Annotated in this window: 55 protein-coding genes and 1 pseudogene (2 of these 56 only partly in view); 31 read left to right on the top strand and 25 right to left on the bottom strand. The window is 58.9% G+C overall.

Annotation, left to right across the window (positions count from 1 at the left end):
• The 5 genes in view from lysA to ACIQU2_RS17905 are tightly spaced (at most 13 nt apart) and all read left to right on the top strand, a layout consistent with a single transcriptional unit that may run on beyond the window.
• Positions 1-631 carry the 3' portion of a diaminopimelate decarboxylase gene (gene lysA / locus ACIQU2_RS17925; RefSeq protein ID WP_403142984.1) on the top strand. 617 nt of this gene lie to the left of the window's left edge, so the window shows 631 of its 1,248 coding nt (coding positions 618-1,248); the start codon falls outside the window, past its left edge; the stop codon is at positions 629-631.
• Between the two features lie 4 nt (positions 632-635).
• Entirely contained in the window at positions 636-1,466 is an 831-nt protein-coding gene (gene dapF, locus ACIQU2_RS17920; RefSeq protein WP_403142981.1) for a diaminopimelate epimerase, read from the top strand.
• A gap of 13 nt (positions 1,467-1,479) precedes the next feature.
• Positions 1,480-2,205: a DUF484 family protein gene (locus tag ACIQU2_RS17915; RefSeq protein ID WP_403142979.1), complete on the top strand. Its 726-nt coding sequence runs from the start codon at positions 1,480-1,482 to the stop codon at positions 2,203-2,205.
• Between the two features lie 2 nt (positions 2,206-2,207).
• Positions 2,208-3,107, top strand: coding sequence for a tyrosine recombinase XerC (xerC, locus tag ACIQU2_RS17910; protein WP_403142976.1), 900 nt, complete (start codon positions 2,208-2,210; stop codon positions 3,105-3,107).
• A complete protein-coding gene (locus ACIQU2_RS17905; RefSeq protein ID WP_403142974.1) occupies positions 3,104-3,811 on the top strand; it encodes an HAD family hydrolase in 708 nt (235 codons plus the stop codon). The genes xerC and ACIQU2_RS17905 overlap by 4 nt, the downstream gene beginning before the upstream one ends.
• Before the next feature lie 185 nt (positions 3,812-3,996).
• Here ACIQU2_RS17905 and sutA read toward each other — a convergent pair whose 3' ends face one another.
• The 4 genes from sutA to glnK form a co-directional block, all read right to left on the bottom strand.
• A complete protein-coding gene (gene sutA, locus ACIQU2_RS17900; protein WP_223429536.1) occupies positions 3,997-4,317 on the bottom strand; it encodes a transcriptional regulator SutA in 321 nt (106 codons plus the stop codon).
• 102 nt (positions 4,318-4,419) lie between these two features.
• Entirely contained in the window at positions 4,420-4,845 is a 426-nt protein-coding gene (locus ACIQU2_RS17895; protein ID WP_007989493.1) for a secondary thiamine-phosphate synthase enzyme YjbQ, read from the bottom strand.
• Positions 4,846-5,060: 215 nt separating this feature from the next.
• Positions 5,061-6,398 carry an ammonium transporter gene (locus ACIQU2_RS17890; protein WP_403142971.1) on the bottom strand — a complete coding sequence of 446 codons (1,338 nt, stop codon included), beginning with the start codon at positions 6,396-6,398 and terminating at the stop codon, positions 5,061-5,063.
• A 35-nt stretch (positions 6,399-6,433) separates the two neighbouring features.
• Positions 6,434-6,772: a P-II family nitrogen regulator gene (gene glnK, locus ACIQU2_RS17885; protein ID WP_002555808.1), complete on the bottom strand. Its 339-nt coding sequence runs from the start codon at positions 6,770-6,772 to the stop codon at positions 6,434-6,436.
• Positions 6,773-7,191: 419 nt separating this feature from the next.
• Between glnK and ACIQU2_RS17880 the strand changes: the two genes are divergently transcribed.
• Positions 7,192-7,452, top strand: a complete 261-nt coding sequence (locus ACIQU2_RS17880; RefSeq protein WP_123365066.1) for an accessory factor UbiK family protein — start codon at positions 7,192-7,194, stop codon at positions 7,450-7,452.
• A gap of 439 nt (positions 7,453-7,891) precedes the next feature.
• A complete protein-coding gene (locus tag ACIQU2_RS17875) occupies positions 7,892-8,413 on the top strand; it encodes a Bro-N domain-containing protein (protein WP_403142968.1) in 522 nt (173 codons plus the stop codon).
• Positions 8,414-8,424: 11 nt separating this feature from the next.
• On the opposite strand, the gene ACIQU2_RS17870 is transcribed toward ACIQU2_RS17875, so the two are convergent.
• Positions 8,425-8,688, bottom strand: coding sequence for a HigA family addiction module antitoxin (locus ACIQU2_RS17870; protein ID WP_403142965.1), 264 nt, complete (start codon positions 8,686-8,688; stop codon positions 8,425-8,427).
• A gap of 750 nt (positions 8,689-9,438) precedes the next feature.
• Here ACIQU2_RS17870 and ACIQU2_RS17865 point away from each other — a divergent pair.
• The 3 genes from ACIQU2_RS17865 (at position 9,439) to ACIQU2_RS17855 (ending at position 13,276) form a co-directional block, all read left to right on the top strand.
• Complete coding sequence (locus tag ACIQU2_RS17865) at positions 9,439-10,758, top strand: serine/threonine-protein kinase (RefSeq protein WP_403142963.1); 1,320 nt, start codon at positions 9,439-9,441, stop codon at positions 10,756-10,758.
• Between the two features lie 5 nt (positions 10,759-10,763).
• A complete protein-coding gene (locus ACIQU2_RS17860) occupies positions 10,764-11,468 on the top strand; it encodes a PP2C family protein-serine/threonine phosphatase (RefSeq protein ID WP_403142961.1) in 705 nt (234 codons plus the stop codon).
• A 314-nt stretch (positions 11,469-11,782) separates the two neighbouring features.
• Complete coding sequence (locus ACIQU2_RS17855) at positions 11,783-13,276, top strand: YifB family Mg chelatase-like AAA ATPase (protein WP_347804142.1); 1,494 nt, start codon at positions 11,783-11,785, stop codon at positions 13,274-13,276.
• Between the two features lie 6 nt (positions 13,277-13,282).
• On the opposite strand, the gene ACIQU2_RS17850 is transcribed toward ACIQU2_RS17855, so the two are convergent.
• The 3 genes from ACIQU2_RS17850 to ACIQU2_RS17840 all read right to left on the bottom strand — a co-directional run bounded on the left by ACIQU2_RS17850 (position 13,283) and on the right by ACIQU2_RS17840 (position 17,689).
• Positions 13,283-14,497: an aldose 1-epimerase family protein gene (locus tag ACIQU2_RS17850; protein ID WP_403142959.1), complete on the bottom strand. Its 1,215-nt coding sequence runs from the start codon at positions 14,495-14,497 to the stop codon at positions 13,283-13,285.
• Positions 14,498-14,608: 111 nt separating this feature from the next.
• Positions 14,609-16,585, bottom strand: coding sequence for a methyl-accepting chemotaxis protein (locus ACIQU2_RS17845; RefSeq protein ID WP_403142956.1), 1,977 nt, complete (start codon positions 16,583-16,585; stop codon positions 14,609-14,611).
• A gap of 183 nt (positions 16,586-16,768) precedes the next feature.
• A complete protein-coding gene (locus tag ACIQU2_RS17840; RefSeq protein ID WP_403142954.1) occupies positions 16,769-17,689 on the bottom strand; it encodes a LysR substrate-binding domain-containing protein in 921 nt (306 codons plus the stop codon).
• Positions 17,690-17,848: 159 nt separating this feature from the next.
• On the opposite strand from ACIQU2_RS17840, the gene ACIQU2_RS17835 reads away from it, so the two are divergent.
• On the top strand, positions 17,849-19,246 hold the full coding sequence (locus tag ACIQU2_RS17835) for a NorM family multidrug efflux MATE transporter (protein WP_403142951.1): 1,398 nt from the start codon (positions 17,849-17,851) through the stop codon (positions 19,244-19,246).
• A 109-nt stretch (positions 19,247-19,355) separates the two neighbouring features.
• Here ACIQU2_RS17835 and ACIQU2_RS17830 read toward each other — a convergent pair whose 3' ends face one another.
• The gene (locus ACIQU2_RS17830; protein ID WP_403142948.1) at positions 19,356-21,029 is read right to left on the bottom strand and encodes a putative bifunctional diguanylate cyclase/phosphodiesterase; all 1,674 of its coding nucleotides are present in this window, start codon (positions 21,027-21,029) and stop codon (positions 19,356-19,358) included.
• A 263-nt stretch (positions 21,030-21,292) separates the two neighbouring features.
• Here ACIQU2_RS17830 and rep point away from each other — a divergent pair, with 263 nt between their 5' ends.
• Together rep and ACIQU2_RS17820 are read left to right on the top strand one after the other, a co-directional pair.
• Complete coding sequence (rep, locus tag ACIQU2_RS17825) at positions 21,293-23,302, top strand: DNA helicase Rep (protein ID WP_403142946.1); 2,010 nt, start codon at positions 21,293-21,295, stop codon at positions 23,300-23,302.
• Between the two features lie 57 nt (positions 23,303-23,359).
• Positions 23,360-23,932 carry a xanthine phosphoribosyltransferase gene (locus ACIQU2_RS17820; protein ID WP_020799401.1) on the top strand — a complete coding sequence of 191 codons (573 nt, stop codon included), beginning with the start codon at positions 23,360-23,362 and terminating at the stop codon, positions 23,930-23,932.
• 127 nt (positions 23,933-24,059) lie between these two features.
• On the opposite strand, the gene ACIQU2_RS17815 is transcribed toward ACIQU2_RS17820, so the two are convergent.
• The 6 genes from ACIQU2_RS17815 to dadA all read right to left on the bottom strand — a co-directional run bounded on the left by ACIQU2_RS17815 (position 24,060) and on the right by dadA (position 30,187).
• Positions 24,060-25,982: an acetyl-CoA hydrolase/transferase C-terminal domain-containing protein gene (locus tag ACIQU2_RS17815; RefSeq protein ID WP_403142943.1), complete on the bottom strand. Its 1,923-nt coding sequence runs from the start codon at positions 25,980-25,982 to the stop codon at positions 24,060-24,062.
• A 134-nt stretch (positions 25,983-26,116) separates the two neighbouring features.
• Positions 26,117-26,542: a c-type cytochrome gene (locus ACIQU2_RS17810; protein ID WP_347802609.1), complete on the bottom strand. Its 426-nt coding sequence runs from the start codon at positions 26,540-26,542 to the stop codon at positions 26,117-26,119.
• Positions 26,543-26,711: 169 nt separating this feature from the next.
• Positions 26,712-27,260 (bottom strand): cupin domain-containing protein, encoded by a 549-nt coding sequence (locus ACIQU2_RS17805; RefSeq protein WP_008150195.1) that lies wholly within the window; start codon positions 27,258-27,260, stop codon positions 26,712-26,714.
• 127 nt (positions 27,261-27,387) lie between these two features.
• A complete protein-coding gene (alr, locus tag ACIQU2_RS17800; protein ID WP_403142940.1) occupies positions 27,388-28,461 on the bottom strand; it encodes an alanine racemase in 1,074 nt (357 codons plus the stop codon).
• Positions 28,462-28,557: 96 nt separating this feature from the next.
• Entirely contained in the window at positions 28,558-28,911 is a 354-nt protein-coding gene (locus ACIQU2_RS17795; RefSeq protein ID WP_008150191.1) for a RidA family protein, read from the bottom strand.
• On the bottom strand, positions 28,883-30,187 hold the full coding sequence (gene dadA, locus ACIQU2_RS17790; protein WP_403142937.1) for a D-amino acid dehydrogenase: 1,305 nt from the start codon (positions 30,185-30,187) through the stop codon (positions 28,883-28,885). The genes ACIQU2_RS17795 and dadA overlap by 29 nt, the downstream gene beginning before the upstream one ends.
• A gap of 157 nt (positions 30,188-30,344) precedes the next feature.
• On the opposite strand from dadA, the gene ACIQU2_RS17785 reads away from it, so the two are divergent.
• Positions 30,345-30,833 carry an Lrp/AsnC ligand binding domain-containing protein gene (locus ACIQU2_RS17785; RefSeq protein ID WP_003206849.1) on the top strand — a complete coding sequence of 163 codons (489 nt, stop codon included), beginning with the start codon at positions 30,345-30,347 and terminating at the stop codon, positions 30,831-30,833.
• Between the two features lie 140 nt (positions 30,834-30,973).
• On the opposite strand, the gene ACIQU2_RS17780 is transcribed toward ACIQU2_RS17785, so the two are convergent.
• A complete protein-coding gene (locus ACIQU2_RS17780; protein ID WP_007947437.1) occupies positions 30,974-31,327 on the bottom strand; it encodes a YkgJ family cysteine cluster protein in 354 nt (117 codons plus the stop codon).
• Between the two features lie 147 nt (positions 31,328-31,474).
• Between ACIQU2_RS17780 and ACIQU2_RS17775 the strand changes: the two genes are divergently transcribed.
• Complete coding sequence (locus ACIQU2_RS17775) at positions 31,475-32,788, top strand: NAD(P)/FAD-dependent oxidoreductase (protein WP_403142934.1); 1,314 nt, start codon at positions 31,475-31,477, stop codon at positions 32,786-32,788.
• Between the two features lie 181 nt (positions 32,789-32,969).
• Here the strand turns inward: ACIQU2_RS17775 and ACIQU2_RS17770 are convergent, their stop codons facing one another.
• On the bottom strand, positions 32,970-33,215 hold the full coding sequence (locus tag ACIQU2_RS17770; protein ID WP_347802605.1) for a DUF1127 domain-containing protein: 246 nt from the start codon (positions 33,213-33,215) through the stop codon (positions 32,970-32,972).
• Between the two features lie 179 nt (positions 33,216-33,394).
• Between ACIQU2_RS17770 and ACIQU2_RS17765 the strand changes: the two genes are divergently transcribed.
• Both ACIQU2_RS17765 and ACIQU2_RS17760 read left to right on the top strand, forming a co-directional pair.
• Positions 33,395-34,828 (top strand): PLP-dependent aminotransferase family protein, encoded by a 1,434-nt coding sequence (locus ACIQU2_RS17765; protein ID WP_403142931.1) that lies wholly within the window; start codon positions 33,395-33,397, stop codon positions 34,826-34,828.
• 60 nt (positions 34,829-34,888) lie between these two features.
• Positions 34,889-36,457 (top strand): phospholipase D family protein, encoded by a 1,569-nt coding sequence (locus tag ACIQU2_RS17760; RefSeq protein ID WP_403142930.1) that lies wholly within the window; start codon positions 34,889-34,891, stop codon positions 36,455-36,457.
• A 15-nt stretch (positions 36,458-36,472) separates the two neighbouring features.
• Here ACIQU2_RS17760 and ACIQU2_RS17755 read toward each other — a convergent pair whose 3' ends face one another.
• Together ACIQU2_RS17755 and ACIQU2_RS17750 are read right to left on the bottom strand one after the other, a co-directional pair.
• Complete coding sequence (locus tag ACIQU2_RS17755; protein WP_403142927.1) at positions 36,473-37,615, bottom strand: MFS transporter; 1,143 nt, start codon at positions 37,613-37,615, stop codon at positions 36,473-36,475.
• Positions 37,616-37,801: 186 nt separating this feature from the next.
• Positions 37,802-39,295, bottom strand: coding sequence for an aldehyde dehydrogenase (locus ACIQU2_RS17750; protein ID WP_008150178.1), 1,494 nt, complete (start codon positions 39,293-39,295; stop codon positions 37,802-37,804).
• A gap of 238 nt (positions 39,296-39,533) precedes the next feature.
• Between ACIQU2_RS17750 and ACIQU2_RS17745 the strand changes: the two genes are divergently transcribed.
• A complete protein-coding gene (locus tag ACIQU2_RS17745; RefSeq protein WP_403142924.1) occupies positions 39,534-39,896 on the top strand; it encodes a cupin domain-containing protein in 363 nt (120 codons plus the stop codon).
• A 202-nt stretch (positions 39,897-40,098) separates the two neighbouring features.
• Here the strand turns inward: ACIQU2_RS17745 and rpmG are convergent, their stop codons facing one another.
• Both rpmG and rpmB read right to left on the bottom strand, forming a co-directional pair.
• Complete coding sequence (gene rpmG / locus ACIQU2_RS17740; protein ID WP_007894709.1) at positions 40,099-40,254, bottom strand: 50S ribosomal protein L33; 156 nt, start codon at positions 40,252-40,254, stop codon at positions 40,099-40,101.
• 11 nt (positions 40,255-40,265) lie between these two features.
• Positions 40,266-40,499: a 50S ribosomal protein L28 gene (gene rpmB / locus ACIQU2_RS17735; protein WP_007894701.1), complete on the bottom strand. Its 234-nt coding sequence runs from the start codon at positions 40,497-40,499 to the stop codon at positions 40,266-40,268.
• A 445-nt stretch (positions 40,500-40,944) separates the two neighbouring features.
• Here rpmB and ACIQU2_RS17730 point away from each other — a divergent pair, with 445 nt between their 5' ends.
• Positions 40,945-42,531 carry an ABC transporter substrate-binding protein gene (locus tag ACIQU2_RS17730; RefSeq protein ID WP_403142922.1) on the top strand — a complete coding sequence of 529 codons (1,587 nt, stop codon included), beginning with the start codon at positions 40,945-40,947 and terminating at the stop codon, positions 42,529-42,531.
• A 136-nt stretch (positions 42,532-42,667) separates the two neighbouring features.
• Here the strand turns inward: ACIQU2_RS17730 and radC are convergent, their stop codons facing one another.
• Positions 42,668-43,342, bottom strand: a complete 675-nt coding sequence (radC, locus tag ACIQU2_RS17725) for a DNA repair protein RadC (protein ID WP_347802599.1) — start codon at positions 43,340-43,342, stop codon at positions 42,668-42,670.
• Positions 43,343-43,478: 136 nt separating this feature from the next.
• On the opposite strand from radC, the gene coaBC reads away from it, so the two are divergent.
• The 7 genes and pseudogenes from coaBC (at position 43,479) to ACIQU2_RS17690 (ending at position 49,165) form a co-directional block, all read left to right on the top strand.
• A complete protein-coding gene (gene coaBC, locus ACIQU2_RS17720) occupies positions 43,479-44,687 on the top strand; it encodes a bifunctional phosphopantothenoylcysteine decarboxylase/phosphopantothenate--cysteine ligase CoaBC (RefSeq protein ID WP_347802613.1) in 1,209 nt (402 codons plus the stop codon).
• 5 nt (positions 44,688-44,692) lie between these two features.
• Positions 44,693-45,148 carry a dUTP diphosphatase gene (dut, locus tag ACIQU2_RS17715; RefSeq protein WP_134420907.1) on the top strand — a complete coding sequence of 152 codons (456 nt, stop codon included), beginning with the start codon at positions 44,693-44,695 and terminating at the stop codon, positions 45,146-45,148.
• Positions 45,149-45,470: 322 nt separating this feature from the next.
• Positions 45,471-46,874 (top strand): annotated as a pseudogene (locus tag ACIQU2_RS17710) (phosphomannomutase/phosphoglucomutase); the annotation flags it as partial.
• Positions 46,875-46,899: 25 nt separating this feature from the next.
• Positions 46,900-47,805 carry an acetylglutamate kinase gene (argB, locus tag ACIQU2_RS17705; protein WP_008007602.1) on the top strand — a complete coding sequence of 302 codons (906 nt, stop codon included), beginning with the start codon at positions 46,900-46,902 and terminating at the stop codon, positions 47,803-47,805.
• Positions 47,806-47,995: 190 nt separating this feature from the next.
• Complete coding sequence (locus ACIQU2_RS17700) at positions 47,996-48,205, top strand: hypothetical protein (protein WP_134420911.1); 210 nt, start codon at positions 47,996-47,998, stop codon at positions 48,203-48,205.
• A 17-nt stretch (positions 48,206-48,222) separates the two neighbouring features.
• Entirely contained in the window at positions 48,223-48,795 is a 573-nt protein-coding gene (locus ACIQU2_RS17695) for a hypothetical protein (RefSeq protein ID WP_046053850.1), read from the top strand.
• On the top strand, positions 48,782-49,165 hold the full coding sequence (locus ACIQU2_RS17690; protein ID WP_403142918.1) for a hypothetical protein: 384 nt from the start codon (positions 48,782-48,784) through the stop codon (positions 49,163-49,165). The genes ACIQU2_RS17695 and ACIQU2_RS17690 overlap by 14 nt, the downstream gene beginning before the upstream one ends.
• Before the next feature lie 42 nt (positions 49,166-49,207).
• Here ACIQU2_RS17690 and pyrE read toward each other — a convergent pair whose 3' ends face one another.
• Complete coding sequence (pyrE, locus tag ACIQU2_RS17685) at positions 49,208-49,852, bottom strand: orotate phosphoribosyltransferase (protein ID WP_403142916.1); 645 nt, start codon at positions 49,850-49,852, stop codon at positions 49,208-49,210.
• Positions 49,853-49,934: 82 nt separating this feature from the next.
• Between pyrE and ACIQU2_RS17680 the strand changes: the two genes are divergently transcribed.
• On the top strand, positions 49,935-50,714 hold the full coding sequence (locus tag ACIQU2_RS17680; protein ID WP_008030595.1) for an exodeoxyribonuclease III: 780 nt from the start codon (positions 49,935-49,937) through the stop codon (positions 50,712-50,714).
• A gap of 88 nt (positions 50,715-50,802) precedes the next feature.
• Here the strand turns inward: ACIQU2_RS17680 and ACIQU2_RS17675 are convergent, their stop codons facing one another.
• Both ACIQU2_RS17675 and rph read right to left on the bottom strand, forming a co-directional pair.
• Positions 50,803-51,171: a DUF4870 domain-containing protein gene (locus ACIQU2_RS17675; RefSeq protein WP_347802595.1), complete on the bottom strand. Its 369-nt coding sequence runs from the start codon at positions 51,169-51,171 to the stop codon at positions 50,803-50,805.
• A 28-nt stretch (positions 51,172-51,199) separates the two neighbouring features.
• Positions 51,200-51,922 carry a ribonuclease PH gene (rph, locus tag ACIQU2_RS17670; protein ID WP_010465211.1) on the bottom strand — a complete coding sequence of 241 codons (723 nt, stop codon included), beginning with the start codon at positions 51,920-51,922 and terminating at the stop codon, positions 51,200-51,202.
• A 270-nt stretch (positions 51,923-52,192) separates the two neighbouring features.
• On the opposite strand from rph, the gene ACIQU2_RS17665 reads away from it, so the two are divergent.
• The 4 genes from ACIQU2_RS17665 to spoT all read left to right on the top strand — a co-directional run.
• Positions 52,193-53,056 (top strand): YicC/YloC family endoribonuclease, encoded by an 864-nt coding sequence (locus ACIQU2_RS17665; protein ID WP_008150145.1) that lies wholly within the window; start codon positions 52,193-52,195, stop codon positions 53,054-53,056.
• 12 nt (positions 53,057-53,068) lie between these two features.
• Positions 53,069-53,689, top strand: a complete 621-nt coding sequence (gene gmk / locus ACIQU2_RS17660) for a guanylate kinase (protein WP_046045040.1) — start codon at positions 53,069-53,071, stop codon at positions 53,687-53,689.
• Between the two features lie 167 nt (positions 53,690-53,856).
• A complete protein-coding gene (rpoZ, locus tag ACIQU2_RS17655) occupies positions 53,857-54,120 on the top strand; it encodes a DNA-directed RNA polymerase subunit omega (protein ID WP_007894670.1) in 264 nt (87 codons plus the stop codon).
• A gap of 56 nt (positions 54,121-54,176) precedes the next feature.
• Positions 54,177-55,811: the 5' portion of a bifunctional GTP diphosphokinase/guanosine-3',5'-bis pyrophosphate 3'-pyrophosphohydrolase gene (gene spoT, locus ACIQU2_RS17650; protein WP_033059343.1), read on the top strand. The gene runs 471 nt beyond the window's last position; only the first 1,635 of its 2,106 coding nucleotides appear in the window; the start codon lies at positions 54,177-54,179; its stop codon lies off the right edge, out of view.

Genomic DNA, 55,811 nt, shown 5'->3' with positions numbered 1-55,811 from the left:
CCTGCCGCCGTTCATCGATGCCCTCGACCGCCTGCTGGGCCTGGTCGACCGCCTCGGCGACTGCGGCATTTATCTGCGCCACATCGATCTCGGTGGTGGTTTGGGCGTGCGTTATCGCGATGAAGAGCCGCCATTGGCTGCCGACTACATCAAAGCCGTGCGCGAGCGTCTCGACGGTCGCGACCTGGCGCTGGTGTTCGAACCGGGCCGCTTCATCGTCGCCAACGCCGGCGTGTTGCTGACCCAGGTCGAGTACCTCAAGCACACCGAACACAAAGACTTCGCCATCGTCGACGCGGCCATGAACGACCTGATCCGCCCGGCGCTGTACCAGGCCTGGATGGACGTCACCGCCGTGCGCCCGCGCAATTCCGTTGCCCGTGCCTACGACATCGTCGGGCCGATCTGCGAGACCGGCGACTTCCTGGCCAAGGATCGCCAGTTGGCCCTGGAAGAAGGCGACCTGCTGGCCGTGCATTCGGCCGGTGCCTATGGGTTTGTCATGAGTTCCAACTACAACACCCGCGGCCGTGCCGCTGAAGTGTTGGTGGACGGTGATCAGGCATTTGAAGTGCGTCGCCGTGAGACGGTAGCCGAGTTGTTTGCTGGCGAAAGCCTGCTGCCGGAGTAAAACCATGCTGCTGCGTTTTACCAAGATGCACGGCCTGGGCAATGACTTCATGGTCCTCGACCTGGTCAGCCAGCATGCGCACATCCTGCCCAAACACGCCAAGCAATGGGGCGATCGGCATACGGGTATCGGTTTCGACCAGTTGCTGATCGTCGAAGCGCCCAGCAACCCGGACGTGGATTTCCGCTATCGGATCTTCAACGCCGACGGCTCCGAAGTGGAACAGTGCGGCAACGGTGCGCGCTGCTTCGCGCGATTCGTGCTCGACAAGCGCCTGACCGCGAAGCGGCAGATCCGCGTCGAGACCAAAAGCGGCATCATCGAACTGGATATCCGCAGCGACGGGCAGATCGGTGTCAACATGGGCGCACCGCGCCTGGTGCCGGCCGACATTCCGTTCGACGCGCCGGAACAGGCCCTGAGTTATCAGGTTGACGTCGGCGGCACTACGGTCGAACTGGCCGCCGTGTCCATGGGCAACCCCCATGCCGTGCTGCGGGTCAGCGATATCAACAACGCGCCGGTGCATGAACTGGGGCCGAAAATCGAAAATCATCCGCGCTTCCCGGCGCGGGTCAATGTCGGTTTTCTCCAGGTCATCGACCGCAACCGTGCGCAGCTGCGCGTCTGGGAACGCGGGGCCGGGGAAACCCAGGCCTGCGGAACCGGCGCTTGCGCTGCCGCAGTGGCCGCGATCAGCCAGGGGTGGATGGATTCGCCGCTATTGATCGACCTGCCCGGCGGGCGTCTGTCCATTGAATGGGCAGGCCCTGGCCAACCGGTGATGATGACCGGCCCGGCAGTGCGCGTTTATGAAGGACAAGTGCGTCTTTGAGAGAGTCGAATCCATGAAAGATAAGCCCCTGGTTCCCGCCCTACAGCCCGACGAATCCCCTTCCGAAAGCCTTGAGGCGGCGGCGATTGCCGCGTACCTGGAGGCTCATCCGGATTTCTTCGTCGAGCATGAAGAACTGCTTGCAACCTTGCGCATTCCGCACCAGCGCGGCGACACCATTTCGCTGGTCGAACGGCAGATGACCATCCTGCGCGACCGCAATATCGAGTTGCGGCATCGCCTCTCGCACTTGATGGACGTGGCCCGCGACAACGACCGCCTTTTCGACAAGACCCGCCGCCTGATTCTCGCGCTGATGGACGCCACCAGCCTGGAAGACGTGGTGATCAGCGTCGAAGACAGTCTGCGCCAAGACTTCCAGGTGCCCTTCGTCAGCCTGATCCTGCTGGGTGACAACCCGATGCCGGTCGGCCGCTGGGTCACTCATGCCGACGCGCAAACGGCCATCGGCGGTTTGCTCTCGGAAGACAAAAGCGTCAGCGGCAGCCTGCGTGAACACGAACTGGACTTCCTGTTCGGCGAAGAACAGCGCAAGCAGATTGGCTCCACCGCCGTCGTCGCCATCAGCTACCAAGGCATCCACGGCGTCCTGGCCATCGCCAGCCGCGACCCGCAGCACTACAAGAGCTCGGTGGGCACGCTGTTCCTCAGCTACATCGCCGAAGTCATGGGCCGCGTGCTGCCACGGGTCAACACCTCCCTGCGCTCGGTACGCTGATCGTGGAACGGCAACTGGACGCTTACTGCGAACACCTGCGCAGTGAGCGGCAGGTGTCGCCTCACACGCTGTACGCCTACCGCCGCGACCTCGACAAAGTGCTGGGCTGGTGCGTCAAACAGAACATCAGCAGTTGGGCGGCCCTGGACATCCAGCGCCTGCGCGGCCTGATCGCACGCCTGCACTCACAGGGCCAATCTTCGCGCAGCCTGGCGCGGCTGCTGTCGGCGGTGCGCGGGCTCTATCACTATCTGAACCGCGAAGGCCTCTGCGATCACGACCCGGCCAACGGCCTGGCGCCGCCGAAGGGCGAACGTCGGCTGCCAAAAACCCTCGACACCGACCGCGCGCTGCAACTGCTTGAGGGCGCGGTGGAGGATGATTTCCTGGCGCGGCGGGATCAGGCGATTCTGGAACTGTTCTATTCCTCAGGTTTGCGGCTTTCAGAACTGACCGGGCTCAATCTGGATCAGCTGGACCTGGCCGACGGCATGGTTCAAGTGCTCGGCAAGGGCAGCAAGACCCGACTGCTGCCGGTCGGCAAGAAAGCACGCGAAGCGCTGGAGTTGTGGCTGCCGCTACGGGCCATGACCAACCCGGCGGACGACGCGGTGTTTGTCAGCCAGCAAGGCCGGCGCCTCGGCCCACGGGCGATTCAGGTGCGTGTTAAAGCCGCTGGCGAGCGCGAGCTGGGACAGAACCTGCATCCGCACATGCTGCGGCACTCCTTCGCCAGCCATTTGCTGGAGTCGTCCCAGGACCTGCGGGCGGTTCAGGAATTGCTCGGTCACTCGGACATCAAAACCACCCAGATCTACACCCACCTGGACTTCCAGCACCTGGCGACGGTTTACGACAGCGCCCATCCACGGGCCAAACGCATCAAAGGCGATGAGTCATGAGAATCCAATTGATCACCTTCGACCTCGACGACACCCTGTGGGACACCGCCCCGGTGATCGTCAGCGCCGAAGCCGTACTGCGTGAATGGCTGACCGAGCATGCACCGAATCTGGGCGCCGTGCCGGTGGAGCATTTGTGGGCGATTCGCGAGCGGATCCTGAGCAGTGAGCCGGGCCTCAAGCACCGCATCAGCGCCCTGCGCCGCCGCGTCTTGTTCCATGCGCTGGAAGAAGCCGGTTACAGCCATGATCAGGCCGCAGACCTGGCCGATCAGAGTTTTGAAGTGTTTCTGCATGCCCGGCATCAGCTGGAAATCTTCCCGGAGGTGCAACCGACCCTCGAGACGCTGGCCAATCACTACGCCCTCGGCGTGATCACCAATGGCAACGCCGATGTGCGCCGGTTAGGGCTGGCGGACTACTTCAAGTTTGCCTTGTGCGCCGAAGACATCGGCATCGGCAAGCCGGATGTGCGACTGTTTCATGAGGCGTTGCAACGGGGGGGGGCGACGGCTGAAACGGCCGTGCATATCGGCGATCATCCGGGTGACGACATTGCCGGCGCCCAGCAGGCGGGATTGCGGGCGATCTGGTTTAACCCGGCCGGCAAGGTTTGGGAAGCCGAGAAGGCACCGGATGCCGAGATTCGCAGCCTGAGCGAGTTGCCGGCGTTGTTGGCTAGGTGGAATACGACCTCAGCCTAATACAAAACCTGTGGGAGCGGGCTTGCCCGCGATAGCGGTGTGTCAGGCGACAACAATTGTGAATGTGACGTCGCCATCGCGGGCAAGCCCGCTCCCACAAGGATCACCGCAGACTTCAAATTTTGTTTCACCCATGAAAAAGCCCGCAGCGACGGCGGGCTTTTTCAGCAAGCAAGGGCAGGCGCTTAGATAGGCCGGCTGCCGTACTTGTTGTCAGGCTTCTTGGGCGGATCGGCGACCACATTGGCCTCCACTTCCTGCACCTTGCCGCCCTTGGCCAGGAACTCTTCCATGGCCCGCGCCAGAGCATCACGCTCCTTGTTTTTCGCTTCGACGCTCGGCAGCTCATCGACCGATACCGCTGCCTTGGCTTTGCCTTTGGCGGTCGGAACGGGCGCTTCACCGCCATCGTCGTCAGCAACGTCTTCCGCTGCTGTTTCCAGACCTTCTTCGGTTTCGTCGTCGCCTACTTCGAGGTCGTCGTTTTCCAGATCATCGTCGCTCATGTTCTACCTCATGACTTGCGAAAAGCAGATTAGTTATAGCCCAGCTTCGCCATCTGTCGACGGCCGCCGGAAAAAATTCAACAACCGCTGGCAACCAGCGGTTTATGCCCCTTCACCGTGCACGGTGGCGAGGACTTTACGGGCACCGCCATGATCACGGTGCTCGCCCAGATAAACGCCTTGCCAGGTTCCCAGCGCCAGTCGGCCTGCCGAAATCGGCAAACTGAGCTGACAGCCAAGCACGCTGGCCTTGAAGTGCGCCGGGAGGTCGTCCAGGCCTTCGTCGTTATGCTCATAGCCGTCTGTTCCTTGTGGGATCAGACGATTGAAAAATCGTTCGAAGTCGCGACGTACCGCCGGATCGGCGTTCTCGTTGATGGTCAACGACGCCGAGGTATGCTGCAGCCACAAATGCAAAAGACCGACCCGACATGCCTTGAGTTCAGGCAGGCCGGCGAGTAACTCGTCCGTTACCAGATGAAAGCCCCGGGGCCTCGCCCGCAGGGTAATCAGAGTCTGTTGCCACATACAGTTCTCCGCACGTTCGGGGCGCATTCTAGCGCGCTCTGGGAAAAAACAAAGGCCCTAATATTCCTTCAATCATGTAAGCCATTGGCCGCAGAAAAACGCCCGTCGTAAACGCCACTAAACGTGTACGAAAAAACCTTTCAGCAGTTCCTTCACTGACAAACTCCAGACAAAAAAATGCCCGGCAAGCCGGGCAAGTTTTTTTGTGCGCGTACTTACAAGTTGTAGCCGCGTTCGTTGTGCAGTGCCAGATCGATACCGACCGCCTCTTCTTCCTCAGTGATACGCAGACCCATGACGGCGTCCAGGACCTTGAGGATGATGTAGGTGACGATCGCGGTGTAGATCACCGTGAAGCCCACGCCTTTCATCTGAATCCAGACCTGTGCACCGATGTCGGTGACGGTGCCGAAGCCACCCAGGGCCGGAGCGGCGAAGACACCGGTCAGGATCGCGCCGAGGATACCGCCGATACCGTGTACGCCAAAGGCGTCCAGGGAGTCGTCATAGCCGAGTTTGCGTTTCAGGGTAGTGGCGCAGAAGAAGCACACCACGCCGGCTGCCAGACCGATGACCAGAGCGCCCATCGGGCCCACGGTGCCAGCGGCTGGCGTGATTGCAACCAGACCGGCCACAACACCCGAAGCGATACCCAGAGCACTTGGTTTGCCGTGCGTGATCCACTCGGCGAACATCCAGCCCAATGCAGCGGCGGCAGTTGCGATCTGGGTGACCAGCATCGCCATACCGGCAGTGCCGTTGGCCGCAGCAGCGGAACCGGCGTTGAAGCCGAACCAGCCAACCCACAGCATTGCAGCGCCCATCAGGGTGTAACCGAGGTTGTGCGGCGCCATCGGGGTGGTCGGGAAGCCTTTGCGCTTGCCCAATACCAGGCAGCAGATCAGACCGGCCACACCGGCGTTGATGTGCACCACGGTGCCGCCAGCGAAGTCCAGAACGCCCCAGTCCCACATCAGGCCGCCGTTGCCGGACCAGACCATGTGCGCGATTGGTGCATAAACCAGGGTGAACCAGATGCCCATGAAGATCAGCATGGCGGAGAACTTCATCCGCTCGGCGAAGGCACCGACGATCAGCGCAGGGGTGATGATGGCGAAGGTCATCTGGAAGGTGATGAACACCGCCTCAGGGAACAGCGCCGCGGGACCGGTCAGGCTCGATGGCGTGACACCGGCAAGGAATGCCTTGCCCATGCCGCCGAAGAATGAGTTGAAGTTGACGACGCCCTGCTCCATGCCGGTGGTGTCGAACGCGATGCTGTAGCCATAAATGACCCACAGGATGCTGATCAGACCGGTAATGGCGAAACACTGCATCATCACGGAAAGAATGTTTTTGGAGCGAACCATGCCGCCGTAGAACAGAGCGAGGCCGGGAATGGTCATGAACAGCACGAGGGCTGTCGAGGTCATCATCCAGGCAGTGTCGCCGGAATTGAGGACTGGGGCCGCCACTTCGTCTGCCGCCATAGCCAGGCCGGGCATTACGAGGGACAACAGGGCTCCTAGCCCTGCGAATGTACGCAGAGTCATATTGTTTTCTCCTGGGGCGTTGGGTGTGTGGCGGCTTAGATTGCGTCGGTATCGGTTTCGCCGGTACGGATGCGAATCGCCTGTTCCAGATTGACCACGAAGATCTTGCCGTCACCGATCTTGCCGGTGTTGGCAGCCTTGGTTATCGCCTCGATAACCCGGTCAAGATCCTTGTCGTCAATGGCGACATCAATCTTCACCTTTGGCAGGAAATCGACCACGTATTCCGCGCCGCGATACAGCTCGGTGTGACCCTTCTGCCGACCGAAGCCTTTGACTTCAGTAACGGTAATGCCCTGCACGCCGATCTCGGACAGCGACTCGCGTACGTCGTCCAGTTTGAACGGCTTGATGATGGCAGTGACTAGCTTCATGAAAACTCTCTCCCGAATTGGTGGACTTGCCCCAGGAAAACAAACCCGACTCAAGTCTAAGCGCAGTGCCTGGCTTTGTAACGCATCGTCGGCCTTACCTGCCCGTCCGACGCCTGCTAACCACTCCGCACGAAACACTTCCCCCGTTCCGCTTGGCGCACTGCATTCGTCACAGTGACTGCATCAGTGCATGGGTCACTACCGACTAAGCAGAAAGCTTGCCATCTCGCCGAAACCCACTGATTTCAGGCCCTTGGCCGCTGCCGCAAGTTGCTTCGCTCCCATGGCTCGACGGATACGCACAACAACAGTGCGCGGCCGTCCATCCGCATGCGCGAAAAGCGTGCACCCTTGACTGCGAGATTGACTATAGACACTGCGTGATACACTGCCCGCCATTGTTTGACAGGACATTTCCCATGCTCGCGCCCAAAGACTTCCTCGATGCCCTGAGCGGCACCGCCTCCCGCCTCTTCAGCGGCGACACCCCGCTACCGAAAAGCGAAATCGAAAGCCAGTTCAAGGCTCTGTTGCAGAGCGGCTTCAGCAAGCTGGATCTGGTGAGCCGGGAAGAGTTTGATAGCCAGATGGTTGTGCTCGCACGGACTCGTGCACGGTTGGAAAGTCTTGAGGCGAAGGTGGCGGAGCTGGAAGCGAAGCTCAATCCACCTTCCGAATAACACCACATTCCCTGTGGGAGCGGGCTTGCCCGCGAATGGAGTCGCCTCGGTCTACCAGCCATCCCACACGAGACAGACCACCCCTGTAGGAGCTGCCGAAGGCTGCGATCTTTTGATCTTCCGCCCCGCCACATTCTCGGCAACGTCCTACAAAAATCACACCGCCGTCCGATTGCGTCGTAAGGCCTCCAGTTTCTATGCTCATCCCCAGCTGAATGTTCAGCTCTGGGTTTGGCGACCCGGAAGACCCCGACGTACCGCGACCACATTCGACCGAGGGATTTGTTCCCATCTCGAATTATGGCGGCTATGCGTGGGAGACCTTCGGGTCTGCCGGTTTTCGGGCGTCACCGGTTCGCCAACCCGCGCATGGCTGCCACCCTTTTCGTTTGGCGACGATCAGAGGCAGTTTTCTTCATTTGATCCCGAGAACTGCACCATGGAAGAAAACTATCTAATCCCCCAAGTCTTCACCCGCCACAAACTCCATCTCCACGCCCTGCTGTTGGAAAACCAGGCCTGGTTTAGCGCCCGAGATCTAGGCCGTCTATTGCGCCTCTACCTCGACGAACGCGCCGTCCGCAAACTCGATCCCGACCAACACCAAACATTACGAATGCTCATCCACGGCAGCATCGAAAACACCCTGATGATCAGCGAATCCGGCGTCTACGCACTACTCGTCTACCACTACTGCCCCGAATATCGGGCGCTGCGCGAATGGCTAACCCACGACGTCGTCCCAGCCCTCAGAGACGCCCAGCAACCCACCTCAATCGAACGCCCGATCCTGAGCCTGCTGAACTGGCCAGAGATGTCGTTGAGTTTGCTGCACTGGAATAACCAGCCGTGGATTCGGTTGCAGGATGTTCCACAGATGTTGCCGAGTGGTCAGCAAACACAGCGTCCCGCCAACGTATCATGGTGGAAAAAAGCTTCGCGAGTGCTGCAGTCGATCTAGGAGTTCGAAACTCATCCACGCCCGATTTCGGCGCTATGAAGAACGTAGGTCGATTGCAAATTCAGCCAGAAGTCGGGGGTGGTGTTCAGGAGAATAGATAGCTTGTTCGCCAGACCAACACTGACACCGCTCTGCTGCCTCACAACGTCGCGCACTTCAGCCTCTGGTTCATCTAGTGAGCGAGCCAAAGCAGCGGTTGAAATGCCCTGCGGCTTCAGAAACTCCTCGCTGAGAATTTCGCCAGGATGAATCGGGCGCATTCCAATCCTGTTCATTCACACCTCCTACGGCTGTATTCGGCGAGATCATAAGCAACAACCTTCATCAGGCAAGACCATCCAAGCAATTTCACCGGCGTCCGTCATATATCTAGGCACAGTCCTACAAATATCAGCTCCTGCGCCTGACTTCATGGACTCTCATTTGTAATTACGCTGACCAACGAAACATCAACCATCAAAATCGAGGCCTCCATGAACGCAAAATGCGAAGGGCAACGCGGCTGCAAATTGTCGAATTGCATCCCGGAGCACTTCCGTTAGCCGAAAACGTGCCAGCAAATCAATGCCGCTTTCTTGATGTCGCTGCTACCGGCAGAGAGCACGAGTCAAGTGGTTTGCTGGCTGAACACCCAGCCAAAGGTGTTTATGAAAAAAAGCACTGATCACTGGTTGTTCACCTCGTAAATTAGCCCACACCAAACCATTACCATTCGATGAGAGCTTCGCAGCGCAATCTCAACCAGATTTCCCGTCCGCCCCCCTCAAAAACCGGCAGTAAGCAGTCTTTTAGGGTTAAGGACCGATCACACCACATCTGCATCGAACAAAATGGCCCTAAACGCGCCCATTGTCATTGCTAACGCCGGAGGTGAAAGAGCAGTTTTCCAGCGATATCAAAAAATGACCAGCAAATCGTCCTCAATGGCTAGGGACTTCGCTGGCTGGAATTGATATGCTCCGAAATTTACCGCTGTGCCACAGGCATTCGGAAAACGACTAGGTACTGACAGGGAAATTCAGAAGATGAGTTATGTTTTCAAGATGGAAAAAGGACGAGGTGGATTCGCCCGCGTCGACATTATCACAAATGAAAACGGTCATGATTTCGCCCAAAAAACATATGACCCTCAACTTCATCTAATTCAAGCAGTAGGCGACGAACATTTAAAGCAACGGTTCATTCGGGAAGTACGCTATCAAAGCCAGATCAATCATCCCAATGTCGTCAAGATACTAGAGCAGTATCTAGAATCGAACCCTCCGTTCTTCATCATGCCACTTGCTGACTGCACCTTAAAGGAAGAGTTAGATTACGACCCTACCCTAGGCGCTAATCTACACACTGCGCTGTTCGATATCCTTGCAGGTCTGGAGCACATTCATAGTTTAGGAATCACCCATCGAGATTTAAAACCTGCGAACATTTTAAGATATACATCTTCGGAGGGAAAAAATTTCTACGCAATATCTGACTTCGGGCTTATGAGTGCCTCTAACAGTCAATCGTCAACATTGACAGGTACAAACGCTAATGGCGGTACGGAAAATTACGCAGCACCAGAACTAATTGGAAGCTTCCGCCAAGCAACACCCAGCGCTGATATCTATGCATTTGGCGCAATACTGCATGATATATTTGGCAACTCGGCACAGAGAATCCCTTATACAGAACTCACTCTACCCGGACACATAGGGAAAATCATAGAAAAGTGCACCAAGCGCCTTCCTATTCGCCGGTATGCAAGTGTCTCAATTCTTCGAGATGAGCTTTATCAAGTTTTAAATACCCAGCCTGTAATTTTCAATTCATCTGGAGAGGAAGCTATTGTTGAGCTTCTTCGAAGTGGCAGACAATTAAACGATGATGAATGGGACACTGTTTTTATTCAAATAGAACGCAACCTATCAATCAACCAAGGTACTAAAAATATTTTAGAAGCATTATCCATTGATCACATTCAAGCACTAAAGACTCAAACACCAAATTTATTTGCTGCAATGGGTAGTTTCTTTTCCGAACACATACTCGGGCACAGCTTCAACTTTGACTATTGTGATGTTTTAGCCAGTAAAGCTGAATATTTCTATGAAGGATCAGGACTTGACTTAAAGGCGAGCATAGCACTAGCCTTGTTATATCTAGGTACATCGCACAATCGTTGGTATGTTGAGAGAAAAGCAGTGGCAATGCTAAGCGCGGATATATCTGACGCGCAAGCTGAAAGAATACGAATTGATATTGAAGTGCATCAGATAGATTTCTCAGGACAAATAGCACATACAGGGCGATCTATTGGCTTTAACAAAGCAAACTTACACCCAATCCTCTTACCGCTAGCATGAACCATATGAAATATTCCGCAGTTTCTTTTTCCACTGCTGGGAGAAGCAAGCCGAACGAAGACTCCACCTTAATAAAGGAAATTGGAGTTAACTCAATACTGCTCGCCGTAGCTGACGGAATGGGTGGTAAACCGGGTGGCGCTATTGCTTCGAAAACAGCTGTTGAAGCGATAGCGACTCTATTTGAGAGAAACGTAGCCACCTCTATCGAAACGGCTTTTGAAAAAGTAAAAACTGAATTAATAAACAATAGCATTAATACGTACAAGGATATGGCCACGACTTTAAGTATGCTTCTTATTACACAAACTCACGCACTGGTAGGACACGTTGGAGATTGCCGCATATATCATCTACGAGGCAATGGAATTATTTCCAGGACGAAAGACCAGTCGGAAGTCCAACGACTTATAGATGACGGAATTTTAAGCAAACAAAGAGCAAAAAATTACCATAGAAAAAACATTCTACTTTCAGTGATGAATGCTTCTGACAAATACGACCTCCAGCAAAACAACTTCGAGCTAGAACGTGGAGATCGCCTGATCCTGATGACTGACGGAGCCCATTCCCTTATACAAAAAAGTGAAATACGGGATCTTTCGGTGAGCAATAATTCGCTGCCCATATTTTTGTCGGAAATAAAGAGCAAAATTGAAACCAGAAAAATACGTGACGATTACTCGGTAATAGCCTGCGAAATATCCTGAGACATAAAACAAATTGGTAAACTTTCGGCTATTTCCAAACTGGATACGATAGTTTTTAGATCGACTGACGTTAAAGCATTAGTACCAAGCTAAAATTTTTAGATATAGCCCTCGGCTGACACCTACGATCCAAACCAAGATCAACTTAAAAAACCTACCCTAAACATATATTGAAGAGTCATTATTTACGTGAAAAAAACGTCTAGCAACATCCTGTGAAATTTTCGGCGCCGCCATCCCCAACAAAACCTCCCTCCCACGACTACCCTTGAAAAAACCGCAGGAAGCGGTGCTCTTCAGCTCAAGGAACGACCATGTCCCTCTCCATCGTCCACAGCCGCGCCCAGATTGGCGTGGATGCGCCCGCGGTAACCGTCGAAGTCCATCTGGCCAATGGCTTGCCATCGCTGACGATGGTCGGTTTGCCGGAGGCAGCAGTGAAGGAAAGCAAGGATCGAGTACGCAGTGCGATCATCAACTCGGGCCTGCAGTTTCCGGCGCGGCGCATCACGCTGAATCTCGCGCCCGCCGACTTGCCAAAAGACGGCGGGCGCTTCGACCTGGCGATTGCCTTGGGGATTCTGGCAGCCAGTGTGCAGGTGCCGACTCTGACACTGGATGATGTGGAGTGCCTGGGGGAGTTGGCGCTCTCAGGCGCCGTGCGGGCAGTTCGGGGGGTGTTGCCGGCAGCGCTGGCCGCACGCAAGGCCGGGCGTTCGTTGATGGTGCCAAGGGCGAATGCCGAGGAAGCGTGCCTGGCGTCGGGGTTGAAGGTGATCGCGGTGGATCATTTGCTCGAAGCGGTCGCGCATTTCAATGGCCACACGCCGGTTGAACCTTATGTTTCCAATGGATTGCTCTACGCCAGCAAACCCTATCCCGATTTAAATGAAGTGCAGGGCCAACTCTCGGCCAAGCGTGCGTTGCTGATTGCGGCGGCAGGGGCTCATAACCTTTTGTTCAGCGGTCCACCGGGAACAGGAAAAACCCTGTTGGCGAGCCGTTTACCTGGGCTTTTACCGCCACTGGCGGAGAGCGAAGCGCTGGAAGTTGCGGCGATTCAATCGGTCGCTAGCTGCGTGCCGCTGAGCCATTGGCCGCAGCGACCGTTTCGCCAGCCCCACCACTCTGCCTCAGGTGCCGCGCTGGTAGGCGGCGGTTCTAAACCGCAACCCGGCGAAATCACCCTCGCCCACCATGGCGTTCTGTTCCTGGATGAGCTGCCAGAGTTTGATCGCAAAGTATTGGAGGTTTTAAGGGAGCCACTGGAGTCCGGGCACATCGTGATTTCCCGCGCCCGTGACCGCGTGCGATTCCCGGCGCGATTCCAATTGGTGGCGGCAATGAACCCGTGCCCCTGTGGATATCTTGGCGAGCCAAGCGGCCGTTGCTCTTGTACACCCGACATGGTCCAGCGCTATCGCAACAAACTGTCGGGCCCACTGCTGGATCGCATCGACCTGCACCTGACCGTCGCCCGTGAAGCTACGGCGTTGAATCCAGCGTTGAAGGCCGGAGACGACACGGCCACTGCCGCAGTGCTGGTCGCCGATGCACGAGAGCGGCAACACAAACGCCAGGGCTGCGCGAACGCCTTCCTTGATCTGCCAGGTCTGCGCAAACACTGCAAGTTATCCACAATCGACGAAACCTGGCTGGAAACTGCGTGTGAACGACTGACTTTGTCGCTGAGGTCAGCCCATCGACTGCTCAAAGTGGCGCGCACCCTGGCGGACCTTGAACAAATCGATGGCATCACCCGCGAGCACTTGGCCGAGGCGCTGCAATACCGGCCGAGCACAAATTAGCAGGGATTATTCCTTGGTGAGATCCACCAACGGCGTTTGCCGCACCTCAGTCTGCCGCCCGCCCTGAATCTCGTTCACTCGCTCCAACGCGTTATCCACAGCCCCCTTGTCCGCCAGCAAGCTGTAGCTGATCTGGAACTGCTTGTGTTCTTTTGGCGCAATCGTCGGCACTAAACCGAGTGGGCGCTGATACCGGCGGTTGTAGGAAAAGCTCGTTCCCGGTTCAAGACCCGTGACATAGCCCTGCCCATGGGTGTCCGTGTTTTTCCACAGGGAGAACACCGGCAACTGTTGAGTATTGAAACCCACCGAAACCCCTAGGCTGCCTGCCTTGTTATGCAGCACGGTCAGCGTGTCGCCCTTGGCATCTGCATACGGCACAACGTTGTAAACCGTCTCGTCATAGTCCTTGGTCGGCGCGCGATAGGTTTGCCAGTCCGGCAGATCCCCTTTTGCCTTGTCATTGAACGGCGAGACCTGTTTCACCGGTGCGGCGAATCGGGCGCCCTGCTCCAGGAATGGAGTGCTGAAATTGCTGTGGTACAACGCCTGATACTCCTTTGGATAATCGCCGTTGTTGGTGAGGGTGTCGTTGAGGGCGAATGCTGCGCTGCCGGGCTCGGTGACCAGTTCAGTCAGCACCGAGAAGTCGACTTTCTTGAACGCCTGCTCTTTCAGCTCGCCGCGCAGGCTGATGGTGTAAGGCGCTTTTTCATCGATGTGCAAAGTGACTTTGCTGGCCGGGATGTTGGCGGCGCGGCCGTGGAGCGTCAGCAGTTCACCGTTGTCCATGCCGGGGTGACCGACCCACTCGTAGCCGCAGCGGGCGACCAGTTCGTTAAAGCCCTCAAGCCAGCCCAACCCGCCGCGACCGTTGAGTTCGATGAAGGACGGATTGACCACGTCCTTGACTGGCGAATCCCACCCCATGCGCACATTACCGACCGACGCCTGCAGAACATTCATCCCGCGAGTCGGCACCACCGAGAGTTTCATTGTGCCGTTATCGATGTCGACGATGCTGACGCCCTCCTGCCGACCTCCGTGCAAGGTGCGCAGGGTGACCGAGAAAGGTTTGTCAGTTTTGATGCCGAGTTGCTGACTGGTGATCTGCCAGTTCTGGGCCGCTTTGTCGGTGTCGAGCAACACGTAGTCCCAGGCCATGGCGTGGGAGGTAGCCGACAGCGCGCCGAGAGCGATGATGAGTTTGAGCGGAGTCATGACAGGAGCCTTTCTTGGAGTTGTGCCATTTTTATAGACTTGCTGAAACGATTCATCAAGCTTAAAAACAACACAACTCAGCTCATGGCCCAGAAAGAATGCGGTGGTGCCTCAGCGGAACCGGTCAACCTCATGCCGCAAATCCGCCGCCAGCTTCTCCAGCTCTTTGGCGGTGATCGCCAGATTGGACACCACTTCACGCTGCTCACTGTTCGCCAGAGCAATGCTTTGCAGGTTGCTGCTGAGCAAGGTTGCGGTACTGCTCTGTTCTTGAGTGGCGGTGGTGATCGCCGCGAATTGCTGACCGGCCGAGCGGCTTTGCTCATCGATCCGCGCCAGGGCCGAAGCCACGTTGGCGTTGCGCGACAGGCCTTCCTGCATCAACAGGTTGCCCTGTTCCATGGTGCTGATGGCGTTGCCGGTTTCCTGCTGAATGCTTTGGATCATGCCGGAAATTTCGTCGGTCGCTTCGCGAGTGCGTGAGGCCAGGTTACGAACTTCATCGGCCACGACGGCAAAACCACGCCCCTGCTCGCCGGCACGAGCGGCTTCGATGGCGGCATTGAGCGCCAGCAGGTTGGTTTGATCGGCAATCGAGGTAATCACACCGACAATGCCGCCGATTTCCTGGGAGCGCTGACCCAAGGTATTGATCACCGTCGCCGTGCTGTTCAGCGCGCCGGCGATTTGTTCCAGGGACGAGGACGCTTCGTCCATCGACGTACGACCGATCTGGGTTTGCTGTGCGTTTTCTTGAGCCAGACGCTGAGTGCTGCCCATGTTGTCGGCAATGTTCAGGGAGGTGGCGCTGAACTCTTCCACGGCGCCGGCCATGCTGGTGATTTCGCCCGACTGCTGCTCCATCCCTTCATAGGCGCCACCGGACAGACCGGATAAGGCCTGGGCACGGCTGTTGACCTCTTGCGAGGCCTTGCGGATGTGCTCGACCATGGTCGACAGCGCCTGGCTCATCTGGTTGAACGCGCGAGCCAGCTGACCGATCTCGTCGTTACTCGATACGTTCAGACGCACGCTCAAATCACCGGCACCCAAGGCTTCCGCCTGACGCACCAGATCACCCAGCGGCGCCAGTTTGCTGCGCAGCAACCAGACAGCCGAACCCACAGCGATCAACATCGCCAACAGACTGCCAATCGCCAACTGAATCCCGACACTCCAGGTCACGGCCCGAATTTCGGTTTTCGGCATGCTCGCCACCACCGACCACGGCCCGCCTTCAAACGGCACGGCAATGCTGTAGAAATCTTCGGACTTGTCGCTCCAGAACTCGCCCTTGCCCGGCGTTTTCGCCAAGCCAACGATGGTCCGAGTCGCCTGATCCAGCGCTTGTACGCCCGCGATCGGCACCAGCCATTTGCTCTGCTCATCCAGCAGCGCCAGGGAACCGGTCTGGCCGATACGGAAGCGCTTGAGGTTGGCGAACTGCGCGTTCTGCGCGTCGGTGTAGTCGAATCCTACGAACAGAACAGCAATCACCTTACCGCCGCTATCACGTACGGGGGTGTACTGAGTCATGTAGGAGCGTTCGAACAGCAAGGCGCGACCGACGTAGGCCTGCCCCGCCATCAAGCGGGCATAGGCCGGGTTCGCGTGATCGAGCAGCGTGCCGATGGCTCGGGTGCCGTCCTGTTTGCTCAGGGACGTGCTGACCCGAATGAAGTCTTCGCCGCTGCGCACAAACACCGTCGCAACGCCGGCGGTCATTTGCTTGAACTCGTCCACTTCCTTGAAGTTGTTGTTCAGCACTTCGCTGCCCAGGTGCAGGCCCGGCGTCTGCGCGCCCGCTACCGCCACCGGTTCATCCGGGTGCACGCTCAAACCGGCGCTGAAGCGCTTCTCGAACAGACCGCTCAGGCGCTGGGTGCTTTCACGCAACGTGCCGTGAAAGGTACTCAACTGATCGGCCAGCAACCGGGCTTCACTGGCCAGGTGCTCTTCGCGGGTGGCGAGGTTGGCGGTGTCCAGCGAACGCAGGGCGAACACGGTACTGCCGCTGATGACAATCGCCAGTATCACGGCAAGCGCAAGACCAAGCTGTGAGGCGATCCGGGCACGAGGTTGAGACATGACAGCTCCTGGCCGAGCGACCGGATCCTCCTTGATCTGGCTGCACACTCAGCAAAATTCTAATAATGGGAATTGCGTCGAACCTGCACGAAGGTTCCACCTGCATTTTCGGCGGAAAATCGGAATACTTGAGTAATTAACCGGGATATGGCTCAAGGCCGCCATTGCGGCAGCTCTATCGATTCAGCCCAAGTGTTGAACATCGGGCAATACCATTGCTCGGGCTTCGCCTTGCAGGAAGTCGCTGAGCCTGCGCAAACGTTCACCTCCGGGGCGGGTTTTTGGCCAGACCAGGTAATATTTCTCACCGCTGGCGACGGCCGTCGGCCACGGCAGACTCAGACGTCCCTGAGCCACATCTTCCGCCACCATCAGCAGATCGCCCATGGACACGCCATAACCTCGGGCGGCGGCGATCATGCCCAGTTCCAGCGTGTCGAACACCTGCCCGCCCTTGAGCGACACCTGATCCGCCAGCCCCATGCGCTCCAGCCAACTGCGCCAGTCGCGACGATCCGGTGTTGGGTGCAGCAGTTCGGTATTGGCCAGCCGTGCGACATCCCACGGTTGATCCTGCAGAAGATTCGGCGCGCCGACTGGAATCAGCTCTTCCGGGAACAGGAAACTCGCCTCCCAGTCCGGCGGAAAATGCCCGTTGCTGAGGATGACGGCGCAGTCGAACGGTTCATGGTTGAAGTCCACCGAGTCGACGTCCATCCAGGCGCTGGTCAATTGCACCTCGTTGCCTGGTTGCAGGTGCCGAAAGCGGCTGAGCCGTGCCAGCAGCCAACGCATGGTCAGGGTCGACGGCGCTTTCATGCGCAGGATGTCATCCTCGGCGCGCAACGTATTGCAGGCCCGCTCCAGGGCGGTGAAGCCTTCTCGAATGCCGGGCAGGATCAACCGCGCCGACTCGGTCAATTGCAGATTGCGTCCGCTGCGGTGAAACAGCCGACAGGCAAAATGCTCTTCGAGTGTACGAATGTGCCGACTGACCGCGCTTTGGGTGATCGATAATTCTTCGGCCGCACGGGTAAACGAGCTGTGCCGCGCCGCCGCTTCGAATGCGCGCAGGGCATACAAGGGAGGAAGACGACGGGACATTCGGAAAGCTCCTATAGCGGGATTCGGTCACCCTAGCAGAAACTCTCCAGCATGAGTTTGAATCATGAAACCCATCCTTTTTATCCCTTTGTGCAAACCCCGTAGAGCGCCGAGAATCGACGCTTTCCTGTCCCTCTTTAATTATCGAGCGTGATGACCATGCAGCATCCAGCACGTACCGAACTCTGGGCCATCCTGCGGCTGGCGGGGCCGTTGATTGCCTCGCAGTTGGCGCACATGCTGATGGTCCTCACCGACACCTTGATGATGGCGCGCCTGAGTCCAGAGGCGCTGGCCGGTGGCGGCCTGGGCGCAGCAACTTACTCGTTCGTGTCGATCTTCTGCATTGGCGTGATCGCCGCAGTCGGCACCCTCGTGGCCATCCGTCAGGGTGCCGGCGACATCGTCGGTGCCGCCAGGCTGACCCAGGCCGGGTTATGGCTGGCGTGGTTGATGGCATTGGTGGCCGGGCTGCTGCTGTGGAACCTCAAACCGGTGTTGCTGCTGTTCGGCCAGACCGAAACCAACGTCCACGCGGCCGGGCAGTTCCTGCTGATCCTGCCGTTCGCCCTGCCCGGCTACCTGAGCTTCATGGCCCTGCGCGGCTTCACCAGCGCCATCGGCCGCGCGACGCCGGTGATGGTCATCAGCCTCGGCGGCACCGTGGCCAACTTCCTGCTCAATTACGCATTGATTACCGGCATGTTCGGCCTGCCGAAACTGGGGTTGATGGGCATCGGGCTGGTTACCGCTGTTGTCGCCAACTGCATGGCGCTGGCGCTGGCCTGGCACATCCGTCGGCATCCGGCTTACGACGCTTATCCCTTGCGCCAAGGCCTGTCGCGGCCTAACCGTCAGTATCTGAAGGAACTGTGGCGCCTGGGCCTGCCGATTGGTGGCACCTACGCGGTGGAAGTCGGACTGTTTGCGTTCGCCGCGCTATGCATGGGCACCATGGGCAGTACGCAAATGGGCGCACACCAGATCGCCCTGCAAATCGTCTCGGTGGCGTTCATGGTTCCGGCGGGGATTTCCTATGCGATCACCATGCGCATCGGTCAGCACTACGGCGCCGGGCAGCTGCTGAATGCACGTCTGGCCGGACGGGTCGGCATCGCCTTTGGCGCGGCGGCGATGCTTGCCTTCGCCATGGTCTTCTGGTTGCTGCCGAATCAGTTGATCGGTTTGTTCCTGGACCACAACGACCCGGCGTTTCGCGACGTCATCAACCTGGCCGTGAGCCTGTTGGCGGTCGCCGCGTGGTTCGAACTGTTCGACGGCACGCAAACCATCGCCATGGGCTGCATTCGCGGACTCAAGGATGCCAAGACCACGTTCCTGGTGGGTTTGGGTTGCTATTGGCTGATCGGCGCGCCGGCTGCCTGGTGGATGGCCTTCCATTTGAATTGGGGGCCGACGGGCGTCTGGTGGGGATTGGCGCTGGGGCTGGCGTGCGCGGCGGTGAGCCTGACGTGGGCGTTTGAGTGGAAGATGAAGCGGATGATCAGGCAGGAGCCGTCGTCTCAGGCTGGTTTCCAGATGGCTCAGCCTGACTGAGATCCCCTGTGGGAGCGAGCTTGCTCGCGATTGCGGTCTGTCAGTAAATAACTATGTTGACTGACACTCCGCTATCGCGAGCAAGCTCGCTCCCACATTTGGTATGTGGTTAATTCACCACATCCATCATCGGCTGCTGGCTGCTGCCGAAGGTCAAATACTCAACCAGCTCCGCCAACGGCAACGGCTTGCTGATCAAATATCCCTGCACCTGATCGCAACCAAACCCGCGCAACAGATCCAGTTGCTCCGGCGTTTCTACGCCTTCGGCGACCACTTCAAGATTGAGGTTGTGCGCCAGATTGATCATCGCGTGGACCAGCTTGCGATTCTCTTCCCGTTGCTCCATGCCGCCGACAAAGCTCTTATCGATCTTCAGCAAGGTAATCGGCAGGCTGTTGAGGTGCACAAACGAAGAGAAACCGGTGCCGAAGTCGTCCAGGGAAAAGCGCACACCCAGACGCCCCAACGCATCCATGGTCTGTTTCACCAGATCGCTGCGGCGCATCACCGCGGTTTCAGTCAGTTCGAACTCCAGCCATTGCGCCTCGACGCCGCGCTCGGCAATCAGCCGGCTCAGGGTCGACAACAATTGGCTGTCCTGAAACTGTCGGAACGACAGGTTGATCGCCATGTGCAACGCCGGCAAACCCCGTTCGCGCAACGCCTGCATGTCGCGCAAGGCACGGGAAATCACCCAGTAACCCAGCGGCACAATCAAGCCGCTTTGCTCGGCCAGCGGCACGAATTCGCTGGGTGGCAGCAAGCCGCGCTCGCCATGACGCCAGCGCACCAAGGCTTCGAGGCCGACGATCTGCCCGTCCTCAAGGTTCAGGCGAGGCTGGTAATGCAGTTCCAGTTCATCCCGGCGCAACGCCCGGCGCAGCTCGCTTTCGAGATCGGCCATGCTGCGGGCATTGCGGTTGATGCGTTCGTTGAAGATGTGAAAAGTGCAGCCTTGAGTGCTTTTGGCCTGCTGCATGGCGATGTGTGCGTGCCACATCAGCGGGTCGGCGCCGGCCTGGGCCCGGGCGTGGGCAATACCGAGGCTGGAACCGATCAACAGGCTTTCGCCGTCGACCCAGTAAGGCTCGGCCAGCGCTTCGGTAATGCGCTCGGCCATCCATTCGGCGCGCTGAGGCGCGCGTCGGGTGTCTATCAGCAGGGCGAACTCATCACTGCCCAGTCGCGCCAGTTGATCTCCGGCCTCAAGCTGGCTTTTCAGCCGCGCGACCACTTGCAGGATCAACCGGTCGCCGGCTTGATGGCCGAGGGCGTCGTTGGCGTGACGGAAGTTGTCGAGGTCGAGGTGACCGAGGGCCAGGCCGCGGCCGTCGTTTTCCACCAGGCGTGCCGCCAGCAAGGTCTGGAAGCCCTGGCGATTGGCGATGCCGGTCAGCGGGTCTTGCTCGGCCAGGCGCTGCAGGGTGTTTTCCAGCACGCCACGCTCGCGCACATGCCGCAGGCACCGGCGCAACATGCCGGGATCAAGGTGATCGCGTACCAGCCAGTCGCTCACTCCATCGGGCGGCGCCAGTGGTTCGTGCTCAAGCAGCAATACCGTCGGCAGGCTGCAACGGCCAGGTAGAGGTTGAAGCGCTGGAATCGTCAACAACACCGCGCTGCGGTTGTCATCGAACAGACTGCTGACCGACTCCCAGCTCGGCGCGCTGATCAGCACGGTCGAGCTCCCCATCGGAGCCAGACACTCGCGCAACAACGCTGCCCACGCTGGCTCTTCGGCCAGTAGCAGCAAACGCAAGGGTTCGACAGGCGTAGACAAGCTAGCTCCCTAGACTCTGCAAAGATGTAGGCGGCGGGCATTATGCAGCGCTGGTAACCAATGACCAAATGACCTCGGTTATCAAACGCGGCTTTGTATCCGGAATTACGAACATTAGACGCAAACTCACCGCGCATCCTGCGTGAAAGTATCAAAACCGGCAAATATAGATAGCGTGCTGCGTCACAAGTCGGAGAGAGCAGCACAATTCGCTGAGCCTGTTAAAATGCCGGCCCATTTCGCAAACGACTCCCTGATTTCGTATGTCCCGACTCAATCCCCGGCAGCAAGAAGCCGTGAGCTACGTCGGCGGCCCTCTTTTGGTGCTCGCCGGTGCAGGCTCCGGCAAGACCAGCGTGATCACGCGCAAGATCGCCCACTTGATCCAGAATTGCGGCTTTCGCGCCCAGTACATCGTCGCCATGACCTTTACCAACAAGGCCGCGCGCGAGATGAAGGAGCGGGTCGGCACCCTGCTCAAGGGCGGCGAAGGTCGCGGCCTGACCGTCTGCACCTTCCACAATCTGGGCCTGAACATCATCCGCAAGGAACACGTGCGGCTGGGCTACAAGCCGGGTTTCTCGATCTTCGACGAGACCGATGTCAAAGCCTTGATGACCGACATCATGCAGAAGGAATACTCGGGCGACGACGGCGTCGACGAGATCAAGAATATGATCGGCTCCTGGAAAAACGACCTGATCCTGCCGCCCGAAGCCCTGGAAAACGCGCGCAACCCCAAGGAACAGACCGCCGCCATCGTCTACACCCACTATCAGCGCACGCTCAAGGCGTTCAACGCGGTGGACTTCGACGACCTGATCCTGCTGCCGGTGAAGCTGTTCCAGGAACACGCCGACATCCTCGAAAAATGGCAGAACAAGGTCCGCTACCTGCTGGTGGACGAATACCAGGACACCAACGCCAGCCAGTATTTGCTGGTGAAGCTGCTGATCGGCACGCGCAACCAGTTCACCGTGGTCGGCGACGATGACCAGTCGATCTACGCCTGGCGCGGCGCCCGCCCGGAAAACCTGATGTTGCTCAAGGACGACTATCCGTCCCTGAAAGTGGTGATGCTGGAGCAGAACTACCGCTCCACCAGCCGCATCCTGCGCTGCGCCAACGTGCTGATCTCGAACAACCCGCACGAATTCGAAAAGCAGCTGTGGAGCGAGATGGGCCACGGCGACGAGATCCGCGTGATCCGCTGCCGCAACGAAGACGCCGAAGCCGAGCGCGTGGCCGTTGAGCTGCTGACCCTGCACTTGCGCACCGACCGGCCGTACAGCGATTTCGCGATTCTGTATCGCGGTAACTATCAGGCCAAGCTGATCGAGCTAAAGCTGCAACACCACCAGATTCCGTATCGCCTGTCCGGCGGCAACAGCTTTTTCGGGCGTCAGGAAGTGAAAGACCTGATGGCCTACTTCCGCCTGATCGTGAACCCGGACGACGACAACGCCTTCCTGCGGGTGATCAACGTCCCACGCCGGGAGATCGGTTCTACCACGCTGGAAAAGCTTGGCAACTACGCCACCGAACGCAAAATCTCGATGTACGCCGCCACCGACGAAATCGGTCTGGGCGAGCATCTGGATACGCGCTTCACCGATCGACTGTCGCGCTTCAAACGCTTCATGGACAAGGTCCGCGAGCAATGCGCCGGCGAAGACCCGATCTCGGCGTTGCGCAGCATGGTCATGGACATCGACTATGAGAACTGGCTGCGCACCAACAGCTCCAGCGACAAGGCCGCCGATTACCGCATGGGTAACGTCTGGTTCTTGATCGAGGCGTTGAAGAACACCCTCGAAAAAGACGAAGAAGGCGAGATGACCGTCGAAGACGCCATCGGCAAACTCGTCCTGCGCGACATGCTGGAGCGTCAGCAGGAAGAGGAAGACGGCGCCGAAGGTGTGCAGATGATGACCCTGCACGCCTCCAAAGGTCTGGAATTCCCTTACGTGTTCATCATGGGCATGGAAGAGGAAATCCTCCCGCACCGTTCCAGTATCGAAGCCGACACCATCGAAGAAGAACGTCGCTTGGCCTACGTGGGAATTACCCGCGCGCGTCAGACCCTGGCCTTCACCTTCGCCGCCAAGCGTAAGCAATACGGCGAGATCATCGACTGCGCGCCGAGCCGCTTTCTTGATGAGCTGCCGCCGGACGACCTGGCCTGGGAAGGCAACGACGACACGCCCGTTGAAGTCAAAGCCGTTCGCGGCAATACCGCATTGGCGGATATACGCGCGATGTTAAAGCGCTAGAATCGACTACTTTTTAACCAGCCTTAGGCGCACAAGCCGCCCGTAGAGGAAAGCTTCATGGAAGCACTGCACAAGAAAATTCGCGAAGAAGGCATCGTGCTTTCCGACCAGGTCCTGAAAGTCGACGCCTTTCTGAACCACCAGATCGACCCGGCCCTGATGAAGCTGATCGGCGACGAATTCGCCACGCTGTTCAAGGATTCGGGCATCACCAAGATCGTCACCATCGAAGCCTCGGGCATTGCTCCGGCGATCATGACCGGTCTGAACCTCGGCGTGCCGGTGATTTTTGCGCGCAAGCATCAGTCGCTGACCCTGACCGAAAACCTGCTGTCGGCGACCGTTTACTCATTCACCAAGCAGACCGAAAGCACCGTGGCGATCTCCCCGCGCCACCTGACCAGCAGCGACCGCGTGCTGATCATCGATGACTTTTTGGCCAACGGTAAGGCGTCCCAAGCGCTGATCTCGATCATCAAACAGGCCGGCGCTACCGTCGCGGGTTTGGGTATCGTGATCGAGAAGTCGTTCCAGGGCGGCCGTGCGGAACTGGATGCGCAGGGTTATCGGGTTGAGTCGTTGGCTCGCGTGCAGTCGCTGGCCGGCGGCGTCGTGACCTTCATCGAATAAAGCCACACCCTAAAACAACTGTGGGAGCGAGCTTGCTCGCGATGAGGCCATCACATTCAACATCTCTGTTGGCTGATGTACCGCTATCGCGAGCAAGCTCGCTCCCACATTTGATTTGTGTTGGTCGTTAAATAGCGGTGGCCTTCAGGCCCGTCAGTAGCAACCGCTGAAACAAATCCTCTTTCAGCCCTTCCGGATTGGCCAGCTGCATTCGTTCCAGATGCTCGGGAAACGATGAAGGTTCTGGCGCATCCAGCGCGGCCTTGCCCAGTTCCAGAATCTCCGTGAGCTTGAACTTGCTCTTCAGCCAGTTCAGCGCCCGCAACAGATCCCGCTCTTCAGCGGTGAAATCACAGCCCAACGGATACTCCGGAAACAACTGCGGATGCCGCGCCTGAATGGCCTGCAAGCGCTGCGGACTGTTGTCGGCAAAGCGTGGATCAATGCGGAAATTCTTCGGTAACTTGTCGACTGCCTGAGCCTGTTCGATCAACCCCGGCTGGAAACGTGAGTCGCTGATATTCAGCAACGCCTCGATCACCGCCGCATCGGTCTTGCCCCGCAGGTCGGCGATGCCGTACTCGGTGACCACAATGTCTCGCAGGTGTCGCGGGATCGTGCAATGGCCGTACTCCCACACGAGGTTCGAACTGACCTCACCGCCCGATTCGCGCCAGCTGCGCAGGAGCAGCACCGAACGCGCGCCTTCCAGCGCATGACCCTGGGCGACGAAGTTGTATTGCCCACCGACACCGCTGAGTACTCGCCCGTCTTCGAGCTGATCGGCCACACCTGCACCCAGCAAGGTCATGGTGAACACGGTGTTGATGAAGCGCGCATCGAGGCGCTGCAAGCGTTTGAGCTCTTCCTGACCGTAAAGCTCATTGATGTAGCTGATGCGGGTCATGTTGAATTCGAGCCGCTTGCTGTGCGGCAGCTCGCGCAACCGCTCATAGAAACTGCGCGGCCCAAGGAAGAAACCACCGTGCACCGAGATGCCGTCAGTCTGCGCGGCTTCATCCAGCGTGCCGGCATTCGCCTGTTGCTGGGTCGGCACATCCGGATAGACCTTGCGCCGCACGATCCCGGCATCGGCCAGCACCAGCAAGCCGTTGACGAACATTTCGCTGCAACCGTAAAGGCCCTTGGCGAAGGGTTCGACGCCGCCTTCGCGGTCGATGAGTTGCGCCCACTGGCTGAGATTCACGTCCGCCAGCAACGCCTTGTAACCGTCATTGTCGGCCTGCCGTGCCAGCAGCGCAGCGGTCAGGGCATCACCCATGGCGCCGATGCCGATCTGCAAGGTGCCGCCGTCGCGCACCAACGTGCTGGCGTGCAGCCCGATGAAGTGATCCTGGAAACCCACCGGCATGTTCGGCGTGGAGAACAGCGTGGTGCTGTCCTTCTCGTCGATCAGCAGGTCGAACGTGTCGATACCGATTTCAGCATCGCCGGGCATGTACGGCAAATCGTTGTGCACCTGGCCCACCAGCAGGATCGTCTCCCCCGCCGCTCGACGCTTGGCGATCATGGGGAACAGGTCGAGGGTGATGTCCGGGTTGCAACTCAGGCTCAGGCGGTCGGGGTGCTCGCTGTGGCTCGCCACCAATTGCGCCACCAGGTTCAACCCGGCGGCGTTGATGTCTCGAGCGGCGTGGCTGTAATTGCTGCTGACGTAATCCTGCTGGGCCTGTGCGCTGTGGAGCAGGCTGCCGGGTTGCATGAAGAATTGCTGAACATGGATGTTGGACGGCAGGCTGTCGCGATGCAGGTCGGCCAGGAAATCCAGTTCCGGATAATCGCCAAAAACCCGCTCGATGAAGGGCTCAAGAAAACGCTTTTGCAAACCGTCGCCCAAGGAAGGACGGCCCAGGCACAGGGCGGTGTAGACCGTCAGCTGCCGCTCGGGCAACTGCGCGATGCGTTGAAACAGCGCGTTGACGAAGTGGTTGGGTTTGCCCAGACCAAGGGGCAGGCCCATGTGGATATGCGCCGGCAACCGTGCCAAGACATCATCGACCGCTTGCTCGATAGAACACAGCTGCACCATCTGATCCTCCCTTACATTCCGTGAATTGGGGTTGGACCGGGCTTGCCGGGCCTTTGCTGCAAAGAATAGTCCCAGGCGCAAATCGCGGGCACAAAAAAGCCGCTCGCAAGCGGCTTTTTCGCTGAAGATGGGGCTTATTTCAACCCGGACATCTTCTGGATGGCGCCCTTGAGATCTGCATCAGAGCAATCGGCGCAGGTACCTTTAGGCGGCATCGCGTTGACGCCGGAGATCGCCTTCGCCAGCAAGCCGTCAAGGCCGCCTTCTTTCTTGGCGCGGTCGCCCCAGGCTGTCGCATCACCGACTTTCGGCGCGCCCAACAGGCCGGTGCCGTGGCAAGCGTTGCAATGTTTTGCAATCACGGAATCAGGGGTTTTGGCATCACCACCACCCGCCGAAGCAGCGACTTCCATCCCCTTGCACTCTTTACCCTGAACGCAAACCTGGCCGACTGGCTCAAGGCGTTTAGCAATATCGTCGTTGGTCGCAGCTTGTGCGCTGACTGCCCAAAGGGCCAATACGGTTGCTGGTACGGCCAGCATTTTCATAATTAGATTCACGCGTTCACCCTCAATGGTGGCTAGTCACGCCCACGGCCACGGTTCGCAGGCGGGCGCAAGTATAACGGTAAGCCCGCCACACTGAAACAACCCTAAAGTCGAAGGGGTCTTATGCGTGTCGGAAAAACAACTCGGGCACCTGCGCAATGCTGGCGGGACGCCTCTTTTCTTAGAAATTCGCTGGCGTAGCTGCGCTGATTAGTCGCGCTGGCGCATCGAACGGATTACGGAAACGGTGCGGTTTAGTACTTTCAAAGTAGTAGCTGTCGCCGGCTTCGAGCACAAACGTTTCAAGCCCCACCACCAGTTCAAGTCGACCTTCGAGCAGAATCCCGGTTTCCTCGCCCTCATGGGTGAGCATCTCATCACCGGTGTCGGCGCCTGGCGGGTAGATTTCGTTGAGGAACGCGATGGCCCGGCTCGGATGAGCCCTGCCGACCAGCTTCATGGTCACTGCACCATCGGAAATATCGATCAGCTCGTTGGCTTTGTAGACGATCTGAGTCGGTTTTTCCTGCAGGATCTCTTCGGAAAAGAACTCGACCATGGACATGGGAATCCCGCCCAGTACCTTCCTCAGCGAACTGATCGAGGGGCTGACGCTGTTCTTCTCGATCATCGAAATGGTGCTGTTGGTGACGCCCGCGCGCTTGGCGAGTTCACGCTGGGAAAGTCCTTTGAGCTTACGGATGGATTGCAGTCGTTCACCGACGTCCAATGCTGGAGCCTCCAGGGATTCAGGTTGTTGGAATATTGAGCGATATCATGGCGACAGCGTTCAGTATTTACAACACTTGGACCTGAATCCTATTCGGCGAAGCGACTTTCGGTCGGCGTGCTTTGACCTAAGCCCCGGAATAGAGCATTGGCACCCGGCGCAGGTTGCAGAAGATCTGGTAAGGAATCGTGCCCGCAGCCGCCGCCACGTCACTGGCGAGGATATTTTTGCCCCACAACTCGACGGTCGAACCGAGGCCGGCTTGGGGCACATCGGTCAGGTCGATGCAGAGCATGTCCATCGACACCCGGCCAATCAACTGGCTGCGTTGCCCGGCAACCATCACGGGTGTACCGGTCGGTGCCTGACGTGGGTAGCCATCGGCGTAACCCATGGCCACCACGCCCACGCGCATTGGTTTCTGGGTGATGAATGTGGCGCCGTAACCGATCGGCTCGCCGGCCGGCAGGTCACGCACGCAAATCACTTTCGATTCGAGGGTCATCACCGGTTGCAGGCGGGACGCCACGGCGTTGGCTTCTTCAAACGGAGTCGCGCCGTAGAGCATGATGCCCGGGCGAACCCAATCACTTGGAATCTGCGGCCAACCGAGCACTGCCGGCGAGTTACGCAGGCTGACCTCAGCCGACAAGCCCTGGCGCGCCGCTTCGAACACCGCGACCTGCTCGGTACTGGCCTGACTGTGCAGCTCATCGGCCCGGGCGAAGTGACTCATCAGTACAATCTTCGCGACTTTGCCGCTGGCCAGCAGCCGTTGATAGGCCGCCTGATAATCCTTTGGATGCAAGCCCACCCGATGCATGCCCGAATCGAGCTTGAGCCAGACCGTGATCGGCTTGCTCAGTGCAGCGTTCTCGATGGCTTCGAGCTGCCACAGCGAATGCACCACGCACCAGAAGTCATGCTCGACAATCAGCGATAGCTCATCGACCTCGAAAAAACCTTCCAGCAGCAACACCGGCGCACGAATGCCCGCGGCTCGCAGCTCCAACGCTTCTTCGATGCAGGCCACGGCAAACCCGTCCGCCTCGGCTTCCAGTGCCTGGGCGCAACGCACCGCGCCATGGCCGTAGGCATCGGCCTTGATCACCGCTAGGGCCTTGGCCCCCGTGACTTCACGGGCGATTTGGTAGTTGTGACGCAGGGCTTGAAGGTCGATCAGGGCACGGGCTGGACGCATGGCGGCAGACTTCTAGGCGGTCATGGGAAGAAAAACCGGCGCTTGCTGACGGCGTGAACCGCCAGTAGCACCGGGAGAGGGATCTTTCTGACGGGTTTATGGCAGAGCGGCGACAACCGACAGCTCAACCAGGATTTCCGGTTCGCACAACTTCGATTCAACCGTGGCACGGGCCGGTGCGACGCCTTTTGGCAGCCACTTGTCCCAGACCGCGTTCATGCCTTCAAAGTGTGCATCAATGTCTTTCAAGTAAATCGTCACCGACAGCAAACGGCTCTTGTCGGTCCCGGCCAGATCCAGCAAACGCTCGATGTTGGCAAGCGTTTCACGGGTCTGCTGTTCAATCCCGGCGTTCATATCGTCGCCGACCTGCCCTGCCAGATACACGGTACCGCTGTGGACTACGATCTGGCTCATGCGCTCATTGGTGAGCTGGCGCTGGATTGACATGTTTTGCAGACTCCTGAAGTTTTTTTCCATAACGGGAAATATCGAGGCCTTCGGCGCTGATTTGCGGCGTTTTCTTCGCCATCAGATCAGCCAGCAAGCGACCGGAACCGCATGCCATGGTCCAGCCGAGCGTGCCATGACCCGTGTTCAAAAACAGATTGCTGAACGGTGTAGCACCCACGATCGGCGTGCCGTCCGGGGTGGTCGGACGCAGACCGGTCCAGAAACTTGCCTGGGCCAGATCGCCGCCCTGAGGATAGAGGTCGTTGACGATCATCTCCAGGGTTTCGCGCCGACGCGGGTTCAGCGACAGGTCAAAACCGGCTATTTCAGCCATGCCACCGACGCGGATGCGGTTGTCGAAACGGGTGATCGCGACCTTGTAGGTCTCGTCGAGAATAGTCGAAGTCGGGGCCATCGCAGGATTGGTGATCGGCACAGTCAAGGAATAACCCTTGAGCGGATACACCGGCGCCTTGATACCCAGCGGCTTGAGCAGTTGCGGCGAGTAGCTGCCCAGGGCCAGCACGTAGCGATCAGCGGTTTCCAGCTTGCCGTCGATCCATACGCCGTTGATGCGGTCGCCGGCGTAGTCGAGGCGCTGAATGTCTTGGTCGAAGCGGAATTCCACACCCAATTTGGTAGCCATTTCGACCAGGCGGGTGGTGAACATCTGGCAATCGCCGGTCTGGTCGTTCGGCAGGCGCAGGGCACCGGCGAGGATGTCGGTGACGTTGGCCAGCGCCGGCTCAACGCGGGCAATGCCGGCGCGGTCGAGCAGTTCGAACGGCACGCCAGACTCTTTCAGCACGGCAATGTCTTTCCAGGCGCCGTCGAGTTGAGCCTGGGTGCGGAACAGTTGTGTAGTACCGAGGCTACGGCCTTCGTAGGCAATGCCGGTTTCGGCGCGCAATTCGTCGAGGCAGTCACGGCTGTACTCGGACAGGCGGACCATACGCTCTTTGTTCACCGCATAACGACTGGCGGTGCAGTTGCGCAGCATCTGCGCCATCCACAGGTATTGGTCGATGTCGGCGGTGGCCTTGATCGCCAGCGGTGCGTGGCGCTGCAACAGCCACTTGATGGCTTTAAGTGGAACACCCGGCGCAGCCCACGGCGAGGCATAACCCGGCGAAACCTGCCCGGCGTTGGCGAAACTGGTCTCCATGGCAGCGGCCGGCTGACGGTCCACGACCACCACTTCAAACCCGGCACGCGCCAGATAGTAAGCACTGGTGGTGCCGATGACGCCGCTACCCAAGACCATAACGCGCATTTTCATATTCCTCATCGCGGCTTGCCGCTGACGTTCGTAGTTGTCGAGCATTGATGTGCGCAGTGTAAAAAAGATTAGGCAGTGCTTTTCACTATATAAGTGCCTATATTTGGCGAGAATTCTCGGCAAAAACGCTTTTCACGGAGGCGCATCCCCTATGCGTACCAACACTCAGACCAAACGTGAGCTGGACAAGATCGACCGCAACATCCTGCGGATCCTGCAAGCGGACGGGCGCATCTCCTTCACCGAGCTGGGGGAAAAGGTCGGGCTCTCGACCACGCCGTGTACCGAGCGGGTCCGGCGGCTGGAGCGCGAAGGGATCATCATGGGCTACAACGCCCGGCTCAATCCGCAGCACCTCAAGGGTAGTCTTCTGGTGTTCGTCGAGATCAGCCTCGACTACAAATCCGGCGATACTTTCGAAGAGTTCCGACGCGCGGTGCTGAAGCTTCCCCACGTGCTGGAGTGCCATTTGGTGTCAGGGGATTTCGACTATCTGGTGAAGGCGCGGATTTCCGAGATGGCCTCGTACCGCAAACTGCTGGGCGACATCCTGCTCAAGCTGCCGCATGTGCGCGAATCAAAGAGCTACATCGTGATGGAAGAGGTGAAAGAGAGCTTGAATCTGCCGATTCCGGATTGAGAGTTTTGCGGTGCCTGTTCGGGCCCCATCGCGAGCAAGCTCGCTCCCACATTGATCTGCGTCTTACACGAGATTTGTGTTCACTGAAGATCTAATGTGGGAGCGAGCTTGCTCGCGATGGCAGGCGGCTCGGTCTCCGCTTAGACGAGGACTTGTCGGGTGCTGGCCATGTACTCATGAATCTGCTTCTCCACCCGCGGATGAATCAGCTCCACCGGCCCCCGCCCATTCGGGCACGGCAAGGTCTTGGTGGTGCCGAACAACCGACAAATCAGCGGCCGCTCGTCATACACGGTGCAGCCGTTGGGTCCGAGGTGAACGCAATTGAGCTCATCCATCGCAGCGTCTTGCTCGGCGCGGGTCTTGCGGGGCAGGCGGGACATTTCTTCCGGTGAAGTGGTCACCGGCCCACAGCAGTCATGGCAGCCGGGCACGCACTCGAACGAGGGAATCTGCTGCCGAAGCGTGCGAATTTTCTGACTGTTGCAGCTCATCGAAGCGGTAACCAAAAGCGGAATAGAGCGGGATTCTGACGCAAAAGCCCCGATCCAGACAGCACCAACCGACCAGTGTTGCCCGTGCCCGAAGGTCCGGCTTATGCTCCGTCAAATTTTCTAAACACAAGAATCAGGAACACGCACATGAATGCCCGTGCTCAGCAACCTGCCCCGAACCACCAGCATCCTGCTTCTTACTACGCCGCCAGCAGCCTGCCGCAGCCCGATCATCCGGTGCTCACAGGCGATCTGGTGGCTGACGTGTGCGTGGTCGGTGGCGGGTTCTCCGGGTTGAACACGGCGCTCGAACTGGCCGAACGCGGCTTCAGTGTGATCCTGCTCGAAGCCCACAAAATCGGTTGGGGCGCCAGCGGACGCAATGGAGGGCAGTTGATTCGTGGCGTCGGCCATGGCCTCGATCAGTTTACTGACGTGGTCGGTGCGGACGGCGTGCGTCAGATGAAACTCATGGGCCTGGAAGCGGTGGAAATCGTCCGACAGCGCGTCGAGCGTTTTCAGATCCCTTGCGACCTCACGTGGGGCTATTGCGATCTGGCCAACAAACCCCGAGACCTCGAAGGTTTTGCCGAGGACGCCGAAGAGCTGCGCAGTCTCGGTTACCGTTACGAAACACGTCTGCTGCAAGCCAGTGAAATGCATTCCGTAGTGGGTTCCGACCGTTACGTCGGCGGTTTGATCGACATGGGATCAGGGCACCTGCATCCGCTGAACCTGGCATTGGGCGAAGCGGCCGCCGCGCAGCATTTGGGGGTGAAGCTGTTCGAACTATCGGCAGTCACCCGCATCGATTATGGCCCCGAGGTCAAGGTCCATACCGCCCAAGGTTCGGTCCGCGCCAAGACGCTGGTGCTGGGCTGCAACGCCTACCTCAATGAACTCAATCCCGAACTCAGCGGCAAGGTGCTGCCCGCCGGCAGCTACATCATCGCCACCGAACCCTTGAGTGAAGCGCTGGCACACTCGCTACTGCCGCAGAACATGGCGGTCTGCGATCAACGGGTGGCGCTGGACTACTACCGGCTCTCGGCGGACCGACGCTTGCTGTTTGGCGGCGCCTGCCATTATTCAGGTCGCGACCCGAAGGACATCGCCGCCTACATGCGGCCGAAGATGCTGGAGGTTTTCCCGCAACTGGCCGGGGTCAAGATCGACTATCAATGGGGCGGGATGATCGGCATCGGCGCCAACCGTTTGCCGCAGATCGGCCGGCTCAAGGATCAGCCGAATGTGTATTACGCCCAGGCTTATTCCGGTCATGGCGTGAATGCCACGCATTTGGCGGGTAAGTTGTTGGCTGAAGCGATCAGTGGGCAGCAGGGTGGTGGGTTTGATCTGTTTGCTCGGGTTCCGCACATTACCTTTCCCGGTGGGAAACATTTGCGCTCGCCGTTGTTGGCGTTGGGGATGTTGTGGCATCGGCTTAAAGAGTTGGCCTGAACTTGATTCAGCGACATGTCCGCCCTTGTAGCAGCTGACGAGCACCGCGAGGCAGCGTTCGGCGGCGAAGCCGTCGCAAATCCTGCAACCGCTCTTTCAGGCAAACCGCGGCGCCTGGTTTACGACTGCTGCGCAGTCGGACGCAGCCTTCGGCAGCTGCTACAAGGGATCGCATTTCATCTCACAGACGCCAGAACGGCTTCAAGCCCTCCTCCCGTGCCTGCTCCCGACTCAGCCCCACATCCCTCAGCTGCTCGGGCGTGAGCTCCAGCAACACCTTGCGCGTGTGCAGACGATGCCAGAACAGGCCCCAGCGACTCAGGCCGGACGGTGCGTTGCGCATCATCGCCTCGCGTGCGCCGTTGATTTGCCCTGCCGCCAGTTCCTGACTGTGTAACGTCAGCCGCACATCGCTCAAGCCGTTCATGTTGATTGCTCCTGTTTACTTGGGTAGCCAGAGCTTTCATGATGCGTGGACGGCAAAAAGCATTACAGATTCAACGAGACTGTATTAACTCCATACAGATTTTGCATTTCAGCGTCTGAATCCCCTATTTTCGACCAATCTGTACTGGTCAACCGAATCACCCACACTGAGACTGCGCCATGACCCTTTACGTCAACCTCGCCGAACTACTCGGCACACGTATCGAACAGGGCTTTTATCGCCCAGGTGACCGGCTGCCGTCGGTGCGGGCGTTGAGTGTTGAACACGGCGTCAGCCTGAGCACGGTGCAGCAGGCGTATCGCGTGCTCGAAGACAGCGGCCTGGCGACCCCCAAACCCAAGTCGGGCTACTTCGTACCAGTGGGGCGCGAACTGCCGGAGCTTCCGGCCATAGGCCGCCCGGCGCAGCGGCCGGTGGATATTTCCCAGTGGGATCAGGTGCTGGAACTCATTCGCGCCGTCCCGCGCAAAGATGTCGTGCAACTGGGTCGCGGCATGCCGGACATCACTACGCCGACCATGAAACCGCTGCTGCGCAACCTGGCGCGAATCAGCCGGCGACAGGACATGCCCGGTCTGTATTACGACAACATCTACGGCACCCTCGAACTGCGCGAACAGATTGCCCGCCTGCTGCTCGATTCCGGCTGCCAGTTGAGCGCCAACGATCTGGTGATCACCACCGGTTGTCACGAAGCGCTGTCCACCAGCATCCGCTCCATCTGCGAGCCGGGCGATATTGTCGCCGTGGATTCGCCAAGCTTTCACGGCGCCATGCAAACCCTCAAGGGCCTGGGCATGAAAGCCCTGGAAATCCCCACCGACCCGCTCACCGGGATCAGTCTCGATGCCCTCGAACTGGCCTTGGAACAATGGCCGATCAAGGCCATACAGTTGACCCCCAACTGCAACAACCCGCTGGGCTACATCATGCCGGAGTCGCGTAAACGCGCGTTGTTGACACTCGCACAGCGTTTCGACGTGGCGATCATCGAGGATGATGTGTATGGCGAACTGGCCTACACCTACCCGCGCCCGCGCACGATCAAATCCTTCGACGAGGACGGCCGCGTCCTGCTGTGCAGTTCATTTTCCAAGACCCTGGCGCCGGGGCTGCGGATCGGTTGGGTGGCGCCGGGACGGTATCTGGAACGGGTGCTGCACATGAAATACATCAGCACCGGTTCTACGGCGCCGCAACCGCAGATCGCGATTGCCGAATTTCTCAAGGCCGGGCACTTCGAACCGCATTTGCGGCGGATGCGCACCCAATACCAACGCAATCGCGACGTGATGATCGATTGGGTCACGCGTTACTTCCCGGCCGGCACCCGCGCCAGCCGACCACAAGGCAGCTTCATGTTGTGGGTCGAGCTGCCGGAGGGCTTCGATACCCTGAAACTGAATCGTGCGCTGCATGATCAAGGCGTACAGATTGCCGTTGGCAGTATCTTTTCCGCCTCGGGCAAATACCGCAATTGCCTGCGGATGAACTACGCTGCCAAGCCAACACCGCAAATTGAAGAAGCGGTGCGCAAGGTCGGCGCCGCAGCGATCCAACTGCTCGCGGAAACCGACTGCATCACCGACTGACCTTTCTCGGGAATCCAGCGTCCATATGCCGACACCTGCCGCCAATCGGAACGATCCCACGTGAGAGTCAGACAGCCCCTGCTCGCTCTTCTGTTACTCGCCTCGTTCCTCGGCGGCTGTGCGACGTTCAACGTTTCGCGCGAACCGAGCCAGGCGCTGCCCGCCAGTGACTCGGCGTTCGGTCGCTCGATTCAGGCTCAGGCTGCCCCCCACGAAGGGAAATCCGGCTTCCGCCTGCTCTCCGACAGCACCGAAGCCTTCACGGCCCGCGCAGAGCTGATCCGCAACGCCCAAAGCAGCCTGGATTTGCAGTACTACATCGTTCACGACGGCATCAGCACGCGGATGCTGGTGGATGAACTGTTCAAGGCTGCTGATCGCGGGGTGCGCGTGCGCATTCTGCTCGACGACACCGCCAGCGATGGCCTGGACCGCATCATCGCCACGCTGGCGGCACATCCGCAGATCCAGATCCGTGTGTTCAACCCATTGCACCTGGGCCGCAGCACCGGCGTGACACGAGCGGTGGGACGGTTGCTCAACCTGTCGCAGCAACACCGGCGCATGCACAACAAGCTGTGGCTGGCCGACAACAGCATGGCCATCGTCGGTGGACGCAATCTGGGGGATGAGTACTTCGATGCTGAACCCAACCTGAACTTCACTGACATCGACATGCTCGGTGTCGGTCCGGTCGCCGAACAACTGGGGCACAGTTTCGACCAATACTGGAACAGTGCGCTGAGCAAGCCTATCGACCAGTTCCTCTCGAGCAAACCGACGGCCAGGGACCTGGAAAACACCCGGACCCGACTGGAAGAATCGCTTGAGGAAACGCGCAAACAGAATCACGCGCTCTATCAGCAGTTGATGACCTACACCACTCACCCGCGCCTGGCAATCTGGCGTCGGGAGTTGATCTGGGCCTGGAACCAGGCACTGTGGGACGCGCCGAGCAAGGTGCTGGCCGACGGCGAGCCCGACCCGCAGTTGCTGCTGACCACGCAGTTGGCGCCCGAGCTCAATGGCGTCAGCAAAGAGCTGATCATGGTTTCGGCCTACTTCGTACCCGGCCAGCCGGGGCTGGTTTACTTGACTGGCCGCGCCGATGCCGGAGTGTCGGTGAAGATGCTGACCAACTCACTGGAAGCCACTGACGTGCCGGCGGTGCATGGCGGTTACGCGCCGTATCGCAAGGCATTGCTGGAGCATGGCGTGCAGCTGTTCGAATTGCGTCGCCAGCCCGGCGAAGGCGGCGGTAGCGGCCCGCATGTCTTTTACAGCAAGTCTTACCGCGGCTCCGATTCCAGCCTGCACAGCAAGGCAATCATTTTCGACCAACAGAAGTCTTTCATCGGCTCGTTCAATTTCGACCCACGCTCAGTGCTGTGGAACACCGAAGTCGGGGTGCTGGTGGACAGCCCGGAACTCGCCGCGCGCGTGCGTGAACTGGCGTTCCAAGGCATGGCGCCGGCCCTGAGTTATCAGGCCAAGCTTGAGAATGGCCAGATTGTCTGGGTCACTGAAGATGACGGCAAATTGCACACCCTGACCAAGGAACCCGGGAGCTGGTGGCGGCGCTTCAATGCGTGGATGAGCACCGCCGTCGGCCTGGAGCGGATGCTGTAGCTTGAATCTTTTGATCTATGCGGGTTGCACCGCACCAAACGCGCCTTGGCGCGACAGCAGAATAACCAACCCCAGCGCACCGGCCGCCATCAGCAGTGGCAACGCATGCCCGCTGATCCACTGACTGCCGGCACCGGCCGCCAGCGGTCCGACCAGGCAACCGATCCCCCACAGCTGCGCGATATGCGCATTGGCGCGCACCAGTGCATCGTCGCGATAGCGCTCGCCGATCAGGATCAGTGACAAGGTGAACAAGCCACCGGCACTGGCACCGAACAACACCCACAACGGCCAGATCAGCAACGTATCGATCAACAACGGGATGGCCAGGCTCGATATCAGCAGTACCACCGCACACCCGGTGAACAACGTACGTCGCGACAAGCGATCAGCCAGTGCGCCAATCGGCAATTGCAGCAAGGCATCACCCACCACCACCGTGCTGACCATCGCCAACGCAATGTCCGTCGTAAAGCCCTGACGCAGGCAATAAACCGGCAACAAAGTCAGGATCATCGCTTCGAACGCTGCGAACAGCGACACCGCCCAGGCAATCGCCGGCAGGCCACGGCAGAAGGCCAGCAAGTCACCGAAGGTCACGCTGCTGGCTTCGCTGGAGGGCGCGCCGCTGCGGCCCAGCAACAGGAACGGTGCCGCCGTCAGCAAGCCGACGCCGACCCAGAATCCGTAATCGTGTTCGGTGCCCACAACGCCAAGCAGCAACGGCCCGGCCAGCTGACTCAGCGCATAGCTGCTGCCATACAGCGCCACCAATCGCCCGCGCCATTGTTCGACCACCAGCTGGTTGATCCAGCTTTCGCCGAGAATGAAGACGAGGGTCAGGATCACCCCGATCATCAACCGCAGTACCAGCCAGATCGGATAACTCGGCAACAGCGCCAGCAAACCGATGGACAAAGCCCCGGCCCACAGGCACAAACGCATCAGATTGGCCGTGCCCAGACGCGCGGCCAGATGGCTGGAGATCTTTGCCCCCAGCAATACGCCAATAGCGGGCATCGCTGCCATCACACCGATGGCGAACGAGCCATAACCCCAGCCTTCCAGGCGAAACGACACCAACGGCATGCTGACGCCCAGCGCCAGGCCGACACTCAAGACAGACGCCAACACGGCGAAATAAGTCGCCCAACGCATTTTCCACGCTCCTGTGGATACTATTTTTTCAGACTGCACAAAACACTGTGGGAGCGAGCTTGCTCGCGATGGCAGTTTCACATTCAACATTGACGTCGACTGTCAGACCGCTATCGCGAGCAAGCTCGCTCCCACAGGGGATCTTCGTTGTGCTTGGCCCCGGATATGACCGGGGCCGCTACAAATTTACAACTTGATCCAGGTCGCCTTCAGCTCGGTGTACTTGTCGAACGCATGCAGCGACTTGTCGCGACCGTTGCCGGACTGCTTGAAGCCACCGAACGGGGCCGTCATGTCGCCGCCGTCATACTGGTTGACCCACACGCTACCAGCGCGCAGTGCCTTGGCAGTCAGATGGGCCTTGGAAATGTCCTTGGTCCACACCGCTGCGGCCAAGCCGTAAGGGGTGTCGTTGGCAATCGCAATGGCTTCTTCGGCGGTATCGAAAGTGATCACCGACAGCACTGGGCCGAAGATTTCTTCCTGAGCGATTTTCATCGCGTTGCTGACGCCGTCGAAAATCGTCGGCTCAACGTAGGTGCCACCGGTTTCCTGAAGAATGCGCTTTCCGCCCGCCACCAGTTTGGCGCCGTCGGTGTGGCCGGATTCGATGTAGGACAGCACGGTGTTCATCTGCTGGGTATCCACCAGCGCGCCGACGTTGGTCGCCGGGTCCAGCGGGTTGCCCGGTTTCCAGGTTTTGAGGGCCTCGATCACCAGCGGCAGGAATTTATCCTTGATCGAACGCTCCACCAACAGACGCGAGCCGGCAGTGCAAACTTCGCCCTGGTTGAAGGCGATGGCGCCGGCAGCCGATTCAGCGGCAGCTTGCAGGTCCGGCGCATCGGCGAACACGATGTTCGGGCTTTTGCCGCCGGCTTCGAGCCAGACGCGTTTCATGTTCGATTCGCCGGAGTAGATCAGCAATTGCTTGGCGATTTTGGTCGAACCGGTGAACACCAGGGTGTCCACATCATTGTGCAGGGCCAGGGCCTTGCCGACGGTGTGACCGTAACCTGGCAGGACGTTCAACACACCTTTCGGGATGCCGGCCTCAACGGCCAGCGCAGCGATGCGGATAGCGGTCAACGGGGATTTTTCGGATGGCTTGAGGATCACCGAGTTACCGGTGGACAGCGCCGGGCCGAGTTTCCAGCACGCCATCATCAACGGGAAGTTCCACGGCACGATCGCGCCGACTACGCCGACTGGTTCGCGGGTCACCAGACCCAGCTGGTCATGGGGAGTCGCGGCCACTTCGTCGTAGATCTTGTCGATGGCTTCACCGCTCCAGCTCAGGGCTTGCGCCGCGCCTGGAACGTCGATGTACAGGGAATCGCTGATCGGCTTGCCCATGTCCAGGGTTTCAAGCAGGGCCAGCTCTTCGGCGTGCTGTTTCAGCAGGCCGGCGAAACGGATCATGGTGGCTTTACGTTTGGTCGGCGCCAGGCGCGACCAGACGCCGGAATTGAAAGTGGCGCGGGCGTTTTCAACAGCGCGCTGGGCGTCGGCGGCGTCACAGCTGGCAATCTTGCCCAGCAGACGACCATCGACCGGGCTGATGCACTCGAAGGTCTCGGCGGAGACAGCATCGGTGTATTCGCCATTGATGTAGGCGCGGCCTTCGATCTTCAGATCGCGAGCCCGTTGTTCCCAATCGGCACGAGTCAGGGTGGTCATACGAGTGTCCTCCTCTTGTTGAATACGAGCGCCCCGCGGTCTTCGCGGGCGTCCTCAGGAATTCTGCCCGGCCAGCCTGCTTTTTCGGCCCAAGGCAACCGCCACCCTAAACCAGTGGCCGGGGTTGTTTCAATATATTTGACACAAGGTCGGCAAACGGCCTTGCGGTGTTCATTTTAATAAACATAGACTTTGGACTTTCCAACCACTCGCGCCGCAATCACGGGGGATTACAACAATGAGCATCCAGGACATCGTCGACTTCAGCCAGACCACTACCCAGCCCGATCGCTATCGGCCGGACCCGGCGAAAGTCCTCAAGGGCGACCCTGAACAAGCAGTGTACAACCACTACAACAGTCCTTGCGGCCAGATGAGCGCCGGTGTGTGGGAAGGCGAAGTCGGCCAGTGGCATGTGAACTACACCGAGCATGAATACTGCGAAATCGTTCAGGGCGTTTCAGTGCTGCGCGACAACGAAGGCAACGGCAAGACCCTGCGCGTGGGCGATCGCTTCGTGATCCCGGCCGGGTTCAGAGGCACCTGGGAGGTGCTGGAGCCGTGCCGCAAGATCTATGTGGTGTTTGAACAGAAAGCCTGAAGATTTTTGCTGTCTGGGCCGCCCTCATCGCGAGCAAGCTCGCTCCCACAGGGGAGTTGTGTCGATCACAAAACCTGTGGGAGCGAGCTTGCTCCGGGCGGCGTTCCGACGATGGGGCCCTGAAGAGCAACACAAAACCACAGGCAACAAAAAAGGCCCGTATCTCGCGATACGGGCCTTTTTCGTAAGAGGGAAAAATCAATTACTTGATTTTGCCTTCTTTGTAGATCACGTGCTTGCGAACAACCGGATCAAATTTCTTGATCTCGATTTTGTCCGGAGTAGTGCGCTTGTTCTTGTCGGTAGTGTAGAAGTGACCAGTACCGGCGCTCGAAATCAAACGAATCAATTCACGCATGATTAGCTCCCTTAGATCTTGCCAGCTTTGCGGATTTCGGCCAGCACGACAGTGATGCCACGCTTGTCGATGATACGCATGCCTTTGGCAGATACGCGCAGACGCACGAAACGTTTCTCTTCTTCAACCCAGAAGCGGTGATGCTGCAGGTTCGGCAGGAAACGACGACGGGTTTTGTTGTTTGCGTGGGAAATGTTATTCCCAGTCACCGGACCCTTACCGGTAACTTGACATACTCTCGACATGCCTCAGCCCTCTAAAACCACATGCCCAACCCGGCATGGGTTGGCCGCTTAATCTCTCAGTCATTTGGCGCCAGGCGCCGCGTTTCTTTAGAGGTCTTACCGGCTACACCTACAGTGAAGGAACCGGGCCCCTAGAAAAGAGCGCTGCTTTATACCAGAAAGACTGGAGAGCAACAACATTCCGTGTGCGCGGACTTGATAAATTTCCCATTTTTCGGGCGCCGGGCGCCTTGGATAAAGGCTGTGGTCGATTAAGACCGCTCGTCGCAGAGAATCGGCCAACCGACCAATTCTGGGTTTTCCTCGGCCCGCATCACCGAAAACAAGCGCACATAGTCCCCCTAAAATGAAAAAGGGGATAGTCATTTGCAAAAGAGCCCACTAGGGTAAGCCTTTTCCAGACTGCACTTGCAGATGGGCCTTCGATCTGTAAAGGAATCCGACCATGCGCCTCGCTGCCCTACCGCTGTTGCTCGCCCCTCTTCTGCTGAGCCCATTGGCCCATGCCGCCGCTCTGAGCGTTTGCACTGAGGCAAGCCCGGAAGGCTTCGACGTGGTGCAATACAACTCGCTGACCACCACCAACGCCTCGGCCGACGTGCTGATGAACCGTCTGGTGGACTTCGATACCGCCAGCGGCAAAGTGGTCGCCAGCCTCGCCGACAGCTGGGAAGTCACGCCCGACGGCCTGACCTATGTCTTCAAATTGCACCCGCAGGTGAAATTCCACCGTACCGAGTACTTCAGCCCGTCGCGCGACATGACCGCCGAAGACGTGAAGTTCAGCTTCGACCGCATGCTCGACCCGGCAAACCCTTGGCACAAAGTCGCCCAAAGCGGCTTCCCACACGCCCAGTCGATGCAACTGCCGGCGCTGATCAAGAAGATCGATGCGCTCGACCCGATGACCGTGCGCTTCACCCTCGACCACCCGGACTCGACCTTCCTCCCGACGCTGAGCATGGGCTTCGCCTCGATCTACTCCGCTGAATACGCCGACAAACTGCAGAAGGCCGGCACTCCGGAAAAGCTCAACAGCCAGCCAATCGGCAGCGGGCCGTTCATCTTCACGCGCTTCCAGAAAGACGCCTCGATTCGCTACAAGGCCAACGCTGATTACTTCCGCGGCAAGCCGTCGGTAGATCCGCTGATCTTCGCGATCACGCCGGACGCCAACGTGCGTTTGCAGAAATTGCGCCGCAACGAGTGCCAGATCGCCCTGTCGCCCAAGCCTCTGGACGTACAGGCAGCGCTGAAAGAACCGACCCTGAAAGTGGAAAAGACTGACGCCTTCATGACCGCGTTCGTCGGCATCAACAGCCAGCATCCGCCGCTGGACAAGCCTGAAGTGCGCCAGGCGATCAACCTCGCGTTCGACAAGGCCAACTACGTCAAAGCCGTGTTCGAAGACACCGCCGAACCTGCCAACGGTCCATACCCGCCGAACACCTGGAGCTATGCCAAAGGCCTGCCGGGTTATCCGCATGACGTCGAAAAAGCCAAAGCACTCATGGCGAAGGCCGGGCTCAAGGACGGTTTCCAGACCACCATCTGGACCCGACCTTCCGGCAGTCTGCTCAACCCGAACCCGAGCCTCAGCGCTCAAATGCTGCAATCGGACCTCGCGGAAATCGGCATTCAGGCCGAGATTCGCGTGATCGAATGGGGCGAGCTGATTCGCCGCGCCAAGGCCGGTGAACACGACCTGTTGTTCATGGGCTGGGCCGGCGACAACGGCGACCCGGACAACTTCCTCACGCCGCAGTTTTCCTGCGCCGCGGTCAAATCCGGCACCAACTTCGCACGCTACTGCAACCAGGACCTGGACAAGCTGATCAGCGCCGGCAAGACCACCGGCGAGCAAGGTGTGCGTACCAAGCTCTACGAACAGGCCCAGGCACAGATCCAGCAGCAGGCGCTGTGGCTGCCGCTGGCCCACCCGACCGCCTTCGCGCTGACGCGCAAGGACGTCGAAGGTTACTCGGTCATCCCGTTTGGTCGTCAGGATTACTCGAAGGTCAACCTCAAGTAGTCGGACCCGACACAAAACCTGTGGGAGCGAGCTTGCTCGCGATAGCGCCGTGTCAGTCACCCTATTCAGTGACTGAAGGGACGCTATCGCGAGCAAGCTCGCTCCCACAAGGGACTCAGTTAGTTCCGGTACCCAGTCACATCCACCCGTACTCGGCCATGGACAGCGGATCGCCGTCACCGATGATGAAATGGTCGAGCACCCGCACATCGATCAGGTCCAGCGCCTCTTGCAGGCGCTTGGTCAGCACTCGGTCGGCTTGACTGGGATTGGTATTACCCGACGGATGGTTATGGCAGAGGATCAACGCTGCGGCGTTGTGGGCCAGCGCGCGTTTAACCACTTGTCTCGGATAGACACTAGTGCTGTCGATGGAGCCGCGAAACAGCACTTCAAAAGTCAGCACTTGATGCCTGGAATCCAAAAACAGACAGCCGAACACCTCGTGAGGCTCGTGGCGCAGCATCGACTTCAGGTAATCACGAACCGCCTGCGGATTCTCCAATGCCGATTTTTGGCGCGCACGTTCGGCCAAATGCCGCCGGCTCATTTCCTGGACCGCTTGCAACTGAGCGAATTTCGCCGGCCCGAGCCCCAACTGCCTGCTGAATGCTGCTTGATCGGCCTCGAGCAGCGAGCGCAGGCTGCCAAACTGATTCAACAGGTGTCGCGCCAGATCTACCGCGCTTTTACCCGACACGCCCGTTCGTAAAAAAATCGCCAGCAGTTCGGCGTCTGAAAGGCTCCCCGAGCCCAACTCAAGCAACCTCTCCCGCGGCCGTTCCGCCGCTGGCCAATCGCGAATACTCATAGCACCTCCCTGCTCTGTGGGCGCCGCTGTTCCGTAGCGGTCGCTGTGATATCGTAGCCCATCTTTTTTGCGAGCGATTTCACTCCTGGGGAGGGGGTATCGCCACGCAGTCATCAACGAAATGAAAGGCAGACCTATGCAGCGGCTGTATCGGAAACGCATCGTTCTGGGCGTCGGCGGCGGTATTGCTGCCTACAAGAGCGCTGACCTGGTTCGCCGCCTGATCGACCAGGGCGCCGAAGTGCGCGTGGTCATGACCCGCGGCGGCAGCGAGTTCATCACACCGTTGACCATGCAGGCCTTGTCCGGGCATCCGGTCCACCTCGATCTGCTCGACCCGGAGGCCGAAGCTGCCATGGGCCACATCGAGCTGGCCAAATGGGCCGACCTGGTGCTGATCGCCCCCGCCACTGCGGACCTTATTGCCCGCCTGGCCCAAGGCATTGCCGACGACCTGCTGACCACGCTGGTGCTGGCCACCGACGCCGTGGTCGCCGTTGCCCCGGCGATGAACCAGGCCATGTGGCGCGACCCGGCCACCCAGGCCAACCTGCAAACCCTCGAAAGCCGTGGCCTGAAAACCTTCGGCCCGGCCTCCGGCAGCCAGGCCTGCGGCGATGTCGGCATGGGCCGCATGCTCGAAGCCACCGACCTCGCCCAGTGCGCGGCGGACTGCTTCCAGCGTCAGGCGCTGACCGGCAAACACGTGCTGATCACCGCTGGCCCGACCCAGGAAAACATCGACCCGGTGCGCTACATCACCAACCACAGCTCCGGAAAAATGGGCTTTGCCCTGGCCGAAGCCGCGGTAGAAGCCGGTGCCCGCGTGACGCTGATCACCGGTCCGGTGCACCTGCCAACGCCAGATCGCGTCACCCGCATCGACGTGGTCAGCGCCCGCGACATGCTCGCCGCCTGTGAAGCCGCGATCCCTTGCGATCTGTTCATCGCTTCTGCGGCAGTCGCGGACTACCGCCCGGAAGTCGTCGCCCCACAGAAACTCAAGAAAGACCCTACGAACGGCGACGGCTTGTTGCTACAGATGGTGCGTAACCCGGACATTCTGGCCACCATCGCCACCCGCCCTGACCGACCGTTCAGTGTCGGTTTCGCCGCTGAAACCGAACACCTGCTCGATTACGCTGCCCGCAAGTTGAAAGACAAGAACCTCGATTTGATCGTCGCCAACGACGTCGCAAACCCGAGCATTGGCTTCAACAGCGAAGAAAACGCCTGCAGCGTGATCGACCGCCAGCTACACGCCACACTTTTCGCCCAGACCAGCAAGAGCAAGATTGCCCGCCAGCTGATCACTTTTATCTCCGAACGTCTGAACCAGGTTTAATTTACATGCACGCTTTGCAAGCCAAGATCCTCGACCCTCGCATCGGTACCGACTTCCCGCTGCCGCAGTACGCCACGCCAGGCTCCGCCGGCCTCGACCTGCGCGCCATGCTGGAAAAAGACACCGTCATCAAGCCGGGCGAAACCCTGCTGATTCCTACCGGCCTGTCGGTGTACATCGGTGATCCAGGCCTGGCGGCGCTGATTCTGCCGCGCTCGGGCCTGGGTCATAAGCACGGCATCGTGCTGGGCAACCTGGTCGGCCTGATCGACTCCGATTATCAAGGCCCGCTGATGGTGTCGTGCTGGAACCGTGGCCAGACCGACTTCAACATGGTGGTGGGCGAGCGTTTGGCCCAGCTGGTTTTGGTGCCGGTCGTTCAAGCGCACTTCGAGATGGTCGAAGAGTTCGTTGAAACCGAACGCGGCGCCGGCGGTTTCGGGCATTCTGGTAGCCATTGATCCGCTGAAGCCCTCCCTGTAGGAGCTGCCGAAGGCTGCGATCTTTTGATTTTCGATTTTAAGATCAAAAGATCGCAGCCTTCGGCAGCTCCTACAGGGAAAGCGGGAGCAAGTGCGCTGGATGATGAAAATTGCACTAGCCTCATCTGGAAGGTTTACCGCCCAAAATCAAGGCATTGGCCAGCCAATCGCTCGCTAATGTTGGGGTCATGGCCTTTACACACCACGAACTCTCAGTGGAAAACGCCGTCATACCCTTCAGTTTGAGCCTGCCGACGAGTTCTTCGCAGCAGGTCCAGCCACCCTTCGAGATGGAGCATTTCCAGTAATGAGCAGCCCAGCCCAAGTCGCACCCAAGTTCCCCGACAGCATCTTCCGCGCCTACGATATTCGCGGCACCGTCCCGGAATTCTTGAACGCTGAAACCGCTTATTGGCTCGGTCGCGCCATCGGCTCCCAGAGCCTGGCCCAGGACGAACCGAACGTTTCCGTTGGCCGTGACGGTCGCCTCTCCGGCCCGGAATTGGTGGAGCAACTGATCAAAGGCCTCGCCGACAGCGGTTGCCACGTCAGCGACGTCGGCCTGGTGCCAACACCAGCGCTGTACTACGCCGCCAACGTGCTGGAAGGCAAATCCGGCGTCATGCTCACCGGCAGTCACAACCCGTCGAACTACAACGGCTTCAAGATCGTCATCGCTGGCGACACCTTGGCCAACGAACAGATCCAGGCCCTGCACGAACGCCTCAAGACCAACAACCTGAGCAGCGGCAAGGGCAGCGTCACCCAGGTCGAAATCCTCGACCGCTACAACACCGAAATCGTCCAGGACATCAAACTGGCTCGTCGCCTCAAAGTCGTGGTCGACTGCGGTAACGGCGCGGCCGGCGTGATCGCCCCGCAACTGATCGAAGCCCTGAACTGCGAAGTCATCCCGCTGTTCTGCGACGTCGACGGCAACTTCCCGAATCACCACCCGGACCCGGGCAAGCCTGAAAACCTCGTGGACCTGATCGCCAAGGTCAAGGAAACCAACGCTGACCTGGGCCTGGCCTTCGACGGAGATGGCGACCGCGTCGGCGTGGTGACGAACACCGGCAGCATCGTCTTCCCGGACCGCCTGCTGATGCTGTTCGCCCGCGACGTGCTGGCGCGCAACGCTGACGCGGAAATCATCTTCGACGTCAAATGCACCCGACGCCTGACGCCATTGATCAAGGAATACGGCGGTCGCCCGCTAATGTGGAAGACCGGTCACTCGTTGATCAAAAAGAAAATGAAACAAACCGGCGCCCTGCTGGCCGGCGAAATGAGCGGCCACATCTTCTTCAAGGAGCGCTGGTTCGGTTTCGACGACGGCATTTACAGCGCCGCTCGTCTGCTGGAGATCCTCAGCAAAGAAAAATCCACCGCGGAAGAGCTGTTTGCGACCTTCCCGAACGATATTTCTACGCCGGAAATCAATATCCATGTGACCGAAGAGAGCAAATTCAGCATCATTGATGCTCTGCACGACGCGAAGTGGGGCGAAGGCGCCGACCTGACCACCATTGACGGCGTGCGAGTCGACTACGCCAAAGGCTGGGGCCTGGTGCGCGCGTCCAACACCACACCGGTGCTGGTGCTGCGCTTCGAGGCCGATGACGAGGCGGAATTGCAGCGCATCAAGGACGTATTCAAAGTCCAGTTGAAGCGTGTTGCACCTGATCTCCAATTACCGTTTTGATCTTCTGAAGCACCCGGAGCCCTGAATGACCCTCGAACGCGAAGCCGCCGCCAACACCGCCAAGGTCCTGTCCGAAGCGCTGCCTTACATTCGCCGCTATGTCGGCAAGACGCTGGTGATCAAATACGGCGGCAACGCGATGGAAAGCGAGGAGCTGAAAACCGGCTTCGCCCGCGACATCGTGCTGATGAAAGCCGTCGGCATTAACCCGGTGGTGGTTCACGGCGGCGGCCCGCAAATCGGCGACCTGCTCAAGCGTCTGTCGATCGAGAGCCACTTCATCGATGGCATGCGCGTGACTGACGCGCAAACCATGGACGTGGTGGAAATGGTCCTCGGCGGCCAGGTGAACAAGGACATCGTCAACCTGATCAACCGTCATGGTGGCAGCGCCATCGGCCTGACCGGTAAAGATGCCGAGCTGATTCGTGCGAAAAAGCTCACCGTGACCCGCCAGACGCCGGAGATGACTCAACCGGAAATCATCGACATCGGCCAGGTCGGTGAAGTGGTCGGGATCAACACCGACTTGCTGAACCTGCTGGTCAAAGGCGACTTCATCCCGGTGATCGCGCCAATCGGTGTCGGCGCCAACGGCGAGTCGTACAACATCAACGCCGACCTGGTGGCCGGTAAAGTCGCCGAAGCGCTGAAAGCTGAAAAGCTGATGTTGCTGACCAACATCGCCGGCCTGATGGACAAGTCGGGCACGGTCCTGACCGGCCTGACCACCCAACAGGTCGACGACTTGATCGCTGACGGCACCATCTACGGTGGCATGCTGCCAAAGATCCGTTGCGCGCTGGAAGCGGTGCAAGGCGGCGTGGGCAGCTCGTTGATCATCGATGGCCGGGTGCCGAATGCGATTCTTCTGGAAATCTTCACCGACACCGGTGTGGGTACCTTGATCAGCAATCGCAAGCGTCACTGATTCAAGAACGTCAAAAGATCGCAGCCTTCAGCAGCACCTATGGATGTACGAATATTCCGTAGGAGCTGACGAAGTCTGCGATCTTTTTTATGTCTACCGGAAACGTCCGACCTGACTCAGCGAAACGTCCGACATCCCGCCAGCATTAATCCGCATAGGATCTTCCCTGTATCCACAGGAGAGCTACCCCATGCAAAAAGTTTACGCACCTAACGGCAGCGACGTTTCCGCAGGCACCTACGAATGCGCCGACTGCGGCTACGAATATTCCAACCAATCGAAAAAATCCTTGCCGCCCTGCCCGCAACGCCTGGATTCATTGCACGTACAAAACGGCTGGAAAATCCTCAGCGGCCAAGGAGACGCAACGGACGACCCTTATCCGAAATCCGGTAAGTGATCACGGGAGACTCCGCCATGCAGATCTCGTTCACGATCGACGCCCAGGCTTTCGAGCAGGAGCAGAAGGAGCCGGTCAAAAAGACCCTGAAGATATCCGACAGCGAAATCGCTCATGCCTTACAACGTATCGCCAAGGCGAGCCTGACCGAATACTTGAAAATGCTGGTAGAAGGCGGCATGCCGAGTCGGGCCGATGAAGCGAAACAGGATCGCTTGCTGTATCTGATTCAAAGCTACTTCGGGCAGACATTGCCGACCGAATCTCAGATATCGACGATTTTTCAGCTGACCCAGAGCCAAAGCAAAACCCTGCTGAAAAACACGGTTTCGCGCTTTCGTAATCAGCTGGACGATATTCTGCAGCACAGCATGCGAGCCGTGATCGAGTCTGCGGAACATGCACAGACGGTGTACCTGGTGGTGATCAGTTCGGACGTCATTCGTGATGAGCTGAACATGCTGATCACACAGAACGAGCCGACCTTCAAACCCATCACAAAACGTAAAGGCAGCGCCGGGCAGTTCGAGATTAGCGAGGATTCCCACGACCTGCTCTGCGCAACGCTGGGGATCAATGCCGTTCAGTGACATCGTGGCGGTCAGTGGATTGCTGCTGACCTTGACCACCTTCATGTTCAACCTGGCGTGGTCGAGGCTGCATGAAGCACTGGAGCTGGATGAAAGCCAATCTGGCCCGCTCGCCAGAAAACGTAGCCGAAAAAAGGTAACGAACGTTTTGTTCGCCTGCGCCCTCCCTCTGACCAGCGCCTTCCTGGCGCTGTTTTACGTCAACTTGCCTGCCGCCGTGAAAATCATGGCCAGCAGCACGCTGGATCTTTGGGACTTTGACGTGGATCGCACACTTTACGTGATGGTTGTGTTTGCACTGATGGTGTTTGCGCTGTTCAACGCCCGGTTAACCCTGCGCCTGTGTGCGAAATGGCGCAGCCTGCGTTGATCGCCAGATGAAAAAAGGCCCTGTAAAAACAGGGCCTTTACGTTAGACGCCGAACTGCGCGCGGTAGGCTTCAACCGCCGGCAGGTGTTGTTTGAGCTGCGGATCGTCAGCCAGGAATTCGAGCACCTGGTTCAGCGAAACAATGCTGATCACCGGAATGCCGAAGTCACGCTCCACTTCCTGGATGGCCGACAACTCGCCGTTGCCACGCTCCTGACGGTTCAGGGCGATGAGCACACCCGCCGCCTTGGCGCCGCCCTGCGAAGCGATGATCTGCATCACCTCGCGGATGGCAGTGCCAGCGGTGATCACGTCATCGATGATCAGCACGTCGCCGGTCAACGGTGCGCCGACCAGGCTGCCGCCTTCGCCGTGAGCCTTGGCTTCCTTGCGGTTGAAGCACCATGGCAAATCACGGTCATGATGCTCGGCCAAGGCCACTGCGGTGGTCGCCGCCAAAGGGATGCCTTTGTACGCCGGACCAAACAATACATCGAAAGAAATACCGCTCTCGATGATGGCTGCCGCGTAGAAACGACCCAGCTGCGCAAGGGCCGAACCCGTGTTGAACAGGCCCGCATTGAAGAAGTAAGGACTGGTGCGTCCGGACTTCAGGGTGAACTCGCCGAAGCGCAAAACGCCGCGATCGATGGCAAAACGAATGAAATCGCGCTGATACGCTTGCATGAAAAAAACCCCAAATACCACGGATTTAGCTAATTAGGTTGACGCCGTGTATCATACACGCACGCGATTTTTGGGGCCATTTATGCGGATCATCAGTGTGAACGTCAATGGTATTCAGGCTGCAGTGGAGCGAGGGTTGCTCAGTTGGCTGCAAGCACAGAATGCCGACGTCATCTGCCTGCAGGACACCCGCGCCTCCGCCTTTGAACTGGACGATCCAGCCTTCCAACTGGATGGCTACTTCCTTTATGCCTGCGAAGCCGAAGTTCCCGCCCAAGGTGGCGTGGCTTTGTATTCGCGGCTGCAACCGAAGGCAGTCATCAGCGGTCTCGGCTTCGAGACGGCCGACCGCTACGGGCGCTACCTGCAAGCCGATTTCGACAAGGTCAGCATCGCGACCTTACTGCTCCCTTCGGGGCAGAACGGCGATGAAGACTTGAACCAGAAGTTCAAGCTAATGGACGATTTCGCCCGTTATCTGGATAAACAGCGACGCAAACGTCGCGAGTACATTTACTGTGGCTCGCTGTACGTGGCGCAACAGAAGCTGGATATCAAAAACTGGCGTGACAGCCAGCAATCCCCGGGCTTCCTGGCACCTGAACGTGCCTGGATGGACGAGATTGTCGGCAACATGGGCTATGTCGATGCCCTGCGTGAAGTCAGCCGTGAAGGTGACCAGTACAGCTGGTGGCCGGATAACGAACAGGCTGAAATGCTCAACCTCGGTTGGCGTTTCGACTACCAGATACTGACCCCGGGCCTGCGCCGTTTCGTACGTAGCGCGCGCTTGCCTCGTCAGCCACGGTTCTCGCAGCACGCACCGCTGATCGTGGATTACGACTGGACGCTGACCATCTAAAGCGTCTTTTCGCAGACACAAAAAAGCCGACTTCAGTGTCGGCTTTTTTGTGCGCGCTGAAAAAACCTGTGGGGATTGGTGATGCTGCTTATTTCACCAACCGCCAAGTGAAGGGATAGCGATAAGGCACCCCTTCATTGGACTTGAGCCCGGCAATGATGGCCAGCACCATCGCCCCGATCAGTACCAGCGGCAGCAGCGCAAAACCGATCAACACCAGCATAAGCAGGTAACAGATACCCGAGACCAGGGCCACGGTGATCTGAAAGTTCAGCGCTTCCTTGCCTTGGGCGTCGATGAAAGGATCGGTTTCACGCTTCCACTGCCAGAGTATCAACGGCCCAATCAGGTGACCAAACGGCAACCAGACACCGAGAAACGCCGAGAGGTGACAAAACATTGCCCACTGCCGAACCTCTTTGCTCGGTGTGGGAAGCAGCTGTTGCTCGTCACTCATGGCGTCCTCCTTGCGTGAAGCAGTCCGATCAGTCGGCCAGCGCAGCCTTTTGCAGTTCGAAGATTTCGGTCATGCCTTTCTTCGCCAACTCAAGCATAGCGTTCAGCTCTTCCGGCTGGAATGGTGCGCCTTCGGCAGTACCCTGGACTTCAATGAAGCCGCCAGTGCTGGTCATCACCACGTTCAGGTCGGTCTCGGCGGCCGAGTCTTCCAGGTAGTCGAGGTCAAGTACCGGCTCACCCTGGTACATGCCCACCGATACGGCAGCAATCATTTGCTTCAGCGGGTCGCCGCCTTTCAGGCCGCCGCGCTTCTTGATCACTTTCAAGGCATCGACCAGTGCAACCATGGCGCCGGTGATAGACGCGGTGCGGGTGCCGCCGTCAGCCTGGATCACGTCGCAGTCGACGTACAGGGTGACGTCGCCGAGCTTGGACATGTCCAGCGAAGCGCGCAGGGAACGACCGATCAGACGCTGGATTTCCAGGGTGCGGCCGCCTTGCTTGCCGCGGCTCGCTTCACGCTGGTTACGCTCGCCAGTGGCGCGCGGCAACATGCCGTATTCAGCGGTCAACCAGCCTTGGCCCTGACCTTTGAGGAAACGCGGCACGCCGTTCTCAACGCTGACGGTGCAGATGACTTTGGTATCACCGAACTCGACCAGTACAGATCCCTCGGCGTGTTTGGTGTAGTTGCGGGTAATGCGGATCGAGCGGAGCTGATCGGCAGCGCGACCACTTGGACGTTTCATAGGGAATACCTGTACGGGGGACGGAAAGCTGCGGAGCATTATAGAGCCGCAGGGCCATGAGTGGGCACTTCTAAAAAAATCCCCCGACGACTGAAGGCCCTGAACAGCGCTTTGCCGACGGCCTGCAGCCCTTTGTCACACCGTGTGTTTGGGCGCATTCGCCCCACTGCGCTACAATCCTGCGCCTTTGCTGCCTCTGGGCTTAAATTCATATAGATCAGGCCTGCGAAACCTTTGGTAACGCATGAACCTGCATTGCGAGGTACCTCCATGGTGCACAGCATGACCGCCTTCGCCCGCGTCGAGAAAGCCGGCGCCCAAGGCACCCTGAGCTGGGAACTGCGCTCGGTCAACAGCCGCTACCTGGAGCCGCATTTGCGTCTGCCTGAGTCCTTTCGCGACCTCGAAGGCGCGGTCCGCGAAGCGCTGCGCCAGGGAATCTCCCGGGGCAAGCTTGAATGCACCCTACGCTTCACCGAAGAAAATACCGACAAACCACTGCAAGTGGACCGCGAGCGCGCTGCGCAATTGGTCGCCGCCGCCGAGACCATCGCCGGCCTGATCAAAAATCCGGCCGCGCTGAACCCGCTGGAAGTCCTGGCCTGGCCCGGCGTGCTGGTGGGCGATGCGACCGACCCGCAAGCCCTGAATGCCGAAGCCCTGGCGCTGTTCAACGAAGGCCTGAAAGAACTCAAGGCCGGCCGCGAGCGCGAAGGCGCGGAGCTGGCGCGGTTGATCAACGATCGCCTGACCTCCATTGAAGAAGACGTGGTGACCCTGCGTGAACTGGTCCCGCAGATGCTTGCCACCCAGCGCCAGAAGGTCCTCGACCGCTTCGCCGACATGAAGGCCGAGATGGATCCGCAGCGGCTGGAGCAGGAAATGGTCATGCTCGCGCAAAAGAGCGACGTCGCCGAAGAACTGGATCGCCTGAGCACTCACATCATCGAAGTTCGCCGGGTGCTCAAATCCGGTGGCGCTGCCGGACGGCGCCTGGACTTCCTGATGCAAGAGCTCAACCGCGAAGCCAACACACTGGGCTCCAAAGCCTTCGACCCGCGCAGCACCCAGGCGGCGGTCAACCTCAAGGTGTTGATCGAGCAGATGCGCGAACAAGTGCAGAATATTGAGTAAGGCAAACCCCACATGACCCACAGCACCGGCACCCTGTACATCATTTCCGCACCTTCGGGCGCGGGCAAGAGCAGCCTGGTCAAGGCCCTGACCGACGCTGATCAGGAGATCCGCGTCTCCGTCTCCCACACCACCCGCGCCATGCGCCCCGGTGAAGTGAACGGCGTGAACTATCACTTCGTCGAACGCAGCGAGTTCGTCAAGATGATCGAGCATGGGGATTTCCTCGAGCGCGCCGAAGTGTTCGGCAATCTCTACGGCACTTCGCAAAGCCACCTGCAGCAGACCCTGGACGAAGGCCACGACCTGATTCTGGAAATCGACTGGCAGGGCGCCGAGCAAGTGCGCAAGTTGATGCCCCAGGCTCGTTCGATCTTCATTCTGCCGCCGTCCCTGCAAGCCTTGCACCAGCGCCTGACCAATCGCGGCCAGGACAGCGACGAGATCATCGAAGGCCGGATGCGCGAAGCCGTCAGCGAGATGAGTCACTACGTCGACTACGATTACCTGATCATCAACGACGATTTCGCCCACGCACTGCGCGATTTGCAGGCGATTTTCCGTGCCAATCAGCTGCATCAGAAGCGCCAGCAGCAGCGTAACGGAAAACTTTTGGCCGAATTGCTCGGCTAAACAGCACTTCCCAAAACCGCTGCAAGGGCTTTACATTGGCACTTGCAGCGCGTCGAAGAGCTTGGTCAAAAAATCAGCGCTTCCCTAATCGCTGGTGATTTTTTAAACTGTCGAGTCCGCTCGCCCAACCGGGCAGCGCGCATATTGCATTCGCTCCGAGGAATACCATGGCCCGCGTAACCGTTGAAGATTGCCTAAACCACGTGGAAAACCGCTTTGAGCTGGTCATGCTGTCTACCAAGCGTGCCCGTCAACTGGCCACCGGCGGCAAAGAGCCACTGGTTCAGTGGGAAAACGACAAGCCTACCGTTGTAGCCTTGCGTGAAATCGCTGAAGGCCTGATGAGCTACGAGTTCATCGCCAACGCTGAAATCGTCGAAGACGAACCGCTGTTCGCAGCGTTCGAGGACGAGTCCAACGAGGCAGTCTAAGCCATGCCTGGTCGACGTAGCACGGCGCGGGGTCACAGCGAACGGCAGGTTTCATCATGCCGAGCATAGACGCCCTCGCCGATCGCTTATCGACCTACCTCGGCAAGGACCAGGTCAACCTGGTCCGCCGAGCGTACTTCTACGCCGAACAAGCCCACGATGGCCAGCGCCGCCGTAGCGGCGAGGCGTACGTCACGCACCCACTTGCGGTTGCGAATATTCTTGCCGACATGCACATGGACCATCAGAGCCTGATGGCTGCGATGCTGCATGACGTAATCGAAGACACCGGTATTGCCAAGGAAGCGCTGCAAGCGCAGTTCGGCGAAACCGTGGCCGAACTGGTCGACGGGGTCAGCAAACTGACCCAGATGAACTTCGAGACCAAGGCCGAAGCCCAGGCTGAAAACTTCCAGAAAATGGCCATGGCCATGGCCCGCGATATTCGCGTGATCCTGGTCAAACTCGCCGACCGCTTGCACAACATGCGGACCCTGGAAGTCCTGTCCGGCGAAAAACGCCGACGGATCGCCAAGGAAACCCTGGAAATCTATGCGCCCATCGCCAACCGGCTGGGCATGCACGCCATCCGCATAGAATTCGAAGACCTCGGCTTCAAGGCGATGCACCCGATGCGTTCCGCACGGATCAACCAGGCGGTCAAACGCGCCCGGGGCAACCGCAAGGAAATCGTCAACAAGATCGAAGAATCACTCAGCCACTGCCTGGCCATCGACGGCATTCAGGGCGAGGTCAGCGGTCGTCAGAAACACCTCTACGGCATCTACAAGAAAATGCGCGGCAAGCGTCGGGCCTTCAACGAGATCATGGACGTCTATGCGTTCCGGATCATCGTCGACAAGGTCGATACCTGCTACCGCGTGCTGGGTGCTGTGCATAACTTATATAAACCACTGCCGGGGCGCTTCAAGGATTACATCGCGATCCCCAAGGCCAACGGCTACCAGTCGCTGCACACCACGCTGTTCGGCATGCACGGTGTACCGATCGAGATTCAGATCCGCACCCGCGAAATGGAAGAGATGGCCAACAACGGCATCGCCGCCCATTGGCTCTATAAATCCAGTGGCGATGAGCAGCCAAAAGGTACTCATGCCCGCGCCCGCCAGTGGGTCAAAGGCGTGCTGGAGATGCAGCAACGGGCCGGCAACTCGCTGGAATTCATCGAGAGCGTGAAGATCGACCTGTTCCCGGACGAGGTCTACGTGTTCACGCCCAAAGGCCGGATCATGGAGCTGCCCAAAGGCTCCACGGCGGTCGACTTCGCTTACGCGGTGCACACCGACGTGGGCAACAGCTGCATTGCCTGTCGGATCAATCGACGTCTCGCACCGCTGTCCGAACCGCTGCAAAGCGGCTCCACGGTCGAGATCGTCAGCGCCCCCGGCGCGCGGCCGAACCCGGCGTGGCTCAACTTCGTGGTCACCGGCAAGGCGCGGACGCACATCCGCCATGCGCTGAAACTGCAACGCCGCTCCGAATCCATCAGCCTCGGCGAACGCCTGCTGAACAAAGTGCTGAATGGCTTCGACAGCTCGCTGGAGAAAGTCGCGGCCGAGCGCGTCAAAGCGATGCTCACCGAGTACCGTCTCGAACTGATCGAAGACTTGCTCGAAGACATCGGCCTGGGCAATCGCATGGCATACGTGGTCGCCCGCCGACTGCTTGGC

Source organism: Pseudomonas sp. NPDC098740 (assembly GCF_044760065.1).
Classification (GTDB): domain Bacteria; phylum Pseudomonadota; class Gammaproteobacteria; order Pseudomonadales; family Pseudomonadaceae; genus Aquipseudomonas; species Aquipseudomonas rossensis.
This window is presented reverse-complemented; position numbering and strand designations above follow the sequence as displayed.

Excerpts from the sequence above, each read along its gene's own strand:
- ACIQU2_RS17665 (WP_008150145.1), top strand. The coding sequence starts at position 52,193 with ATGGTGCACAGCATGACCGCCTTCGCCCGCGTCGAGAAAGCCGGCGCC.
- ACIQU2_RS17835 (WP_403142951.1), top strand. The coding sequence starts at position 17,849 with ATGCAGCATCCAGCACGTACCGAACTCTGGGCCATCCTGCGGCTGGCG.
- ACIQU2_RS17765 (WP_403142931.1), top strand. The coding sequence starts at position 33,395 with ATGACCCTTTACGTCAACCTCGCCGAACTACTCGGCACACGTATCGAA.
- ACIQU2_RS17750 (WP_008150178.1), bottom strand. The coding sequence starts at position 39,295 with ATGACCACCCTGACTCGTGCCGATTGGGAACAACGGGCTCGCGATCTG.
- ACIQU2_RS17700 (WP_134420911.1), top strand. The coding sequence starts at position 47,996 with ATGCAAAAAGTTTACGCACCTAACGGCAGCGACGTTTCCGCAGGCACC.
- dapF (WP_403142981.1), top strand. The coding sequence starts at position 636 with ATGCTGCTGCGTTTTACCAAGATGCACGGCCTGGGCAATGACTTCATG.
- ACIQU2_RS17850 (WP_403142959.1), bottom strand. The coding sequence starts at position 14,497 with ATGACTCCGCTCAAACTCATCATCGCTCTCGGCGCGCTGTCGGCTACC.
- ACIQU2_RS17880 (WP_123365066.1), top strand. The coding sequence starts at position 7,192 with ATGCTCGCGCCCAAAGACTTCCTCGATGCCCTGAGCGGCACCGCCTCC.
- ACIQU2_RS17815 (WP_403142943.1), bottom strand. The coding sequence starts at position 25,982 with ATGGTGCAGCTGTGTTCTATCGAGCAAGCGGTCGATGATGTCTTGGCA.
- pyrE (WP_403142916.1), bottom strand. The coding sequence starts at position 49,852 with ATGCAAGCGTATCAGCGCGATTTCATTCGTTTTGCCATCGATCGCGGC.
- ACIQU2_RS17785 (WP_003206849.1), top strand. The coding sequence starts at position 30,345 with ATGCGTACCAACACTCAGACCAAACGTGAGCTGGACAAGATCGACCGC.
- radC (WP_347802599.1), bottom strand. The coding sequence starts at position 43,342 with ATGAGTATTCGCGATTGGCCAGCGGCGGAACGGCCGCGGGAGAGGTTG.
- coaBC (WP_347802613.1), top strand. The coding sequence starts at position 43,479 with ATGCAGCGGCTGTATCGGAAACGCATCGTTCTGGGCGTCGGCGGCGGT.
- ACIQU2_RS17865 (WP_403142963.1), top strand. The coding sequence starts at position 9,439 with ATGAGTTATGTTTTCAAGATGGAAAAAGGACGAGGTGGATTCGCCCGC.
- ACIQU2_RS17875 (WP_403142968.1), top strand. The coding sequence starts at position 7,892 with ATGGAAGAAAACTATCTAATCCCCCAAGTCTTCACCCGCCACAAACTC.
- ACIQU2_RS17755 (WP_403142927.1), bottom strand. The coding sequence starts at position 37,615 with ATGCGTTGGGCGACTTATTTCGCCGTGTTGGCGTCTGTCTTGAGTGTC.
- rpmB (WP_007894701.1), bottom strand. The coding sequence starts at position 40,499 with ATGTCGAGAGTATGTCAAGTTACCGGTAAGGGTCCGGTGACTGGGAAT.
- glnK (WP_002555808.1), bottom strand. The coding sequence starts at position 6,772 with ATGAAGCTAGTCACTGCCATCATCAAGCCGTTCAAACTGGACGACGTA.
- ACIQU2_RS17690 (WP_403142918.1), top strand. The coding sequence starts at position 48,782 with ATGCCGTTCAGTGACATCGTGGCGGTCAGTGGATTGCTGCTGACCTTG.
- sutA (WP_223429536.1), bottom strand. The coding sequence starts at position 4,317 with ATGAGCGACGATGATCTGGAAAACGACGACCTCGAAGTAGGCGACGAC.
- ACIQU2_RS17820 (WP_020799401.1), top strand. The coding sequence starts at position 23,360 with ATGGAAGCACTGCACAAGAAAATTCGCGAAGAAGGCATCGTGCTTTCC.
- ACIQU2_RS17745 (WP_403142924.1), top strand. The coding sequence starts at position 39,534 with ATGAGCATCCAGGACATCGTCGACTTCAGCCAGACCACTACCCAGCCC.
- ACIQU2_RS17695 (WP_046053850.1), top strand. The coding sequence starts at position 48,223 with ATGCAGATCTCGTTCACGATCGACGCCCAGGCTTTCGAGCAGGAGCAG.
- ACIQU2_RS17855 (WP_347804142.1), top strand. The coding sequence starts at position 11,783 with ATGTCCCTCTCCATCGTCCACAGCCGCGCCCAGATTGGCGTGGATGCG.
- ACIQU2_RS17895 (WP_007989493.1), bottom strand. The coding sequence starts at position 4,845 with ATGTGGCAACAGACTCTGATTACCCTGCGGGCGAGGCCCCGGGGCTTT.
- rep (WP_403142946.1), top strand. The coding sequence starts at position 21,293 with ATGTCCCGACTCAATCCCCGGCAGCAAGAAGCCGTGAGCTACGTCGGC.
- rpmG (WP_007894709.1), bottom strand. The coding sequence starts at position 40,254 with ATGCGTGAATTGATTCGTTTGATTTCGAGCGCCGGTACTGGTCACTTC.
- ACIQU2_RS17675 (WP_347802595.1), bottom strand. The coding sequence starts at position 51,171 with ATGAGTGACGAGCAACAGCTGCTTCCCACACCGAGCAAAGAGGTTCGG.
- ACIQU2_RS17915 (WP_403142979.1), top strand. The coding sequence starts at position 1,480 with ATGAAAGATAAGCCCCTGGTTCCCGCCCTACAGCCCGACGAATCCCCT.
- gmk (WP_046045040.1), top strand. The coding sequence starts at position 53,069 with ATGACCCACAGCACCGGCACCCTGTACATCATTTCCGCACCTTCGGGC.
- ACIQU2_RS17795 (WP_008150191.1), bottom strand. The coding sequence starts at position 28,911 with ATGTCAATCCAGCGCCAGCTCACCAATGAGCGCATGAGCCAGATCGTA.
- alr (WP_403142940.1), bottom strand. The coding sequence starts at position 28,461 with ATGCGTCCAGCCCGTGCCCTGATCGACCTTCAAGCCCTGCGTCACAAC.
- ACIQU2_RS17680 (WP_008030595.1), top strand. The coding sequence starts at position 49,935 with ATGCGGATCATCAGTGTGAACGTCAATGGTATTCAGGCTGCAGTGGAG.
- ACIQU2_RS17780 (WP_007947437.1), bottom strand. The coding sequence starts at position 31,327 with ATGAGCTGCAACAGTCAGAAAATTCGCACGCTTCGGCAGCAGATTCCC.
- ACIQU2_RS17730 (WP_403142922.1), top strand. The coding sequence starts at position 40,945 with ATGCGCCTCGCTGCCCTACCGCTGTTGCTCGCCCCTCTTCTGCTGAGC.
- ACIQU2_RS17860 (WP_403142961.1), top strand. The coding sequence starts at position 10,764 with ATGAAATATTCCGCAGTTTCTTTTTCCACTGCTGGGAGAAGCAAGCCG.
- ACIQU2_RS17870 (WP_403142965.1), bottom strand. The coding sequence starts at position 8,688 with ATGAACAGGATTGGAATGCGCCCGATTCATCCTGGCGAAATTCTCAGC.
- rph (WP_010465211.1), bottom strand. The coding sequence starts at position 51,922 with ATGAAACGTCCAAGTGGTCGCGCTGCCGATCAGCTCCGCTCGATCCGC.
- ACIQU2_RS17770 (WP_347802605.1), bottom strand. The coding sequence starts at position 33,215 with ATGAACGGCTTGAGCGATGTGCGGCTGACGTTACACAGTCAGGAACTG.
- rpoZ (WP_007894670.1), top strand. The coding sequence starts at position 53,857 with ATGGCCCGCGTAACCGTTGAAGATTGCCTAAACCACGTGGAAAACCGC.
- dut (WP_134420907.1), top strand. The coding sequence starts at position 44,693 with ATGCACGCTTTGCAAGCCAAGATCCTCGACCCTCGCATCGGTACCGAC.
- ACIQU2_RS17845 (WP_403142956.1), bottom strand. The coding sequence starts at position 16,585 with ATGTCTCAACCTCGTGCCCGGATCGCCTCACAGCTTGGTCTTGCGCTT.
- ACIQU2_RS17840 (WP_403142954.1), bottom strand. The coding sequence starts at position 17,689 with ATGTCCCGTCGTCTTCCTCCCTTGTATGCCCTGCGCGCATTCGAAGCG.
- ACIQU2_RS17775 (WP_403142934.1), top strand. The coding sequence starts at position 31,475 with ATGAATGCCCGTGCTCAGCAACCTGCCCCGAACCACCAGCATCCTGCT.
- argB (WP_008007602.1), top strand. The coding sequence starts at position 46,900 with ATGACCCTCGAACGCGAAGCCGCCGCCAACACCGCCAAGGTCCTGTCC.
- ACIQU2_RS17905 (WP_403142974.1), top strand. The coding sequence starts at position 3,104 with ATGAGAATCCAATTGATCACCTTCGACCTCGACGACACCCTGTGGGAC.
- ACIQU2_RS17890 (WP_403142971.1), bottom strand. The coding sequence starts at position 6,398 with ATGACTCTGCGTACATTCGCAGGGCTAGGAGCCCTGTTGTCCCTCGTA.
- dadA (WP_403142937.1), bottom strand. The coding sequence starts at position 30,187 with ATGCGCGTTATGGTCTTGGGTAGCGGCGTCATCGGCACCACCAGTGCT.